The organism is Pseudomonas kitaguniensis (genome assembly GCF_049199985.1).
Classification (GTDB): Bacteria; Pseudomonadota; Gammaproteobacteria; order Pseudomonadales; family Pseudomonadaceae; genus Aquipseudomonas; species Aquipseudomonas kitaguniensis.
On sequence record NZ_JBLZPT010000003.1, the window covers coordinates 1 to 56,604 of the forward strand.

General features: G+C 55.9%; 53 protein-coding genes and 1 pseudogene. 23 read left to right on the forward strand and 31 right to left on the reverse strand.

The annotated features are described in order from the left end of the window. Positions 1 to 109: 109 nt before the first annotated feature. Positions 110 to 1,051 carry a phospholipase BipL gene (gene bipL, locus ACOZK9_RS05420; protein WP_421555414.1) on the reverse strand — a complete coding sequence of 314 codons (942 nt, stop codon included), beginning with the start codon at positions 1,049 to 1,051 and terminating at the stop codon, positions 110 to 112. Positions 1,052 to 1,162: 111 nt separating this feature from the next. Here bipL and ACOZK9_RS05425 point away from each other — a divergent pair, with 111 nt between their 5' ends. The 5 genes from ACOZK9_RS05425 (at position 1,163) to ACOZK9_RS05445 (ending at position 4,791) form a co-directional block, all read left to right on the forward strand. Then, positions 1,163 to 1,744, forward strand: coding sequence for a DUF6436 domain-containing protein (locus tag ACOZK9_RS05425; RefSeq protein WP_421555415.1), 582 nt, complete (start codon positions 1,163 to 1,165; stop codon positions 1,742 to 1,744). Positions 1,745 to 1,921: 177 nt separating this feature from the next. Next, positions 1,922 to 3,577, forward strand: coding sequence for an S-type pyocin domain-containing protein (locus ACOZK9_RS05430; RefSeq protein ID WP_152747127.1), 1,656 nt, complete (start codon positions 1,922 to 1,924; stop codon positions 3,575 to 3,577). Continuing rightward, entirely contained in the window at positions 3,574 to 3,846 is a 273-nt protein-coding gene (locus ACOZK9_RS05435; protein ID WP_058413717.1) for a colicin immunity domain-containing protein, read from the forward strand. The genes ACOZK9_RS05430 and ACOZK9_RS05435 overlap by 4 nt, the downstream gene beginning before the upstream one ends. A gap of 178 nt (positions 3,847 to 4,024) precedes the next feature. Continuing rightward, positions 4,025 to 4,381 carry an EamA family transporter gene (locus ACOZK9_RS05440; protein ID WP_058413718.1) on the forward strand — a complete coding sequence of 119 codons (357 nt, stop codon included), beginning with the start codon at positions 4,025 to 4,027 and terminating at the stop codon, positions 4,379 to 4,381. Then, positions 4,381 to 4,791 carry a DMT family transporter gene (locus tag ACOZK9_RS05445; protein WP_058413719.1) on the forward strand — a complete coding sequence of 137 codons (411 nt, stop codon included), beginning with the start codon at positions 4,381 to 4,383 and terminating at the stop codon, positions 4,789 to 4,791. Before ACOZK9_RS05440 ends, ACOZK9_RS05445 begins: the two co-directional genes overlap by 1 nt. 12 nt (positions 4,792 to 4,803) lie before the next feature. Here ACOZK9_RS05445 and ACOZK9_RS05450 read toward each other — a convergent pair whose 3' ends face one another. Together ACOZK9_RS05450 and ACOZK9_RS05455 are read right to left on the reverse strand one after the other, a co-directional pair. Beyond that, entirely contained in the window at positions 4,804 to 5,685 is an 882-nt protein-coding gene (locus tag ACOZK9_RS05450) for a hypothetical protein (RefSeq protein ID WP_058413720.1), read from the reverse strand. Continuing rightward, positions 5,682 to 6,788: a GNAT family N-acetyltransferase gene (locus ACOZK9_RS05455; protein ID WP_421555416.1), complete on the reverse strand. Its 1,107-nt coding sequence runs from the start codon at positions 6,786 to 6,788 to the stop codon at positions 5,682 to 5,684. The genes ACOZK9_RS05450 and ACOZK9_RS05455 overlap by 4 nt, the downstream gene beginning before the upstream one ends. A 165-nt stretch (positions 6,789 to 6,953) precedes the next feature. Between ACOZK9_RS05455 and ACOZK9_RS05460 the strand changes: the two genes are divergently transcribed. Further along, positions 6,954 to 9,308 (forward strand): penicillin acylase family protein, encoded by a 2,355-nt coding sequence (locus tag ACOZK9_RS05460; RefSeq protein ID WP_421555417.1) that lies wholly within the window; start codon positions 6,954 to 6,956, stop codon positions 9,306 to 9,308. Between the two features lie 6 nt (positions 9,309 to 9,314). Here ACOZK9_RS05460 and ACOZK9_RS05465 read toward each other — a convergent pair whose 3' ends face one another. Further along, complete coding sequence (locus tag ACOZK9_RS05465) at positions 9,315 to 10,280, reverse strand: GlxA family transcriptional regulator (RefSeq protein WP_421555418.1); 966 nt, start codon at positions 10,278 to 10,280, stop codon at positions 9,315 to 9,317. Between the two features lie 241 nt (positions 10,281 to 10,521). Between ACOZK9_RS05465 and ACOZK9_RS05470 the strand changes: the two genes are divergently transcribed. Beyond that, complete coding sequence (locus ACOZK9_RS05470) at positions 10,522 to 11,163, forward strand: HD domain-containing protein (protein WP_421555419.1); 642 nt, start codon at positions 10,522 to 10,524, stop codon at positions 11,161 to 11,163. 140 nt (positions 11,164 to 11,303) lie between these two features. Here ACOZK9_RS05470 and ACOZK9_RS05475 read toward each other — a convergent pair whose 3' ends face one another. From ACOZK9_RS05475 to ACOZK9_RS05510, 8 genes are all read right to left on the reverse strand, one after another. Beyond that, entirely contained in the window at positions 11,304 to 12,188 is an 885-nt protein-coding gene (locus ACOZK9_RS05475; RefSeq protein WP_058413724.1) for an ABC transporter permease subunit, read from the reverse strand. Further along, a complete protein-coding gene (locus tag ACOZK9_RS05480; RefSeq protein WP_099234888.1) occupies positions 12,185 to 13,105 on the reverse strand; it encodes an ABC transporter permease subunit in 921 nt (306 codons plus the stop codon). Before ACOZK9_RS05480 ends, ACOZK9_RS05475 begins: the two co-directional genes overlap by 4 nt. Then, a complete protein-coding gene (locus ACOZK9_RS05485) occupies positions 13,102 to 14,244 on the reverse strand; it encodes an ABC transporter ATP-binding protein (RefSeq protein WP_058413726.1) in 1,143 nt (380 codons plus the stop codon). Before ACOZK9_RS05485 ends, ACOZK9_RS05480 begins: the two co-directional genes overlap by 4 nt. 67 nt (positions 14,245 to 14,311) lie before the next feature. After that, positions 14,312 to 15,406, reverse strand: coding sequence for a polyamine ABC transporter substrate-binding protein (locus ACOZK9_RS05490; protein ID WP_058413727.1), 1,095 nt, complete (start codon positions 15,404 to 15,406; stop codon positions 14,312 to 14,314). A gap of 148 nt (positions 15,407 to 15,554) precedes the next feature. Beyond that, positions 15,555 to 16,649: a polyamine ABC transporter substrate-binding protein gene (locus tag ACOZK9_RS05495; protein WP_421555507.1), complete on the reverse strand. Its 1,095-nt coding sequence runs from the start codon at positions 16,647 to 16,649 to the stop codon at positions 15,555 to 15,557. Between the two features lie 159 nt (positions 16,650 to 16,808). Continuing rightward, positions 16,809 to 18,173: an aspartate aminotransferase family protein gene (locus ACOZK9_RS05500; RefSeq protein ID WP_058413728.1), complete on the reverse strand. Its 1,365-nt coding sequence runs from the start codon at positions 18,171 to 18,173 to the stop codon at positions 16,809 to 16,811. A gap of 1,013 nt (positions 18,174 to 19,186) precedes the next feature. Then, a complete protein-coding gene (locus tag ACOZK9_RS05505) occupies positions 19,187 to 20,803 on the reverse strand; it encodes an inorganic phosphate transporter (protein WP_122251430.1) in 1,617 nt (538 codons plus the stop codon). A gap of 254 nt (positions 20,804 to 21,057) precedes the next feature. Then, entirely contained in the window at positions 21,058 to 22,080 is a 1,023-nt protein-coding gene (locus ACOZK9_RS05510) for a transporter (protein WP_058415314.1), read from the reverse strand. 356 nt (positions 22,081 to 22,436) lie between these two features. Here ACOZK9_RS05510 and ACOZK9_RS05515 point away from each other — a divergent pair. Beyond that, positions 22,437 to 22,610: pseudogene (locus ACOZK9_RS05515) on the forward strand (methyl-accepting chemotaxis protein); the annotation flags it as partial. A 48-nt stretch (positions 22,611 to 22,658) separates the two neighbouring features. Here the strand turns inward: ACOZK9_RS05515 and ACOZK9_RS05520 are convergent. From ACOZK9_RS05520 to ACOZK9_RS05530, 3 genes are all read right to left on the reverse strand, one after another. Continuing rightward, on the reverse strand, positions 22,659 to 23,831 hold the full coding sequence (locus ACOZK9_RS05520) for a GAF domain-containing sensor histidine kinase (protein ID WP_058415316.1): 1,173 nt from the start codon (positions 23,829 to 23,831) through the stop codon (positions 22,659 to 22,661). Between the two features lie 187 nt (positions 23,832 to 24,018). Beyond that, positions 24,019 to 24,324, reverse strand: coding sequence for a PepSY domain-containing protein (locus ACOZK9_RS05525; protein ID WP_058415317.1), 306 nt, complete (start codon positions 24,322 to 24,324; stop codon positions 24,019 to 24,021). A 99-nt stretch (positions 24,325 to 24,423) separates the two neighbouring features. Next, positions 24,424 to 25,551: a glycerophosphodiester phosphodiesterase gene (locus ACOZK9_RS05530; RefSeq protein WP_421555420.1), complete on the reverse strand. Its 1,128-nt coding sequence runs from the start codon at positions 25,549 to 25,551 to the stop codon at positions 24,424 to 24,426. 231 nt (positions 25,552 to 25,782) lie between these two features. Between ACOZK9_RS05530 and ACOZK9_RS05535 the strand changes: the two genes are divergently transcribed. Further along, positions 25,783 to 26,106 (forward strand): DUF2025 family protein, encoded by a 324-nt coding sequence (locus tag ACOZK9_RS05535; RefSeq protein WP_099236867.1) that lies wholly within the window; start codon positions 25,783 to 25,785, stop codon positions 26,104 to 26,106. Between the two features lie 100 nt (positions 26,107 to 26,206). Here ACOZK9_RS05535 and ACOZK9_RS05540 read toward each other — a convergent pair whose 3' ends face one another. Both ACOZK9_RS05540 and ACOZK9_RS05545 read right to left on the reverse strand, forming a co-directional pair. Beyond that, positions 26,207 to 26,530, reverse strand: a complete 324-nt coding sequence (locus tag ACOZK9_RS05540; protein WP_122251433.1) for an antibiotic biosynthesis monooxygenase family protein — start codon at positions 26,528 to 26,530, stop codon at positions 26,207 to 26,209. Next, positions 26,527 to 27,234 carry a CTP synthase C-terminal region-related (seleno)protein gene (locus ACOZK9_RS05545; RefSeq protein WP_058415321.1) on the reverse strand — a complete coding sequence of 236 codons (708 nt, stop codon included), beginning with the start codon at positions 27,232 to 27,234 and terminating at the stop codon, positions 26,527 to 26,529. The genes ACOZK9_RS05540 and ACOZK9_RS05545 overlap by 4 nt, the downstream gene beginning before the upstream one ends. Positions 27,235 to 27,314: 80 nt before the next feature. Here ACOZK9_RS05545 and ACOZK9_RS05550 point away from each other — a divergent pair, with 80 nt between their 5' ends. Then, on the forward strand, positions 27,315 to 28,193 hold the full coding sequence (locus ACOZK9_RS05550) for a LysR family transcriptional regulator (RefSeq protein ID WP_152748796.1): 879 nt from the start codon (positions 27,315 to 27,317) through the stop codon (positions 28,191 to 28,193). A 47-nt stretch (positions 28,194 to 28,240) separates the two neighbouring features. Here ACOZK9_RS05550 and ACOZK9_RS05555 read toward each other — a convergent pair whose 3' ends face one another. The 3 genes from ACOZK9_RS05555 to ACOZK9_RS05565 form a co-directional block, all read right to left on the reverse strand. Then, positions 28,241 to 28,759, reverse strand: coding sequence for a DUF1003 domain-containing protein (locus ACOZK9_RS05555; protein ID WP_152748795.1), 519 nt, complete (start codon positions 28,757 to 28,759; stop codon positions 28,241 to 28,243). Positions 28,760 to 28,851: 92 nt separating this feature from the next. Beyond that, entirely contained in the window at positions 28,852 to 29,910 is a 1,059-nt protein-coding gene (locus ACOZK9_RS05560; protein WP_421555421.1) for a diguanylate cyclase, read from the reverse strand. Positions 29,911 to 30,101: 191 nt separating this feature from the next. Continuing rightward, the gene (locus ACOZK9_RS05565) at positions 30,102 to 30,728 is read right to left on the reverse strand and encodes a TetR/AcrR family transcriptional regulator (protein ID WP_058415325.1); all 627 of its coding nucleotides are present in this window, start codon (positions 30,726 to 30,728) and stop codon (positions 30,102 to 30,104) included. Between the two features lie 140 nt (positions 30,729 to 30,868). Here ACOZK9_RS05565 and ACOZK9_RS05570 point away from each other — a divergent pair, with 140 nt between their 5' ends. From ACOZK9_RS05570 to ACOZK9_RS05580, 3 genes are all read left to right on the forward strand, one after another. Continuing rightward, entirely contained in the window at positions 30,869 to 31,927 is a 1,059-nt protein-coding gene (locus tag ACOZK9_RS05570) for an MBL fold metallo-hydrolase (protein WP_421555422.1), read from the forward strand. Between the two features lie 298 nt (positions 31,928 to 32,225). Next, positions 32,226 to 32,750, forward strand: a complete 525-nt coding sequence (locus tag ACOZK9_RS05575) for a hypothetical protein (protein WP_421555423.1) — start codon at positions 32,226 to 32,228, stop codon at positions 32,748 to 32,750. 61 nt (positions 32,751 to 32,811) lie between these two features. Beyond that, on the forward strand, positions 32,812 to 33,369 hold the full coding sequence (locus tag ACOZK9_RS05580) for an AAA family ATPase (protein ID WP_421555424.1): 558 nt from the start codon (positions 32,812 to 32,814) through the stop codon (positions 33,367 to 33,369). Here the strand turns inward: ACOZK9_RS05580 and ACOZK9_RS05585 are convergent. The 7 genes from ACOZK9_RS05585 to argH all read right to left on the reverse strand — a co-directional run bounded on the left by ACOZK9_RS05585 (position 33,299) and on the right by argH (position 40,292). After that, entirely contained in the window at positions 33,299 to 33,679 is a 381-nt protein-coding gene (locus tag ACOZK9_RS05585; protein ID WP_152748792.1) for a helix-turn-helix domain-containing protein, read from the reverse strand. The genes ACOZK9_RS05580 and ACOZK9_RS05585 overlap by 71 nt on opposite strands. Positions 33,680 to 33,784: 105 nt before the next feature. Beyond that, a complete protein-coding gene (locus ACOZK9_RS05590; RefSeq protein ID WP_152748791.1) occupies positions 33,785 to 34,744 on the reverse strand; it encodes a hypothetical protein in 960 nt (319 codons plus the stop codon). Between the two features lie 158 nt (positions 34,745 to 34,902). After that, complete coding sequence (locus ACOZK9_RS05595) at positions 34,903 to 36,078, reverse strand: MFS transporter (protein WP_421555508.1); 1,176 nt, start codon at positions 36,076 to 36,078, stop codon at positions 34,903 to 34,905. 165 nt (positions 36,079 to 36,243) lie between these two features. Continuing rightward, positions 36,244 to 37,065: an ABC transporter substrate-binding protein gene (locus ACOZK9_RS05600; protein ID WP_421555425.1), complete on the reverse strand. Its 822-nt coding sequence runs from the start codon at positions 37,063 to 37,065 to the stop codon at positions 36,244 to 36,246. 25 nt (positions 37,066 to 37,090) lie between these two features. Next, entirely contained in the window at positions 37,091 to 37,855 is a 765-nt protein-coding gene (locus ACOZK9_RS05605) for an amino acid ABC transporter ATP-binding protein (protein WP_421555426.1), read from the reverse strand. A gap of 24 nt (positions 37,856 to 37,879) precedes the next feature. Continuing rightward, the gene (locus ACOZK9_RS05610; protein WP_058415332.1) at positions 37,880 to 38,758 is read right to left on the reverse strand and encodes an amino acid ABC transporter permease; all 879 of its coding nucleotides are present in this window, start codon (positions 38,756 to 38,758) and stop codon (positions 37,880 to 37,882) included. A 106-nt stretch (positions 38,759 to 38,864) separates the two neighbouring features. Beyond that, positions 38,865 to 40,292: an argininosuccinate lyase gene (argH, locus tag ACOZK9_RS05615; RefSeq protein WP_421555427.1), complete on the reverse strand. Its 1,428-nt coding sequence runs from the start codon at positions 40,290 to 40,292 to the stop codon at positions 38,865 to 38,867. A 193-nt stretch (positions 40,293 to 40,485) separates the two neighbouring features. On the opposite strand from argH, the gene ACOZK9_RS05620 reads away from it, so the two are divergent. The 5 genes from ACOZK9_RS05620 (at position 40,486) to ACOZK9_RS05640 (ending at position 43,399) form a co-directional block, all read left to right on the forward strand. Then, positions 40,486 to 41,445 (forward strand): LysR family transcriptional regulator, encoded by a 960-nt coding sequence (locus tag ACOZK9_RS05620; protein ID WP_058415334.1) that lies wholly within the window; start codon positions 40,486 to 40,488, stop codon positions 41,443 to 41,445. A 152-nt stretch (positions 41,446 to 41,597) separates the two neighbouring features. Beyond that, the gene (locus ACOZK9_RS05625) at positions 41,598 to 42,083 is read left to right on the forward strand and encodes an Hcp family type VI secretion system effector (protein ID WP_058415335.1); all 486 of its coding nucleotides are present in this window, start codon (positions 41,598 to 41,600) and stop codon (positions 42,081 to 42,083) included. Next, entirely contained in the window at positions 42,080 to 42,793 is a 714-nt protein-coding gene (locus ACOZK9_RS05630; RefSeq protein ID WP_201024807.1) for a DUF4225 domain-containing protein, read from the forward strand. The genes ACOZK9_RS05625 and ACOZK9_RS05630 overlap by 4 nt, the downstream gene beginning before the upstream one ends. Continuing rightward, positions 42,790 to 43,089 (forward strand): hypothetical protein, encoded by a 300-nt coding sequence (locus ACOZK9_RS05635; RefSeq protein ID WP_122251444.1) that lies wholly within the window; start codon positions 42,790 to 42,792, stop codon positions 43,087 to 43,089. Before ACOZK9_RS05630 ends, ACOZK9_RS05635 begins: the two co-directional genes overlap by 4 nt. 85 nt (positions 43,090 to 43,174) lie before the next feature. Continuing rightward, a complete protein-coding gene (locus ACOZK9_RS05640; RefSeq protein WP_421555509.1) occupies positions 43,175 to 43,399 on the forward strand; it encodes a DUF4225 domain-containing protein in 225 nt (74 codons plus the stop codon). A gap of 368 nt (positions 43,400 to 43,767) precedes the next feature. On the opposite strand, the gene ACOZK9_RS05645 is transcribed toward ACOZK9_RS05640, so the two are convergent. From ACOZK9_RS05645 to ACOZK9_RS05655, 3 genes are all read right to left on the reverse strand, one after another. Then, complete coding sequence (locus ACOZK9_RS05645) at positions 43,768 to 44,415, reverse strand: HAD-IB family hydrolase (RefSeq protein WP_421555510.1); 648 nt, start codon at positions 44,413 to 44,415, stop codon at positions 43,768 to 43,770. A gap of 275 nt (positions 44,416 to 44,690) precedes the next feature. Then, positions 44,691 to 45,215 carry a BRO-N domain-containing protein gene (locus tag ACOZK9_RS05650; RefSeq protein ID WP_421555428.1) on the reverse strand — a complete coding sequence of 175 codons (525 nt, stop codon included), beginning with the start codon at positions 45,213 to 45,215 and terminating at the stop codon, positions 44,691 to 44,693. A gap of 461 nt (positions 45,216 to 45,676) precedes the next feature. After that, positions 45,677 to 46,087 carry a very short patch repair endonuclease gene (locus ACOZK9_RS05655; RefSeq protein WP_421555429.1) on the reverse strand — a complete coding sequence of 137 codons (411 nt, stop codon included), beginning with the start codon at positions 46,085 to 46,087 and terminating at the stop codon, positions 45,677 to 45,679. Between the two features lie 28 nt (positions 46,088 to 46,115). Between ACOZK9_RS05655 and ACOZK9_RS05660 the strand changes: the two genes are divergently transcribed. The 5 genes from ACOZK9_RS05660 (at position 46,116) to ACOZK9_RS05680 (ending at position 55,164) form a co-directional block, all read left to right on the forward strand. Further along, positions 46,116 to 47,690 (forward strand): DNA cytosine methyltransferase, encoded by a 1,575-nt coding sequence (locus tag ACOZK9_RS05660; RefSeq protein WP_421555430.1) that lies wholly within the window; start codon positions 46,116 to 46,118, stop codon positions 47,688 to 47,690. 232 nt (positions 47,691 to 47,922) lie between these two features. Next, positions 47,923 to 49,398, forward strand: a complete 1,476-nt coding sequence (locus tag ACOZK9_RS05665; RefSeq protein ID WP_421555431.1) for an ATP-binding protein — start codon at positions 47,923 to 47,925, stop codon at positions 49,396 to 49,398. After that, the gene (locus ACOZK9_RS05670) at positions 49,388 to 52,132 is read left to right on the forward strand and encodes a Z1 domain-containing protein (protein WP_421555432.1); all 2,745 of its coding nucleotides are present in this window, start codon (positions 49,388 to 49,390) and stop codon (positions 52,130 to 52,132) included. Before ACOZK9_RS05665 ends, ACOZK9_RS05670 begins: the two co-directional genes overlap by 11 nt. Then, positions 52,113 to 53,066: a PD-(D/E)XK motif protein gene (locus ACOZK9_RS05675; protein WP_421555433.1), complete on the forward strand. Its 954-nt coding sequence runs from the start codon at positions 52,113 to 52,115 to the stop codon at positions 53,064 to 53,066. The genes ACOZK9_RS05670 and ACOZK9_RS05675 overlap by 20 nt, the downstream gene beginning before the upstream one ends. Positions 53,067 to 53,082: 16 nt before the next feature. Beyond that, on the forward strand, positions 53,083 to 55,164 hold the full coding sequence (locus ACOZK9_RS05680; RefSeq protein WP_421555434.1) for an AIPR family protein: 2,082 nt from the start codon (positions 53,083 to 53,085) through the stop codon (positions 55,162 to 55,164). Between the two features lie 113 nt (positions 55,165 to 55,277). Here the strand turns inward: ACOZK9_RS05680 and ACOZK9_RS05685 are convergent, their stop codons facing one another. After that, on the reverse strand, positions 55,278 to 56,528 hold the full coding sequence (locus ACOZK9_RS05685; protein ID WP_421555435.1) for a ribonucleotide-diphosphate reductase subunit beta: 1,251 nt from the start codon (positions 56,526 to 56,528) through the stop codon (positions 55,278 to 55,280). Positions 56,529 to 56,604: the final 76 nt, after the last annotated feature.

Genomic DNA, 56,604 nt, shown 5'->3' on the forward strand with positions numbered 1-56,604 from the left:
GCCCGAGGCATAGCGACCAACTGTGGGAGCGGGCTCGCTCGCGATGCAGGCACCTCGGACCATCAGGTACACCGAGGTGCTGCCATCGCGAGCAAGCCCGCTCCCACAGTTACTTCAGGCGGTCCGATAAATATCGGAAGTACGCCTCACGAATCTCGGGAATCTCATTCGCCAAGTGATGCCTGCCGCGCGGCAGCATCAACACCTCAGGCTGATCGAACTTGCTGCGCAACACCTGCAGGTTGTGTTGCCAGTCCACCGTCATGTCTTCCTCGCCCTGCACAATCACCGGCCGTCGTGGGCTGCGCGGTGCGGCTTCGATGCGTTTGATCCAGCGCGCCAGGGCACCTACCCAGGCGGTGGGCAGTTGGCGTGGCTGCAACGGGTCGGCTTCAAGGAAGGGTTTGAATTGCGGGTCATTGGTGTTCTCGCTGAACCGCCGGGCGATGCCTTTGACGAACGGCCGCAGCAGGTAATAGCTGACCTGCGACCACCCCCACGCACGCGGCCGCACCAACGGTGACAACAGAAAAGTCTTGCCCTGCGCCGGGCTGTCGGCGCCGTGATTGAGTAAATGGTCGACCACCACCGCGCCGCCGGTGCTTTGCCCGAACAAGTGCCAGGGTTGCGGCAATTGCAGCGCCTTGGCCTCGGCAAACAGCGCCTGCACCACGTCCTGATACACCGAAAAATCATCAATGCTGGCCCGCGCGCCACTCGACAACCCATGGCCCGGCAGGTCGCAGGCAATCACGACAAAGTGCTGGTCCAGCGCCCAGTCGACCACGCTGCGGTACAAGCCCATATGGTCGTAGAACCCGTGAAACATGAACAGCGTCGCCACCGGCAGCGGCGGCCACCAGACCTGCGCCACCACGTCGAAGCCATCCACCTCAAAGCGCCCCAGCCGGCTCACCGCAGGCACTGCGCGCGCAGGCAGGTCCAAGCCATAAAAACGCTGATACACCCGCGCCTCTACAGAAAGCGGTTGCGCCTCCACAAGGGGCTGCAAACTTTCGCGCAGATGATCGGGGTCAAAGGTAACGGGCATAAAAGCTTCCAGACTTGAGGCGCAAAGCACGGTGAAGATGAATATCGAGCTGCGATATTCATCTGTCAGGGCAAGCATGGCAAGCTACGCGACCTTCGAGGATTGATCTGAATGCGACAGCCCTACCGCTCCGCCTTGTTTGCCGGCCTGCTCCTGGTTATCTGCACCGGCGTGCTGTGGGCAGCCTACGACTGGTTTCAGGGCCGCTACTTGCGCGCATTCAGCGAACACACCGCCGTATTCGCAGGCGACGCCCTGCGCCTGCCCGCCGACCTCGCAGGCCCAGGCCCGATCCGCCTGGTGCACTTCTGGGACCCAAGCTGCCCGTGCAACGTCGGCAACCAACAGCATTTGGGCGAGTTGATCGAGCACTACGCGCCCCAAGGCGTCGAGTTCTATGCCCTGCAAAAAGCCGGCGGCCACGGCCAGTTGCCCGACAACCTGCGCAAGATGAAACCCCTCCGCGCCCTGCCCGGCGCCGAGCAGATGCCGGCCACGCCAGCTGTGGGCATTTGGGATCGCACCGGCAAGCTCGCGTATTTCGGGCCGTACAGTGAAGGGCTGACGTGCAATTCAAGCAACAGCTTTATCGAGCCCATCCTGAAAGCCCTGGCGGCTGGGCGCGAAGTCGACGCAACGCATACGTTGGCGGTCGGTTGTTATTGCGACTGGCAAGCACCCTCTGCGCCGTAAGTTTCCATATCAGCCGTCAATTCGTGCACAGACACGCCCTCTCACACTTACTCAATGCATGGCCGGCCTGGCTGCACTAAAGTTCAGATGCTCAACTTTTAAAGTCTGAACAATGAACTTCAACTACACAAGCATGGAACGGCTCGTGTTGGCGCCAATTATCATGGAGCATTTTTAATGCCGTATAAATCTGGAAATACAGTCTTCCTTGGAGAGACAGTAATAACTGCTTACCGGGAGCAAACTTTCGGCCCAAACAATGGCGGCGGCTATGAAGATTTCGCAGGTAGCCGAGATGCTCGCAGAATCGGCTCCGCAACCCGCAACTACATTCTTGAAAAATTCCCGCCACTCGTCAGTAATGCAGTAAGAAACCAGGAGGTCCTCTACTCACAAAAACTCGGCGCATTGGCCACATCCATGGAAGACAGCCTTTCTGCCATCCGCGGGAAGAAGGGGAATACTGCCTCAACACCTGTCGGAGCTTTAGTTCAGGAAATCTCAATCAGAGAAACCCTACTCGCCGACAAATCATCGAAAATCACCACACAAATAATGGTTGCGAACAGCTATTATCGCACCCACTTTTTCAGCAAACGCGTTAGTGAGTTCATGAGAAGAGCTATTTCCGATAGCATGATCTTTTCAGACCCAGATAAAAACTTTCAAAACTGGCAAAAATCCTTATACGCCGCCTACGCTGCAAAACTCCTCAATGAGGAGATTGCGTATCTGACCCAGCAGTTGGCGTGGCTGAAGGCCCAGGTCGAACAGGCCTGGGCCGCTGAAGCAGCCGAGCAAGCTCGAGCCTTGGCGCAGGCAAACGCCATCCGTGCGGCTAACACTTTCAGGGTTTCCGCGCGGCCGGGAGGCGCACAATTGAATGCCGCAGCGGGTTCAATTGCACTGACCGCAAGCTCTACCTTCACATTGGATGCAGCCATTCAAGCCGCGATCCAGGCGTTGAAAGGGCTTGCAGCGACCGTACTGGACCGGGCAACCGGAGTAGGCATCGGCTTGCTGGTGTATTCGCCGACACTGGGCAACAGCGACCGTTTTTCAACCACAATGAGCACTCCCGTGGCGGCGTTGACGCCGCAATTGCCGAGCAACTTGCCAGAGATAGCGGCCGCCGGCGGGACTGTGGATATGCCGTATCGTATTTACGGAGACCATTATCAGTATTCCGTGATCGCAACCTCTGCAGGCGATAGCGTTTCAGCAAAGGTGCCGGTTAGAGCTCTGACACTGGACACGGCACTCAATGCCTATACCTTCACCTCAGCCGATACGCCCCCTCGCACGCTGGTGTTTCCTGTCACGACACCCGGGAACAGCTCGACCACAACGCCAAGCCACATGGTGGATGTGCCTGTGCATGAGGGTGTAACGTTAACACCGATCGAGGTAACTGCTGAGGCACTACCCGCGTTTTACCCGCAGGATCTTCGCGATGCCATTTATGTATTCCCTAAGGAGTCGGGCCTGCCTCCCATCTACGCGGTGTTCAGTGAGCCGCTGGATTCGGGCAAGTTCACACGTAGACAATTGGATCGAAAATTCAAACATGCCTCAAGTTTCGGCATAGATGAAAACCAAAAAAACACAGAAACTTTAACTAAATTCAAGAGTGCAATCGAGGCACACCTTGCTGACGCCAGCACGCTTCCCAAAGGGACGTATCAGCGAGAAAAAGGGTCCACCGTATTTTTTAATTCGAAAACTAATAATATGGTAATTATTGGTGCTGATGGCAAATTTGTATCCGGATGGAAACTTGATCCAAACACACCACAATTCAAGAACTATCTAAACAACGGAGTATTACAATGAGCATGGACCTGATTAATTTAGCGCGCAGATTTTCCAATAGCGTCGTCTCTGCAGAAGCTTTCGCTGATACCTACATCGCTCAGTGGAGCAATGAGCGCGACACAGACAGGCTAAAACACGACGAGACAAACATCTCAGAGTGTGCATCCAGCATTTTTGTACTTGCAGATTCTTTTAATCCTGATGCTAACCGTAGAGAAAGCGAACTGGACGAAAAGCATTTGAAATTAGAGGTACAGTCCACCCTACGGAAATTTAACCTGGACTGAACGACTTTAACTAAATGGAAATATTTATTGATTCAACAATCGACGCGGATGATTTCATGCGAGGGGCTTACTCGCCAAACTGAACGCAGGCTGTTCGACCGGCAAACTCCAGTCACCCGGTCGGCAGGCTGCGGTATCGTAGGCTTTCAGCGCGATTGTAAGCCAACGACAGGAACACATGAGCCAATTAACCTTCATCCTCTGGATACTCAACGTCATCGTTGATACGTCCGGCCAACTCGCCTTCAAGGCCGCCGCCACCAACAGCGCCGAGTTCTCCGGCATGGCCCACTGGCGCCACATGCTAGTGCGCGCCTGGTTCTGGATCGGCATCGGCCTCTACGTGTTCGAGTTCGTGTTGTGGCTGGCCTTTCTGTCACTGGTGCCGTTGTCGGTGGCCGTGATGCTGGGGTCATTCAACATCGTGGTGATCATGATTGCCGGCCGCCTGTGGTTCAAGGAAAGCCTGACCAAATGGCGGTTGATCGGCATCTTGCTGATCGCCTTGGGCACCATCGTCGTAGGGTTCGAATAATGAAACGCTTTTATATCCTCGGCTTTTTATCACTGATTTTTTTCGACACCCTGGCGCAGGTCAGCTTCAAATACGCCTCGATACATGCCGAGCCGTTGACGATGGATGTAGCGTGGCTGGTCCGCGTATTCGGCCATCCGTGGATCTACGGCGCGTTTGTCGGCTATATCGGCGCCTTTTTCACCTGGATGACGCTGATGAAGCACGCGCCCATCGGCCCGGCGTTTGCGGCCTCCTACCTGGAGCTGATCAGCGTGACGCTGGTGTCTGTCTGGCTGTTCAACGACACCCTCACCCTGCCTAAAGTCATCGGCGGCCTGCTGATCGTGGCGGGCATTCTTTGCCTGGCGCGCCAGGAAACCCCGCAGGACAAGACGGCCGAGACGGCGCTGGAAACCTCGGCCTCGTAAACGGCAGGCCGCCTACCCGGCGGCCCAGCCTTGATGGATCTGGCTGACCAGCCGCGTGTTCAGCGCATTCTGTTGCCGCTGCCAAATCAGCACTTGGTCTGGCGGCAACGCGACTTGGCCGTCACTCGCACTCAGCCAACGCTTGAACGCGCTTTGATAGTGGTATTCGGATACATCGCCGGTGATGTCCGCGCCGATGATCTTGCCCTCGCAGGCGCTGATCAGGTCGGTCAAATGCTGCTCCAGGAACTCACCCTGGTCCCAGTTGGTGTTCACCACCTGCGGGCTCAGCACGTCTTTATCGATGGACAGGTAAACCGGCAGCGAACGATCAAACTGCGCCAAAAACGCGCCCATCAGCTCATCCGCATGGCTGAAGGCGCGATTGCTGCGACCGGCGCCGACCCAGTTCATCCAGCGCGTGTCGACGTTGATGTTCCAATAGGTGAGCTTGCGCTTGAGCAGCGGCGACCAGTGATTTTCCCACGCGTGGCCCAGACCAATATCCTGCGAGCCGATGCCCAGCACATGCACGTGTTCCACCTGCGGCAATCGGCTGGCCCAGTAGACCCACGAGCCGCAGTGGATACCAAACGGGTAGCGCATGTTGTCGGGGTGGTTGTCGCAAATAATCAGTTGGAATTTCTGCTGCGTGGGCAGGCGGTTCAACAACAGTTGGCTAAGGTGGTGATAATCGCCGCTGCCGGTAAACACACAGCCATGGTCGCGGGGCATTTGCGCGTGCAGCGCGGTCTCCAACTGCTTGAATTGCGCCCAACGGCAGCCGAAGCGGATCTTTTCCTGCCAGGCCTGCAACGGCAAGGTGAGCGCGCCGGGGATGTCACTGACGGCGCCATCAAAATCCAGAATCAGCGGCGTTAGCGCCTGGCTCATGCGGATTGCTCCTGGTGCCATTGGGTATCGCTTTCAAAGTGGTGACGCAAACGCTTGCCCAGCTTGCGCAACAACGGGTTGCGCACCCAGACCAGATGGCGGGTAAAGGTAAAGTCGGCGCCGAGGCTGGCCTTGACCTGTGGGTCGGTCCAGCCCGCCACATAAAAACTCAGCCCTTTGGCCAGCGCGTACTCAAGGTTCACAAACCAACTGACCACGTACAGGTTGAATTCCAGCGCCAGCGGGTAATTCAGGCCGATGTACTTATCGAGCAACTTGCCGCCCTCGACGTAACACAGGTTGTAGCCGATCAATTGGTCGCAGTGCCAATAGCAGAACACGCGCCCGTTGCTGCCGGCGTCTCTGAGCAAGGCGCTGAAAAACTCAGCCGTCAGCAGGTCAAAATGGATCTCGCTCTGGTCGTACACCGCCTTGTATAGCGCATACAACTGCGCCAACCACTCGTCATCGTTAAAGCGCGCATCGCCGGTGTTTAACACTTCCACGCGCAACGCCTCACGGCTGCGCAGTTTGCGTCGGATATTGCGGCGACGGCTGTGGGACAAGCGCGCCAGGTATTCGTCGATGCTGCCGAAGTTGATCGGCACATACGCCAGCGCCTGGCCTTGCACGCTGATGAAACCGCGCCGGCTGCACTCATCGGTCAAGGCTTGCGCATAGCGGTTGTCGGCGTCGCTGAGCAGCGGCGAGTTGCACGGCAGGTCTTTGATCACGGTGAGTTTGCGCTGCGGGGCGCACTCATCGTGCAGCCACTGCGCGAGCGTCTGCGGCGGCACACCTTCAGGGAACGGTGAGTATTCACTGACCGTGGTGCCCACAAAGCAGGTATCGACACGCAGCCATGCATGCCAAAACCGATACCCCGGCCAGCCGCGAACGCGCTTTACCAACGCGTCGTCGGCGGTGGTCAACAGGTCAAACGGCGTGAAAAAATACGGCAGGCCCTGCTCGGACAGCCGCGCGTCAAAGCCTAGCGGCGGATGCTGCAAAAAGTTTGCGATCAGCGAGTGTGATTCCAGGCAGCACGCGTAGGCAGCCTCGGGCGGGCTGGGGTCTGGCATAGGTTGCAGGGCGCAAGTCATGGCAAAAAGCTCAAAGATGACCGGCGCGATAATAGCCTCTTCGGGGTGCAGCCCACTTGAACCTCGGCTGTCGGCGAGACGCATCGCGCGCTTAGCGGCTCCTCAGCACCCACCAAACCCATTAGACTCAGCCGACCTCCAAGGTGATTGACTCAAGGACCGTCCATGAAACGCAGCCTGACCGTGTTCGCAATCCTGATTGCAGTCCTCATCGCCTGCGCCGGCGGGTATATCTACAGCAAGCAACCCACCCGCCAGGGCACGGTTAAACTGGCTAACCTGCAAGGCTCGGTCACGGTGCGCTACGACGAGCGTGGCGTGCCGCACATCCGCGCCGAGAACGAGGCCGACCTGTATCGCGCCCTAGGCTATGTGCAAGCCCAGGACCGGCTGTTCCAGATGGAAATCATGCGCCGCCTGGCGCGTGGCGAGCTGGCCGAAGTGCTGGGGCCGAAGGTGCTGCAGACCGACAAGTTGTTTCGCAGCCTGCGCATTCGTGAGCGCGCCTTGAGTTACGTCGAACACATCGACCACGATTCGAACGCATGGAAGGCATTACAAGCCTACCTGGACGGCATCAACCAATATCAGGACAGCCACGCCAGCCCGATAGAGTTCGACGCATTGGGCATCACCAAGCGGCCATTTACCGCCGAGGACACCATCAGCGTCGCCGGGTACATGGCCTACAGCTTTGCCGCCGCGTTTCGTAGCGAACCGCTGCTGACTTACATGCGCGACCAGCTGGGCAGCGACTACCTGAAAGTCTTCGACCTCGACTGGCAAGCCAAAGGTGCGCTGAACCTGGCGGCCAACGACTGGAAAACCCTCGGTGCCCTCGCGTCCTTGAGCGAACAGGCGCTGGCCGACAACGGCTTGCCGCAGTTCGAGGGCAGCAATGCGTGGGCAATCAGCGGCAGCCGTACCAAGAGCGGCAAACCGTTGTTGGCGGGCGACCCGCATATCCGTTTTTCGGTGCCGTCGGTGTGGTACGAGGCCCAGCTATCGGCGCCGGGCTTTGAACTCTACGGCTATCACAACGCACTGGTGCCGGTCGCGTTCCTGGGGCACAACCTGGATTTCGGCTGGAGCCTGACCATGTTCCAGAACGATGACCTCGACCTGATCGCTGAAAAGGTCAACCCGGACAATCCCAATCAGGTCAGGTACCACGACCAATGGGTCGACATGACCAGCAGCGAGCAGCAAATTGCCGTCAAAGGTCAGGCGCCGGTGACACTGACCCTGCGCAGCTCGCCCCACGGCCCGATCATCAACGACGTGCTCGGCGAGAACGCGGGCAACACGCCGATCGCGATGTGGTGGGCGTTTCTCGACACCGAAAACCCGATCCTCGAAGGGTTTTACCAGCTCAACCGTGCCGACACCCTGGCCAAAGCACGGGCGGCGGCGGCCAAGGTCTCGGCGCCTGGCCTGAATATCGTGTGGGCAAATGCCAAGGGCGACATCGGCTGGTGGGCGGCGGCGCAGTTGCCGATCCGGCCGGCTGGGGTCAACCCCGGTTTCATCCTTGACGGCAGCACCGCGCAGGCCGACAAGCTGGGCTTCTACCCATTCAGCGCCAACCCGCAGGAAGAAAACCCGGCGCGGGGTTATGTGGTGTCGGCCAACGCCCAGCCGGTCTCGCCCACCGGCATGGAAATACCCGGTTATTACAACCTCGCCGACCGTGGCCAGCAGTTGAATACGCAGTTGAGCGACAGGCGTGTGAAGTGGGACGTGAACAACAGCCAGGCGGTGCAACTGGGCACCACCACTGCCTATGGCCCGCGCTTGCTGGCACCGCTGTTGCCGGTGCTGCGCGAGGTGGTCAAGGACCCGGCGCAGTTGCAGTGGGTGGAACAATTGGCCGCCTGGAAAGGCGACTACCCACTGAACTCGACCAGCGCCACGTTGTTCAACCAGTTCTTGTTTAACCTCGCCGATGCGACCTTCCACCCCAAACTCGGTGATGGCATGTTCAAGACCCTGCTCAGCAGTCGCCTGATCGACGCTGCGTTGCCTCGCCTGGCTGCCTCGCCGGACTCGCCATGGTGGGGCGGCGCGCGCGCCGACACCGTGAAGCGCGCGTGGGACAGCAGCGTTGCGCATCTGACTGGCACCTTCGGCAGCGACCCGACTCAGTGGCAATGGGGCAAGGCGCACACACTGACTCACGGCCACCCGTTGGGCATGCAAAAGCCGCTCGACCTCATCTTCAACGTCGGCCCGTTCCCCGCTCCCGGCACACACGAAGTGCCAAACAACCAGTCGGCCACCATTGGCCCGGCGCCCTGGCCGGTGACTTACGGCCCATCAACGCGCCGCCTGATCGACTTCGCCGACCCGGCCCACGCCCTGACCATCAACCCGGTGGGCCAAAGCGGCGTGCCGTTTGATTCGCACTACGGCGACCAAGCGCAAACCTATATCGAAGGCGGCTACGAACAAGCGCACATCACCGATGAAGAGGTCACCGCCAACACGCGCGGCACGCTGAAGCTGTTGCCTGCCCGATAGCTGGCGCTACACCGGGGCCGCGAAGTTGAGCCGGAACTGTTGCGGCGTCACGCCGAGCCGGCGGTTGAACACGCTGCGCATGTGCTGGGCGTCGCGAAACCCGCATTGATAGGCCACGGTTTTCAGCGGTGCGGGGCTGCTTTCGAGCATCACCCGCGCCGCGTCCACCCGCGCCCGCTCGACAAATTCCGCCGGGGTGATGCGTGCCTCACGGGCAAACACCCGGGAAAAATTACGCGCGCTCATATTCGCGGCCTTGGCCAGGTCGGCAATGCTCAAATCGCCGGTCAGGTTGGCCAACACGTACAACTGCACCCGCGCCACCGCCGAGGTGGTGTCGGCGTGGGGCGCAAGAAACGGGCTGAACTGCGACTGCCCGCCCGCACGCTGGGTGAACACCACCAAGCGCTTGGCCACGCTCAACGCCACTTCCGGGCCATGGTCCTGCGCCACCAGGTACAGCGACAGGTCGATACCCGCCGTGACCCCGGCCGAGGTATAGAGGTTGCCGTCCTGCACGTAGAGGCGGTCGGCGTCGACCTGAGCCGCAGGGCACACGCGCGCCAGCGCAGCCGCATCGTTCCAATGCGTGGTGACGGTTTTACCCTCCAGCAACCCGGCGCGGGCCAGCATGAACGCGCCGTTGCAGATCGAACCGAAGCGCTGCGCCCGTGCGGTTGCGCCGCGCAGCCAGGCATCAAACACCGCGCCGAAATCTTCGAAGGGCAACTGCGGGCCGCCAGCCACCAGCAGCAGGTCATAGGCGTGCAGGGCCTCGCTGTAATGCCGATGGGCTTGCAGCGACAAACCGTTGGAAGCCGCCATGCTGCCGTGGCCGAGGCCAATCACTTCCAACTGGTAATGGTCCTGCGGCGGCAAAAAGCGGTTGGCCTCGCAAAACACATCCATAGGCCCGGTAACGTCCAGCGCCTGCACGCCGGGAAAGATCAGGATGCCAACGGTTTTTTGCATGGGTAGACCTTTATGTCCGGGGGGAACGCAAAACCCTGTGGGGCTGGCTTGCCTGCGATGCAAGCGACTCGGTCCATCAGGTATACCGAGGTGATGCTGGCGCAGGCAAGCCAGCTCGCACATTTGACCGAGTACAGCCTTGGCACGATGTGGCAGCACATTGGCCGGGTTCGCACCCTCGTAGCGATGGCCGCGTCGCGGGCGGGCGACCAGACTGGATGCTTTCCAGAGGAGCACGCCCATGACTACCACCATCGCCGGCATCCAGATCCCCGACAGCGCTTTGGCCAAGGCCACCACCGAATACATCCGCGACGTCGAGACCGACTTGCTCTACCACCACTCCCGCCGCGTATTCCTGTTCGGCGCCTTGAGCGGTGAACGCCAGCAGTTGGCTTACAACCCGGAGTTGCTCTACGTCGGCGCGATGTTCCATGACCTCGGCCTGATCGAAGGCCATCGCAGTAACAACCAGCGATTCGAAGTGGACGGCGCCAACGCGGCGGCGGCGTTCCTCAAACCTTACGGGCTGAGTGATGACGACATCGAGCAGGTATGGCTGGCCATTGCCTTGCACACCACGCCGGGTGTGCCGCAGCACCTGCGCCCAACCGTGGCGCTGGTGACCGCCGGTGTCGAGATGGACGTGCTGGGCATCGACTATGCGGCGTTTACCAGCGTGCAGCGCGAGGCCGTGGTGCATGCGCACCCACGCGGTGAAGGGTTCAAGGAATGCATCATCTGCGCGTTTGCCGACGGCTTACGCTATCGTCCGCAAACCACGTTTGGCAACGTGAAGACCGATGTGCTGTTGGATCAGGAGCCGGGGTTCAAGCCGATGAACTTTGTCGAGGTGATTCGCACATCGCCATGGGCTGCATAATCAACTTGAAATGCGACAAATGTGGGAGCGGGCTTGCTCGCGAAAGCGGTGTATCAGTCAGTACATCTGGTGACTGACACTACGCATTCGCGAGCAAGCCCGCTCCCACATTTTGATCCGGCTTCTTCAGGAGGGCCTGATTAGACCGGTGCGGGCGCCCGGCGCTTGTCCGGCTGTTTCCAGCCCTCCGCCGCCGCTTCTTCAATCGCTTGCTGGATGGCTTTCTTGCGGTGTTCTTCAGCACGACGGCTGAAGAACCACACCAGGAAAGTCACCAACGACACCGCCAACAGGATCAAGCTGGCCACCGCGTTGATCTCGGGTTTAACCCCAAGACGCACCGCCGAAAACACCTCCATCGGCAAGGTAGTCGAACCCGGGCCAGACACAAAACTGGCCAGTACCAGGTCATCCAGCGACAGTGCGAACGACATCATGCCGCCCGCCGCCAACGACGGCGCGATCATCGGGATGGTGATCAAAAAGAACACCTTCCACGGCCGCGCGCCCAAGTCCATCGCCGCCTCCTCAATCGACAGGTCCAGCTCACGCAAGCGCGCCGACACCACCACCGCCACGTACGCCGCACAGAACGTGGTGTGGGCGATCCAGATGGTGACAATGCCACGCTCCTGCGGCCAGCCGATCATCTGCGCCATGGCCACAAACAGCAGCAACAACGACAGGCCGGTGATCACTTCCGGCATCACCAACGGCGCCGTCACCAGGCCACCGAACAGCGTGCGGCCCTTGAACTGGCTGATGCGCGTGAGCACAAAGGCCGCCAACGTACCCAGCGCCACCGCCGCCACCGCCGTGTAGCAGGCGATTTCCAGCGAGCGCGCCACCGAGCCCATCAACTGAGTGTTGTCCAGCAGGCCCACGTACCACTTGATCGACCAACCGCCCCACACCGTCACCAGTTTGGATTCGTTGAACGAGTAGATCACCAGAATCAGCATCGGCAGGTAGATAAACAACAACCCCGCCACCAGCATGAAGCTTGAAAAACTGAAGCGCTTCATATCTTGCCCTCCAACTCTTTGGCTTGGCTGCGGTTGAACAGAATGATTGGCACGATCAGGATCGCCAGCATCACCACCGCCAACGCAGAGGCCACCGGCCAGTCACGGTTGTTGAAGAACTCTTGCCACAACACTTTACCGATCATCAGGGTTTCCGGGCCGCCGAGCAGTTCCGGGATCACGAACTCGCCGACCACCGGGATAAACACCAGCATGCAGCCGGCAATGATGCCGTTCTTGGACAGCGGCACGGTGATTTTCCAGAAGCTGTTGAAGGTGCTGGAACCGAGGTCCGACGCGGCTTCCAGCAGGCTCTGGTCATGCTTCACCAGGTTGGCGTAGAGCGGCAGGATCATAAACGGCAGGTACGAATACACCACGCCGATGTACACCGCGATGTTGGTGTTGAGAATCTGCAGCGGTTCGTTGATCAAGCCGATCGACATCAGGAAGCCGTTGAGCAAACCGTTGTTGCTGAGGATGCCCATCCACGCATACACGCGGATCAGGATCGCGGTCCAGGTCGGCATCATGATCAGCAGCACCAGCACGGTCTGCATCTCTTTGCGCGCGGTGGCAATTGCGTAGGCCATCGGGTAGCCGATCAGCAGGCACAGCAGCGTGCTGAAAAACGCCATTTTCAGCGAACCGAGGTAGGCGGCGATGTACAGCTCGTCGCCCGCCAGCAAGCTGTAGTTCGCCAGGTTCAACACCACCTGCAGCTTTTGCTCAACGTAGGTGTAGATCTCGGTGTACGGCGGGATCGCCACGTCGGCTTCGGCAAAGCTGATTTTCAGTACGATGAAAAACGGCAGTGCAAAAAACAGGAACAGCCACAGGAACGGAATCCCGATGACCACCTGCTTTCCACTGGGCACGATGCGGTGCAAGCGCCGCTTGAGTTTTTTCATGTTCATGAGCGCAATACCACGCCGCTGTCGTCTTCCCACCACACGTACACCTGGTCACCCCAGGTAGGCCGTTGGCCACGGCGTTCGGCGTTGGCGACGAAGGACTGCACCAGTTTGCCGCTCGGCAGTTCCACGTAGAACACCGAGTGCCCGCCGAGGTAGGCGATGTCGTGCACCTTGCCGCTGGACCAGTTGTGTTCGCCGGTCGGCATTTGCGTGGTGACCAGCAATTTTTCCGGGCGGATGGCGTAGGTCACCGATTTGTCTTCCACCGAGGTGGCGATGCCGTAACCCACGTAGATGTCACGGTCGAGGTCCGCGCACTTGAGTACGGCGTGGCCTTCAGCGTCATCCACTACTTGGGTGTCGAAGATGTTCACGTTGCCGATGAACTCGCACACCAAGCGGCTGGTAGGCGTTTCGTAAATGTCGATAGGGCTGCCGATCTGCGCGATCCAGCCCAGGTGCATGATCGCGATGCGCTCGGCCATGGTCATGGCCTCTTCCTGGTCGTGGGTCACCATCACGCAGGTCACGCCGACGCGCTCGATAATCTCCACCAATTCCAGCTGCATTTGCGAGCGCAGCTTTTTGTCGAGGGCGCCCATTGGCTCATCGAGCAGCAGCAGTTTCGGGCGTTTGGCCAACGAACGCGCCAGCGCCACACGCTGGCGCTGGCCACCGGACAACTGGTGCGGCTTGCGCTTGGCGTACTGGCTCATCTGCACCAGCTTGAGCATCTCGGCCACACGCGCCTCGACCTCGGCCTTGGGGATCTTGTCCTGTTGCAGGCCAAACGCGATGTTCTGCGCCACGGTCATGTGCGGGAACAAGGCGTAGGACTGGAACATCATGTTGATCGGCCGCTCGTAGGGCGGCATGTCGGTGATGTCCACACCGTCGAGGTAGATGCGACCTTCGGTTGGGCGCTCGAAGCCTGCAAGCATGCGCAGCAAAGTGGATTTGCCCGAACCAGAGCCGCCGAGCAAGGCGAAAATTTCGCCTTTTTTGATTTCCAGGGACACATCGTCCACGGCAATCGTCTCGTCGAACTTCTTCGTGACCCGGTCGATTTTGACCAGCACCTTTTTCGGTGTCTGGTCGCCCTCGAGGGCTTTCTTATAGGCGCCGGAGGCAACTGCCATTTACGAAACTCCCAACAAAAAAGAGTGCGGTTCGCCCGAGGCGGGCGAACCCTGGATAATGTGAGCCTTACTTGCCCGTTTTTACTTTGGTCCAGCTACGGGTCATTAAGCGCTGCACTTTGGGCGGCAGCTCGACGTTGACGAACGTGCGATCGAGAACCGCCTGCGGTGGGTAAACCGCTGCGTCGGTGCGTATCGATTGCTTCATCAGCTTGTCTGCGCCGGGGTTAGGGTTGGCGTAACCGACGTAGTCACTGACCTGGGCGATCACCTCAGGTTGCAGCAGATAGTTGATAAAGGCGTGGGCCTCTTTGACATTGGTCGCGTCCTTGGGAATCGCCAGAACGTCAAACCACAGGTTGCCGCCTTCTTTCGGAATTGCGTAGGCGATATTTACGCCCTTACCTGCCTCGTCGGCACGCGCCTTGGCCTGGAACACATCGCCGGAGAACCCGGCTGCCACGCAAATGTTGCCGTTGGCCAGGTCCGAGATGTATTTGGACGAATGGAAGTAGGTCACGTAGGGCCGTACTTTCAGCAGTTTTTCTTCGGCCTTTTTGTAATCGGCCGGGTTGGTGCTGTTGGGATCAAGGCCCATGTAGTTGAGCACCGCCGGCAGCATTTCATCCGCCGAGTCCATGAACGAGACGCCGCAGGTCGCCAGCTTCTTCATGTTTTCCGGCTCAAACAGGATCGCCCAGGAATCAATGTGGTCGACGCCGAGCACTTCCTTCACCTTATCGACGTTGTAACCAATGCCATTGGTGCCCCACAGGTAAGGCACGGCGTACTGGTTACCCGGGTCGTTGTTTTCCAGACGTTTGAGCAGCGCCGGGTCGAGGTTGGCGTAGTGCGTCAGCAGTGACTTGTCGAGCTTCTGGAATGCCCCGGCCTTGATCTGTTTGCCGAGGAAGTGATTGGACGGCACCACCACGTCGTAACCGGTGCGACCGGCGAGCAACTTGCCTTCCAGGGTTTCGTTGGAATCAAACACGTCATACACCGGCTTGATGCCGCTGGCCTTTTCGAAGTTGGCCAGGGTGTCGGGGCCGATGTAGTCCGACCAGTTATAAATATGCACGGTCGGTGCAGCCTGCACGCTGGCAGCCAGCGTGATACCTGCAGCCACCAGCACGGCGTTGCGAAATAAAGAAATTGGCACGTGGAGGTCCTCTTAAATAGTTGGGCCTGAAGTTGTTGCCCGGCAACAAAACCGGCGCGCAACTTACCCTCGATAAACCGATCCGGCAAAGCGTTATGTCATTTAATGTGTGGGAGCGCCGGTTAGACGCTCCCACAGGTACAAAGGCTTATTTGCCCGATTTGATTTTGGTCCAGCTGCGTGTCATTTCACGCTGGGTCGCAGCCGGCAAGTCAGCAATCGCGTAGAGCTTGGCTTGTACATCGGCTGGCGGGTAGATGCCCGGGTCGCTGGTGATGTCTTTGTCGACCAAGGCGGTGGCTTTCTCGTTACCGTTCGGGAAGCGCACGCTGTTGGTGATCGCAGCCATGACTTTAGGCTCGAGCAGGTAGTTCATGAACTTGTAGGCGGCGTCGAGGTTTTCGGCATCTTTAGGGATGGCGACCATGTCGTAGAAGCTGCCTGCGCCTTCTTTCGGAATGTCGTAGGCAACCTTGACCTTGCCACCGGCTTCAGCCGCGCGGGATTTGGCCTGCTGGATGTCACCCGAGTAGCCCACGGCCACGCAGATGTTGCCGTTGGCCAGGTCCGAGATGTACTTGGACGAGTGGAAGTAGCCGATCGAAGGGCGGATTTTCAGGAACAGCGCTTCGGCTTGCTTGAGGTCGTCTTTCTTCTGGCTGTCGGTTGGCAGGCCCAGGTAGTGCAGCGCGATCGGCAACATTTCGGTTGGCGAATCGAGGAAGCTCACGCCGCAGCTTTTCAGCTTGGCGATGTTTTCCGGCTTGAACAGCACGCCCCAGGAGTCGATCTTGTCGACGCCCAGCGCGGCCTTGACCTTCTCCGGGTTGTAGCCGATGCCGATTGAGCCCCACATGTACGGGAAGGCGTGCTTGTTGTCCGGGTCGCTGACCGACACGGCTTTAAGCAGGGCTTTGTTCAGGTTGTCGTAGTTGGTCAGCTTGGACGTGTCCAGCTCCTGGTAAACACCGGCCTTGATCTGCTTGGCGAGGAAGTTGTTCGACGGCACGACGATGTCGTAACCGGACTTGCCTGCCAGCAACTTGGCTTCCAGGGTTTCGTTGCTGTCGAACACGTCATACACCACTTTAATGCCTGACTCTTTTTCAAAGTTGGCGATGGTGTCCGGTGCGATGTAGTCGGACCAGTTGTAGACGTGCAGCACTTTATCGTCTGCCTGGGCCGCGCCCGCCATTGCGCCCATCAGGGACAAGGCGAGGAGGGTCTTGCCGGCGTTCTTCAAACCTAATGCCTTCATTTGGTGATGCTCCGATTTTTCTTTTTTGGGCCACAAGCTTTGTTGGGTTTCGTCGCGCGCAACGGCGATACAACCGGGCGACAGTCTGGCAAGTTCAGGGGCTGGCTTTCAAGCGGTTCAGCCGCTGCGCACTGAGCCTAGCACCTAGCCCTGCAATGCCGCCAAAGTCAGGTCCAGGCACTGGCGAGCCTTGCTCACCAACTCGTCAATTTCAGCCTTGCTGATCACCAGCGGCGGCGAAATGATCATGGTGTCGCCCACGGCGCGCATGATCAGGCCATTCTCGAAGCAGAAGGTTCGGCAAATCATGCCTGCGCCACGGCCTTCGTAACGCTTGCGCGTGGCTTTGTCCTGCACCAGCTCAATCGCACCGAGCATGCCCACACCGCGTACTTCACCCACCAACGGGTGATCAGCCAGCTCCCTCAGACGTTTCTGCAAATAAGGTGCCGTTTCGTCGTGAACCCGCTTAACGATGTGTTCATCGCGGATAATGCGGATGTTTTCCAGCGCTACCGCCGCCGCCACCGGGTGACCGGAGTAGGTGAAGCCGTGGTTGAAATCACCGCCTTCGTTGAGCACCGCAACCACATCGTCGTGCACGATCAGGCCGCCCATCGGGATGTAACCCGAGGTCAGGCCCTTGGCGATGGTCATCATGTGCGGCGCAAGGTCATAGAAGTCGCTGCCAAACCACTCGCCGGTGCGGCCGAAACCGCAAATGACTTCGTCGGCGACAAACAGGATGTCGTACTTGGCGAGGATCTCCTGGATGCGCGGCCAGTAGCTGTCGGGCGGCACAATCACGCCACCCGCGCCCTGGATTGGCTCGGCGATAAACGCAGCAACGTTATCTACGCCGAGCTGCAGAATCTTTTCTTCAAGCTGGTTGGCCGCCCACACCCCGAATTCCTCGGCGCTCATGTCGCCGCCTTCGCCGAACCAGTACGGCTGCGCGATATGCACGATGCCCGGGATCGGCAAGTCACCCTGTTCGTGCATATAGGTCATGCCGCCCAGGCTGGCGCCGGCCACGGTGGAGCCGTGGTAGCCATTCTTGCGACTGATGATGGTTTTTTTGTTCGGTTGGCCTTTGATCGCCCAGTAGTGGCGGACCATGCGCAACATGGTGTCGTTGCCTTCGGAGCCGGAACCAGTGAAGAACACGTGGTTCATGCCGGCCGGTGCGATCTCGGAAATGACCTTGGCCAATTCCAGCACAGGCGGGTGAGCGGTCTGGAAGAACAAGTTGTAATACGGCAGTTCTTTCATCTGTTTGGCGGCGGCATCCGCCAGTTCATCGCGACCGTAACCGATCGCCACGCACCACAGGCCAGCCATGCCATCGAGGATCTTGTTGCCTTCGCTGTCCCACAGGTAAACACCGCGGGCTTTGGTGATAATCCGTGGGCCCTTCTCTTTCAATTGCTTGAAATCGCTGAACGGCGCCAAGTGGTGATCATTGCTCAAGGCTTGCCATTCACGGGTTTGCGGGTTGTTGCTGGACATACCAATCTCCTGAACTGTTCAGTGAAGGGGGGGGGGGGGGCCCCCCCCCCCCCGCGCCCCCCCCCCAAAAAAAACCCCCCCCCCCCCCCCCCCCGGGGCCCCCCCCCCCCCTCCCACATTTTTGAGCAATGTGTTGAGCAGCCTGTAAAGCTTGCTTGAAGTTGTGAGGGTGCACAGCTATGGCCGGGCGGTTCAGTCACTGACACACAACCGACCAAACTGTGGGAGGGGGCTTGCTCCCGATAATGGTGCACCTGCCACAAATAAGCTGACTGAAACACCGCAATCGGGAGCAAGCCCCCTCCCACATTTTTGAGCAGTGTGCTGAGCAGCCGGTAAAGCTTGCTTGAGGTTGTGAGGGTGCACAGCCATGGCCGGGCTGTTCAGTCACTGACACACAACCCATCAAACTGTGGGAGGGGGCTTGCTCCCGATAGTGGTGCACCTGCCACAAATAAGCTGACTGAAACACCGCCATCGGGAGCAAGCCCCCTCCCACATTTTTGAGCAATGTGTTGAGCAGCCGGTAAAGCTTGCTTGAAGTTGTGAGGGTGCACAGCCATGGCCGGGCTGTTCAGTCACTGACACACAACCGACCAAACTGTGGGAGGGGGCTTGCTCCCGATAGTGGTGCACCTGCCACAAGCCCCCTCCCATATTTTTGAACAGTGTGTTGAGCAGCCGGTAAAGCTTGCTTGAAGTTGTGAGGGTGCACAGCCATGGCCGGGCTGTTCAGTCACTGACACACAACCCATCAAACTGTGGGAGGGGGCTTGCTCCCGATAGTGGTGCACCTGCCACAAATAAGCTGACTGAAACACCGCCATCGGGAGCAAGCCCCCTCCCACATTTTTGAGCAATGTGCTGAGCAGTTGGTAAAGTTGGCCCGAAGTTAGAAGGGTGCACAGCCATGGCTGGGCTGTTCAGTCACTGACACACAACCCATCAAACTGTGGGATGGGGGCTTGCTCCCGATGGCGGTGCACCCGCCACCGATAATCCAAGCCCCATAATCAGAACAGTTTTGTGAACAGCCAGTACAGGCTGCCCGACAACACAATCGCCGCAGGCAACGTCAGTACCCAGGCCATCAGCAGGTTGCGGATGGTCTTCATCTGCAACCCCGCGCCATTCGCGACCATGGTGCCGGCCACACCCGACGACAGCACATGGGTGGTCGACACCGGCAACCCATACATATCCGCCGCGCCGATGGTCAGCATCGCTACCATCTCGGCCGAGGCGCCTTGGGCGTACGTCAGGTGGGTTTTGCCGATCTTCTCGCCCACCGTCACCACGATGCGCTTCCAGCCGACCATGGTGCCCAGCCCCAAAGCGATGGCCACGGCGATCTTCACCCACAGCGGAATGAAGCGCGTGGCATTGTCGATCTGCTGCTTGAACAGTTGCAGCTTGCCTTGCGTGTCGGCGTCGAAGTTGCCGACCTTGTCCTTGTCCATCAGGCGGATCGTTTCGCTGGTCAGGTACATGTCGTTACGCACGTTGCCTACCGCCTCGGCAGGCACTTTCGCCAGGGAGCCGTAGCCTTTTACCTCGTCACCGATTTTGCCGGCGAGGGCGGCGAGGGCCGGCACCAGTTCCGGGGTGGGGAGCTTGGTGCGCACGTAGGTCGAAAGAATTGGTCGCGGGTCGCCCTGCAGTACGCTTGGCGCGCTTTTCACCAGCGCCACCTGAGTCACTTCGGCCACCGCCGCAAACTGCAATGATTGCTCGGCAGGCATGGTGCGGTTCAGCGCATACGCCATCGGCAGGGTGCCGACCAGAATCAACATGATCAGGCCCATGCCTTTCTGGCCATCGTTGGAGCCGTGCGCAAACGACACGCCGGTGCAGGTGGCAATCAGCATGCCGCGAATCCACCAAGGCGGCGGGGTATCGCCCTTTGGCGCCTTGTACAGCGAGCGGTTTTTTACAAACGCGCGCAGCGCCAGCAACAGCAAGCCGGCAAACACGAAACCGATCAGCGGCGACAACAGCAGTGCGTAACCAATCTTGGTCGCCTGGCCCCAGTCCACACCGCTGGTGCCATCACGCCCGTGCATCAAGGCATTGGCCACGCCGACGCCGATGATCGAGCCGATCAACGTGTGCGACGACGACGCCGGTAACCCCAGCCACCACGTGCCGAGGTTCCACAGGATTGCGGCGATCAGCAGGGCGAAGATCATCGCGAACCCGGCCGATGAACCCACCTGCAAAATCAGCTCGACCGGCAGCAGGGCGATGATGCCGAACGCCACGGCGCCGCTGGACAGCAGCACCCCGAGGAAGTTGAAAAAGCCCGACCATACCACCGCAAAATGCGGCGGCAGCGAGTTGGTGTAAATCACCGTCGCGACCGCGTTGGCGGTGTCGTGGAAACCGTTGACGAACTCAAAGCCCAACGCAATCAACAGCGCCACACCGAGCAACAGAAACGGCGTCCACGTGGTGACCTGAGCGCCCATTTCGTGCACGTCGTGCATCAGGCTGTAGGCGGTAAACAACAGGCCCATGGCAAGCACGGCGAAGAAAACGATCACCGTCACCAGGCTGGGTTTTTTGTCCAGTCGCGGTTTGGGGTCAGTCTGTGACGCGGTGTTGGCGGCAGTCAGGGAAGGGGTGGCCATGCTGGAGCATCCAATGTGGTGAGGACGCTATTGATGATCATTGCAAAATGTTACAGAGATGCTGCGGCAGATCAGGGTTTGGTCGATTGAGTGCGCCGTTGGTGCATAAAAGCCCATCAGGGCTAGCCTCGGAATGCAATCAAAGTGGCTGCTGGCAAGCCAGCCTTTGTGGGAGCCGGGCTTGCTCGCGATGCAGGCACCTCGGTGCATCAGGCAGACCGAGTTGATGCTATCGCGAGCAAGCCCGCACAGGGTCAATAGTCTTTGCGTTTACGGAAGGCCCAGCGCCCGGCAATCACGGTAAACGTCGCGACCAGGGCCACCAGAATCCAAAAGCCTTCCGGGTCTTGCGAGAGCGGTACGCCGCCGACGTTCATGCCGAAAAAACCGGCGATGATATTGATCGGCAACGCCAGCACCGTCACTACCGTAAGCGTAAACAGCGTGCGGTTGCTTTGCTCGTTGAGGTTGGCGGCGATCTCTTCCTGCAACAGTTTTATCCGCTCACCCAGGGCCGTCAGGTCGTTGATGATCAGCGCAAACTCCTCGGTGGATTTGCGCAACTCCTTCACGTCTTCCTTTTGCAGCCACTGCGGTGGGCGGTTAAGCAAGCGCAGCAACGAGCCCGGCTCCAGCGCCAGCAGGCGTTGCAGGCGCACCAGCACCCGGCGCGCGGCACCGAGTTCGGCGCGGTTGGTGGACAGGCGCGAGGACAGCAACTGGTCTTCGATTTGGTCGACGCTGATGCTGGTCTTGCGCACGATCTGCGTCAGCACTTCGCCCTGATCACGCAACAAATGCACGAGCAATTCCAGCGGCGAGCGAAAGCGTTCACCGGCTTTCACCGACGAGCGCAACTTATCCACCGAGTGCAACGGTTGCAGGCGCGCACTCACCAGCAAGCGGCTGCGGGCGCACACCCACAGCGTGGAAATATCCGACGAGACCATGCTGCTGAAGTTGAACACCACGTCGTTGACCACCGCCAGCAAGGCAGAGTCGACGTGTTCAATACGCGTGGAGCGCGAGCCCTCGTGCAAGGCTTCGAAGAACTCTTCGGGCAATGACAGGTTGGCTTTCATCCAGCGCTCGCAGGCAGCGTGGGCGAGGTTCAGGTGCAGCCACAGGAATTCTTCCGGGTCTTGCGGCCCCTGCAAGGCCGCCAACGCAGTGGCCGAGTCAATCTGCTCAGCTTTTTCACCGGGCCGAAAACGAAAACCGTAAAGCAGGCCAAACAGATCGGAATCCTGATGGCCGAGGTCGATGCTGTGGTTCATGGAGGCTCGCAGAGAAAGCGCCTGTAGGACGTTTCACAGGTTCGCGTCTGCGCATGATTGCAAGGTAATTTGACAATTTTATGACAGTTTTCAATTTATTTCTGTTTGGTGACAATTTATTGACCGTTCGTCACCGGGCGGTCAAGAAGCCTCTGGCGCGGTCGATTCAAGGCATTAAGAACCGCCCTGCGTGACTTCCTCAGCGAGACCTTCAGCCGCTTGCAGCGCAGCACTACCGACTTGGTCAGCGCCAGCGCTGAGTTGAGTTCGATTGCCGGGCAGATGGCGAGCGGCACCCAGGAGCAATTCAACCGCACCGACCAATCATTCGCCGCCTCGAAACCGACAGCGTGCGCATCGGCAAGGTGCTTGAAGTCATTCGCGCGATTGCCGAACAGACTAACCTGCTCGCGCTTAACGCCGCCATTGAAGCGGCTCGGGCAGGCGAAGCAGGCCGAGGGTTCGCCGTGGTGGCCGATGAGGTGCGCAGCCTGGCGCAACGCACGGAAGCAGCCAGCGTCAACCTGCGCGGGTTGTCGGGTGAGTTGAGCGAGGTGATGGCGCGTTTGGGCGCCTGATCAGGCCGTTGCCAGGGTGAAGCTGAATACCGTGCCGTGCTGCTCGTGGGTGGACACATTCAATTCACCGCCGTGGGCGTTGGCGATCTGCTTGACGATGTATAACCCCAAGCCCAAACCGGCTTGGGGGATACCCGAGACGGTGCGCGCGTAGGGCTCGAATAACCGCGGCAAGGCTTGTTGGCTGATCTGCCCGGCGTTTTTTACCGTCAGTGTGAAGTGGTCGTGCTCGACCAGCGCCGTGACCTCGACGGGGCCGTCCTGGCTGCCGTGGTGGATGGCGTTGGCCACCAGGTTGGAAAGCAACTGCGCAAGCCGTTCGCGGTCACCTTTTACCCCTTGAAGATTGCCGATTTGCGCACGAATCACGCGCTGCGGGTGCACGCTTTGCACCTCGGATACCACGTGCAGCAACGCATCTTGCAGGCCTTGGCAATCGCCCATGTTCAGCGGGATACCGTTGCCCATGCGCCCGCGGGCGAAGTCCAGCACGTCTTCGACCAATTGCGAGGCGCGCCGGCTACTGGCGAGGATATGGCGCACCAGCACTTCCGTTTCCGGGGTTGGGTGTTTGCGCAATAAGCGCTCGGCGCCGAAGTTGATGGCAAACAGCGGGTTGCGCAAGTCATGCCCAAGCACGGCAATAAATTGCTCACGCAGCTCGGCGGTGCCGCGTTCTTCGTGCAATTGCGCTTCGGTGTGCTGCGAGGCTTCTTCGGCTTCAATCTGCAGCGAGAGCATTCGCGCAAACGACTCCATGGTCGACAGGATCGTGCTGTTGCGCAGTTGCGCCGGGTTAGGGTCGAGCGCACAAATGGTGCCGAAAAAACGCCCGTCGGTGCGGAACACCGGCACCGAAATATAGCTTTCGAACTTGTACAACCGTGGGGTGTGGTGGTCGCGGTAAATCGGGTCTTCACTGGCCTTGTCGATCACCACGGCCACGTGCGAGCTGCGAATTTCGTGGCAAATAGTGGTGGTCAGGTCCAGCTCACCGCCAATGCCCAAGCCGAAGTCCAGGTTGTCGAGCACTGCGCACGCCGTCCAGTGTTTGTCCGTCACCCGCGCCACAGCGGCAAAGCGCAGGCCGGTCATGTCACTGATCACCTTGAGCATCGCGGGTACGGCACTGATGCGGCCAATGGTGGCGATGTCGGCGGCTTTTTGCTCCATGCAGTCAATCTCGGTACGCAAGGGGGTGAGCGTTGTGCCCAGGCCAATGCGGGGGATTTTAACGATCTTGCGCGCACCGCGTGTAATTTCATTCTGTGTATGCAGGCATTTCCTGCGGATAGCCGACGAGCGCCCATAAAAAAACCGCGCCACTCTAATAGAGGGCGCGGTTTTTTGTTAAATCGACTCAGGTGTCCAGTTTGTCTTCCAGCACTGCGCCCGTTTTGGCGTCGAGCTTCACTTCAAACCTTTTACCAGTGGTGTCGGTGAGGTCGACTTCGTAAACCAGTACGCCGTTTTTGTGGTCCAGCTCGGTATCGTTAATGGTGGCGCCGGCGTGTTTGGCCAAGGCAGCGGCGTTGAGCTGTTCGAATGGCTTTACGGCGCCGGATTTGAGCAGGCCCTCGATCTGGTCCGGACGAACATCAGCCTGGGCAAGGCCGGCGGTCAGGGTCAGAGCGGTAGCGGCGAACAGTGCGGTCAGGGTTTTCATGGTGTGTGTCCTTCTGGGTTAGCTGTTTAAGTGGCGCCAGATTAACCGGCGCAACTTAACTCATCCTTAATGGCTCACTGACACCAATGGCCAACTCACTCAGTAACCATTGTCTTTCAGCAGGTCTTGCACACTCGACGACGGCCAGCGCTTGTAGAACTTCAGCAGCTCGGCGGCGCGGTTGGTGAAGATGCCATCGACGCCGGCCTTCATCACTTTTTCGAAGTCCACCGGTTCATCCACGGTATACACGTGCACCAGCAGGCCTTTGTCGTGGGTCAGCTTGTTCATCTCAGGCTTGACCAGGTCGGTATAGCTCTGGTCGCCATGGTTAGTCAGCTCGGCCGATGGGCCAGTGCCGATGGCGCCGAGGCTCTTGGCTTCATCGACCCATTTTTCGAATTCGGCGGCATCTTTCGGCTCTTGCTTGGCGTAGTAAGCGGCTTTGCTGGTTTCGCCGGATTCAGCGAAGGTTTGCGCAGACTTCGGCTCGATACCGCCCGGCCCGACCCACAGCAGCAGGATTTTCGGGGTGTTGGGCATTTCTTTCTGCAGTTCTTTCAAGCTGTCTTTTTCAAACGTCTGCAGTACCACGCGGCCCCTGCCTTGGCCCACGCCGGTGTTGCTCTTGCCCAGCTTGGAGCCGGCGGAGCTCAACCAGCCTTTATCCAGCAGCTTGTTTTTCAGGTCGGCTTCGATGCCCGGGAATTGCTTGGGCTCCTTGGTCTCGATGTACAGGCCGGGTTTGTGCTGCGGGTTGCCCTCGGCGATCTTGATGATTTCATCCAGGCTCTGAATTTTCAGGCCCACAAACCCAGGGCGGGCGCGATCCGGGTAGGCGGCGTTGAACCAACTGCCGGCGTCCAGGGTGCGCAATTCGGCCCAAGTAAACTCGGTGGCCGGAGCGTCTTTGCGCTCGGGGAACTTGGTGGCGACGTCGGTGGTGCGTTGCAGGTTGTTGTCATGGAGGGCGAACAGCACGCCGTCCTTGCTGCGCTGCAAGTCCATTTCCAGGTAGTCGGCACCCAAGTCGCGTGCGAGCTTGTAGGACGCGGCGGTGGATTCGGGGGCATCAAAAGAAGCGCCACGGTGAGCGATGACGGCAGGGTACGGAATGCCTTCGTTTGTCGCCAATTCAGCCGGGCTGATCGGGCCTTCAGCCTGGGCCTGGCCGAAGCCGAGCATCAGGGCGAGCAGCAAGGCGCTCTTGGTAAACGTGGCAGGCATATGCGAAGTCCTTTCGTGGAGGTGACTTTGAGAAGGCATCCTTTTTAACAATTGATTGCGAAAGGCGCTATCACCAAACCGACATTAACGTGCGCACGGGGCATTTTTGTGGCTCTTTTGTGCTGCATTGCCGTATTCTCGGCCGAATCAGCCCCGTCAGAGGGCAGTCATCTGTGCCACGCGTGTAAACCATCTTTCCAGTCCCTGTGGGACTTTTCAGTGAGGTTGACCATGCGTATCACGTCCGAACTTATCTGCCAGGCCGCCGACCAACTCCACGGTTTTGTCGGCCTGAACCGCAAGAGCGGTCACTACATCGTGCGTTTCAGCGAAGACGCCTTCGGCATGGACGTCGCCGATGACGGCATCATCCCCACGGCTGAATTTGTCTGGCTACCTGCCACCGGCAATACCATGATTCTTTCGCGCGAGCGCCTGCAGTTGCTGCTGGACCAAAATATCGACGATCGCATCAACATCACCGAGCCGTTACGGGTGTACATGCGCCGGGTGGAGATTGCGCAGATCAGTGCGGTGCGTAGTTTGGTCAGCTAATTTTGCCGCGAGCTGGTGTGTTGAGGCGGGCGTGTTGTGCAGAGCCCGCTCGCCACAGCAAGCCCGTTTCCCACAACAAGACTGCTGCCCGCCAGGGTGATCACTGGCTGGCGAAGGCGTAGGCCCGTTCCACCTTGCACACCCGCGTTTGAAACGCTGAATACCACAGCGCACGCCCTTGCTCGCGCACCGCTTGATGCTCGGCGTCCTGCCTCCATGCGAGGATCGCCGCCTCGCTGCTCCAGTACGACACGGTAATCCCCAGGCCGTCTTCGCGTGCCGACTCCACCCCGAGAAACCCCGGTTGTTCGCGCGCAAGTTCCAGCATGCGCGCGGCCGCCTCAGCGTAGCCTTGATCGCCTTCAGTGCGCACTGAGCTGAAAATCACCGCGTAGTAAGGTGGGGCGGGTGTGTTGGCGATCATCGAGACACTTCCTGGCAGGCGTTTAACAGTGCAATGGCCAACGGCGGCGTTATACCGTTGAGCGCAGCGCGTTCGGGTTGGAACAGCGTGGCGACGAAAAACGGGTGGTCGAGCAGTTCGACTGCACGCAGATCGCCGGCCGAGTCATGGCCGCAGGCAATCAGCTCGCCTTCGAGCAACATGCCTGCAAACTCACGGTTTATGCCGTAACGGCAGCGATAGCCTTCCTGAACATCCAGGCTGCCGTAAGCGTCGGCGATGCGTGTGTACGGCGCCAAACGCACGGTGTCGGTCGCCTCTACCAAGGCGCAACTGAGCGGCGCGATCACCGCGCGTTTAGCCTCGGGGGCCAGTTCGCCGTGTTCGGCATCCGCCCAGCCCAGCACGTTGCGGGCATATTCCAGTACCGCGTGTTGAAAACCGCCGCATGTACCGAGGAACGGGCGTCGTTGCTCGCGGGCAAAACGGATCGCCCGCAGTGCGCCATCGGTGTCGCGGTACGGGCTGGCGGGCACGCACCAGAAGCCATCGAACGCCTGCAGTTGGGTGGTGGGGGTGAGCGAATCGGTGTCCAACCATTGCACCTGAACGCTCAGGCCCAGCGCTTCGGCCGCCTGCTGCAACGCCACCGGAATGGCCTGGTGCGCGATCACATCGGGGTTGTAATCGCCGATCAGGGCGAGCTGTAGAGCGGGGGCTTTCATCGAGTACGTCCCATGGCTTGTGGTGTGCTGGTGCGCACTATAAATTGGCGTTCACGCAATCAATATTGGCGTTTGCCCACATGCTCAATGCAGCAACGCACTATCAAATCGACTACGCAGACCTCTCGCTGATTCTCGCGCTGGTGCGCGGCGGCAGCCTAGCGCGCGCGGCGGCGCTGTTGCGGGTGGATGTGTCGACGGTGTTTCGTGCGGTGCGGCGCCTGGAGGCGGCGCTTGGCCAGACACTCTTTGAAAAAAGCCGTGCCGGCTACCTGCCCACCAGCTTGGCGAGCAACTTGGCGCAGCAGGCCGAACACGCGGAACAAGCCTTGGAGGCCGCGCGCATCGGTGTGGAGCAGGGCGGTGAAGTGATCAGCGGCACCGTGCGCCTGACCTGCACCGACTCGGTGTTGCAAGGCCTGTTGCTGCCGGCCCTGACGCAGTTCATGCCCGAGTACCCGGCGCTGTCCCTGGAACTGAGCACCTCGAATGATTTCGCCAACCTCAGCCGTCGTGATGCGGACATCGCCCTGCGCCTGACCAAAACACCGCCGGAGCATCTTGTAGGTCGTTGCCTGGGCACAGTGGCGTATCAGGTGTTTGCCAGTGCAGATTTTGCGCGGCGCAACGCAGGCCGCGAGTTGGCCGAGCTGGCCTGGATCGCGCCGGATGACTTCCTGCCCGATCACCCCAGCGTGGCCTGGCGCCGCGAGCACCTGCCGGGTGTGCGCCCCAGTTATCGCTGCAACAGCATGTTGTCGGTCGCCGAATTGGTGCGGGCAGGGCTGGGCGTTGCGGCGCTGCCGGATTTTCTATTGGCGGACGGCTTGCAGCCGCTGAGCCCCGCACTGCGCGGGCACGACACGGCGCTGTGGTTGCTGACGCGCCCGGATTGCCGTGCGCTGCGGTCGGTGGTGACACTGTTTGACGAGCTGGGCCGGCACCTGCGATTACCCTGACAAACCCTTTCACCCGCCAGCCGCTTTTTTGCGGCTGGCGCGGTCACTCAAGGTTTGCGCATGAATTGCTCGTGCATTTCGCCGGTCAGCCTCTCGATACGCTCGGTAAGCTGCTTGGTCATTTCCGTCAGGCGGGTGTTTTGCTCGAGTAATTCCAACAGTTGTTGGGTGGTCTGTTCGGCTTGGGCCTGGCGTTCGGTGTTGGCGACGGCCAGCGCCTCGCGGTGTTGCGCATCGGCGTCGGACTGCGCCTTGTCGCGCGCGGCCTGACGCGTCTGGGCCAGCAGGATCAGCGGCGCGGCGTACGCCGATTGCAGGCTGAAGGCCAAGTTGAGCAGGATGAACGGGTACACGTCAAAGTGAGTAACACCCGTAACGTTCAACACCACCCACAGCACCACGATGGCGGTTTGCGCACCGAGGAAGGTTGGCGTACCAAAGAACCGGGCGAAAGCTTCGGCTTTGAGCGCAAAGGTGTCGCTGCCGAAGGTCGGCGCCAGGTGGGCATGGCGTCGATGAAAACGCAGGGGGTCGACGGGTGCGGCTTCTGGTTTGTCTGGGGTCATGGCGGGCTCGAATGCGGGGCATAAAGACAACCAGCACTATAGACCGAGCCCTCCGGCCAAGCACATGAAGATCGGGTCAGCGGCTGCCGCGCTCACGCGGAATGCGCGACCAGGTTATCGCTGACATTCACCCGGTTGCGGCCAGTGTCCTTGGCCACGTACAGCGCGCGATCCGCAGCGTTCAGCCACATGGCGGCATTGTTGAAGACGGGTTGAAAGTCCGCCAGGCCAATGCTCAAGCTGACGCGCAATTCCGGAACCTGCGGGTCGCGATAGTTACTGAAGTTTTCGCGCAGGCGCTCCATCACTTGCGCGGCGGCAGGCAGGCGCATTTGCGGAAGAATCACACAGAACTCGTCGCCCCCGTAGCGCCCTGCCAAGTCGTTTTCGCGCAGGTGTTGACGCAGTTCCAGGCTCAATTGGCGCAGTACCGCGTCACCGACGATATGGCCATAGGTGTCGTTGATCTGCTTGAAGTGATCAATATCGATCAGGGCGATCGTGGCGTGGCTGTGTTGCTGCCGGCACTTGTGAAACTTGAGGCTCAGCAGGTCTTTCCACGAGCCATTGTTGAGCAGGCCGGTCAGGCTGTCGACGCGGCTCAGGGCGCTGAGCGCGCGTTTATGTTCCGACAGTTTGATCGCCAACTGATAACAGACCATACCGATGGCCATCGGATAAAGCGTCAGTATCGGCAGGCACGTGTAGACCTGAGCAAGGCTGACGTTGGGGTTGAAGGTGACCCCGAACAGCGCCCACGCCATGCCGATACCGGCGGCCTGCGCCAGCAGCCCGCGCAGGAACAAGCGTTTGCCGCCGGCCGCGACGTTGTTCATGGCCGTCATCGACAGCAGGGTTACCGCCGTCAGTGGCGCGAACTGCGCGGCCGCCGCCCAAAAGCCGCAAAATAATGAATCGTAGAGCAGGTTGCGCTGTTCGGCCTGGTAGGGAAATGGTGAGCGCATGGACAGCTGGAAGGCCACATGAGCCCACGCATAGCCATTGAATATCAGCAACGCCCAGACCCAGCCGGGCATCGCCAATGGGTAAAGGGCGCCCATGACACTGATACAGCCGATACCCAGGCCGATGATCCTTGGCGTGTAGATGCGCCTGGCAAATGAAAGCCCTTTGCCTAGTTTGTTTTCCATAGTGTTCTGGGTCAGCTCTTTTTCGCAGATACAACAGCGTTCATCAGCGGTTAAAACCGCGGATCGGCCTTTAATGGTCAATATTGTCAGTTATTCGCGCAGGAATAATCAGTGTCCTTCCGGGCCATTTACACAGTACAACCTGCGAATACGCCAAAAACGACCGGGAATGTCGTGGATACAACAGCGCGTCAGTGCGGGCGGGGAGTGCTGACTTCGTAGCCGGCCAGGAACAGGTCGATGGCCGACTCAATAACGTTGGCCTGGCTGGCGGCGTCGAGCACAGGTTGGCCCAAGGTGATCTGGGGCCAGAAGGCGAACGCTTTGAGCAGGCTTTGTATCTGGTGCGCCGCGAAAGCCGGATCGGTGCAGCACAGGCGGCCATCCTCGTGGGCGGCGCGTACCCACTGGGTGAAACCCTCTTCGCGTTTACTCAGTCGGTTGACCATGTTCTGCGCGCGTTCCGGTGAATGGATGGTGGCGGCAATCGCGACACGGGCCAGGTCGAGGAAATTGGCGTCCGACATCATTTGCATCTTCGCCTGCAGCAAGCCGCGCAATTGGTCGCGCAGCGGGCGGTCGCTGGCGTAGCTCACGTCCAGTTGCGCAACGCTGCTGGCCCACAACTGGTGGAGGATTTCGGCAAACAACTCTTCCTTGCTCGGGAAGTGGTTGTACACCGTACGTTTGGAAACGCCGGCGGTGGAGGCGATTTTGTCCATGCTGGTGACCTCGAACCCGTTAACCCGAAACTCGGCGATAGCCGCTGCCACGATGGCTTCGCGTTTGCGGTCGGTGAGGCGTAGTGGGGCAGTCATGGATAACATTCGGCTCTAAAGGCAAATTACACTCGGTAGTTTACTTGCTCCGGGTTTTGTTGCAATCTAGAAACTACACTGTGCAGTGTAATTTATACGCGCAGTGTAATTTATGAGCGGACCGTAGGAGTCACCCGGTAATGGCCACGATTTCAAACCGTCTCGCCCGCAAGCCCACCTTGCGCAAACCCGCTGAGCGCGAGCAAGGGCACTTCACCAACGATGCCCCGGTGCAGCACGGTGGTGTTGGCAAGACGTTGCGTATTTTCTGGAACATGCTTTTCAACAAACCGCGCAGTACGCGGCCGGTGGGCAAAATCCCGGTGCAACCGCTGACGCGCGAGCAACTGTTGGCCGCGCCCGATCACAGCGTATTCCGCCTGGGGCATTCGACCGTACTGCTGAAAATGCGCGGTAAATTCTGGGTGACCGACCCGGTGTTTGCCGAGCGCGCTTCACCGTTCAGTTGGGCCGGGCCCAAGCGTTTCCACGCGCCGCCCATCAGCCTCGAAGACCTGCCGCCATTGGAAGCCGTGATTCTTTCGCACAATCACTATGACCATCTTGACCGCAAGGCCGTGGTCCAACTGGCCGATAAAACCCGTTACTTTCTGGCCCCGCTGGGCGTAGGCGACACCTTGGTCAAATGGGGCGTGGACGCCAGCAAAGTACGCCAATTGGATTGGTGGGAAGGCACTGAGGTCGATGGCATTCGTTTTACCGCCACACCGGCCCAGCATTTTTCCGGGCGTGGCTTGTTTGACGGCAACCAGAGCCTATGGTGTTCGTGGGTGATGATCGACGGCGCGCGGCGGATTTTTTTCAGCGGTGACACGGGTTATTTCGATGGCTTCAAACGTATCGGCGAACAGTACGGGCCGTTTGACCTGACGCTGATGGAAACAGGTGCTTACAACGTCGACTGGCCGCATGTACACATGCAGCCGGAGCAAACCCTGCAAGCGCATATCGACCTCAAAGGCCGCTGGCTGCTGCCGATTCACAACGGCACTTTCGACCTGGCGTTCCACGCGTGGCACGAGCCGTTCGACCGCATCATGGCCCTGGCGTGGGAGCGTAACGTGTCGATCACCACGCCCGCGATGGGGCAGGCGTTCAGTTTGAGCCTGCCTGAACGTGGGCATGCATGGTGGTTGGACGTAGAAACCGAGAGCGCAACGGAACACGCCGCAGGCTAGTCTTGGGCACGCTGCGAAAAAAGGAGTTTTCAGCGTGTTTCAGGCCTACGACAAACCTCGGATGAGAGTGCGATGATCCCGTGAAAGTTATTCTCGGGGTGCAGTTCAGGTGGAAAAAGAGTGTAGGAAGTATTGGCAATCAGGTATGCCCTGTCACCAAGGGGCTTCATTGCCATTGACGGGGTCGGACGCAGCGCCGTCCCAAGCCGATAAAGCGCGCCAGGGCGGTATCGTCTTTGCTGGCGAGCACCATGGAGGCGTCGCTCCAATTCCCGGCTACAACGCGTTGCCTCCCTTGATGAGGTCCGCACGTGACCCGTCCTTGTTACTCAACGCCCTGAGCGGTATCGACCCCACAGGCCCGGTGATGGTGGAAGTGCCCTTGGTGCTGAATAACACGACCTTCACCGCGAGCCAATTGTTCTCGGGGTGGCGAATCGGTTTCGCTGACCGCTATGTATGCAGCGGTCAGGGCAGCCCTGCTTACCACAGCGCTGCCATGCGCCGAGCCTTCGACATCCTGCGCCAGGCCGGTGCGCGATTGGTGCCGGTCAACGCTCAACGCGCGCATGGCAGCGTTCAATTCACGCCGAACAGTCGTAATGAAATCGATGAGCTAGTGGCCGAGCATCTTCTGGACGCCTTGATGTCTGACGGCAAGAGCGCCGCGTTTCATGGTGCTTGCCGAAGCGGTCATGCCTCTCTTTGCGACACGTTGGAGGATGGCACGCAGCTCTGGTTTTATGGCCCATCCTGGTCACGTGATACGTTGCCCACCTTATTGGATGTGTATCGACGGATCAGCGCGTGTGCGCCCAATTAACTGAGCAACGTGTAGAAGCTGCGCGCGCACGGTTTACACTCACTGCCATGGAGGGACCGCCATGGCCTGTAAAATCCACATCCTCGGCGCCGCAGGTGCCGGCACCACGACGCTGGGCAAGGCCTTGGCCGAGCACCTGAACGTTGCTTATTTCGACTCGGACGACTTTTACTGGCAGCACACCGTGCAGCCGTTCACCGTCGCCCGGCTGCGCGATGAACGCACCCGCCTGTTGCTGGAACAAACTGCCGGCCTTGAAGGCTGGGTGTTGTCCGGCTCACTGTGTGGCTGGGGCGATGCGATGATCGAGCAGTTCACCCAAGTGGTGTTTTTGCGTGTAGAGCCGCACGTGCGCCTGCACCGTCTGCGCCAGCGGGAAGTGCAACGCTACGGCGACCAGATTCTGCAAGGCGGCAGCCGCCATGAAAACAGCGTGGCCTTCCTCGCATGGGCGGCGCGCTACGATGGCGGCAACCGCAGCCTGCGCAGCTTGCGTCGGCATGAAAGCTGGTTGAAGCCGCTGACCTGCCCGGTGATCCGGCTGGACGCTACGCACCATTCGGCTGAGGCGTTGGTGACTCAAGTGATGCGCTTGTTGAGTTCATCAACCGCGAGATGATGCCTTGTGCGGACGGTTCTGCAGGCGCTGCGTCGAACCTGCGCGCACTCATGCCCCAACCCGGCGCGAACCCCGGAAAAAACACCAGCCCTTCAGCCTCCAACCGAAACGCCAACGCCAACCGGGTGTCATCGTCCACATCGCCCTGGCTTTCGAAGCGTTGCAGCGCTTCTACCGCCACGCCGGCCTGGCTGGCCAGGTTTTCACGGCTCCAGCCCAGCATCGCGCGGGCCTGCACACTGTGCTTGGCGGTAAATTGATGCAGGACGATCTGCTGTTCTACGAAAGAGCTCATTGCCAGAGAGTGCATGGGTGTTCTCCAGGTTCGACGGGGGAGGGCAAACTATACTGTGTTTTTGTACAGTTGTTTTGACCGCTCATCAACTGGATGTATTTTTTGCGCGCACGGCTTGCGCTACCCGTGATCTGCCTGCAACCCCGGGGCCTCCCGAATGATCAGGTGGTCCAAGTTCTCGATATTCGCGCTGAACACCCCGAACGTCTGCTCGGGGTTCTTTTGGCTCGGCACCTGTTTCAGCTCCGGCGTTACGCCGTAAAAGAAGCAATACAACACCCGTTCACTGCCCGCTGCGGCCTTGATCTGCTCCAGGAAGGCGCTGCGCTTGCGATAGTTCTCGATGAGCTTTTTGCTCAAGTAAACGTTGACCGAATAGGGCTTTTTGTCGAGCCATACCTTTTTTTCGAAGTCGATGCGAAAGCTGCTGGTGTAGTCCTTGATCGCTTTGATTTTGCCCCAGTAGATCAGGCCCTTGTTGTCTTGCAGGTATTCGATTTTCTTGAAAAACGTCCAGTAGGTAGCGCTGTGGTCGCCGATCTTCAGCGGCATGCGTTTGAGTGTGTCCTTGTCGTCAATATTCGACACATAACATTCCACCGGGTGGGCGAACACGCTGGTTTTGTCCGGCGTGGCGTCGCTGCTGGTGTGGGCCGTGGCGGCACGCTTCGAAGGCGCTTGCGGTGGGGCTTGTGAGACGTTGCCCTCGGTGCCTGCCAGCGGCGGTTTACGTGGGTACTCACGCCGTGTGAGCAAAAATTCCGAGGGGAAATTGTCCTCGCGCTCGTCGTCATTTTCAGCGCTCGCGGCCTTGTGCGTGCTGGCGTAGCGGCAGCCGTCGATATGCCGAGTGCTGGTCTTGTTTTTGAAGTGGGGCGTGCGCAGGTAATTGACGTTTTTCGCGTTGAACGTGCTCAGCACATTGCCCGTATCGAACGCCGCACGGCAGGCATCGTTGGGGCACAGGAAGCGGTCCTTGTCGGAATCGAACGGGTTGGTTTCGTCGAAATTCAAGTCTCGTACGTCGTAGATCGACAGTTTTTCATCGAGACTCAGGCTGTACGCCGTGTCGAATTTCATAGGGCTCGGGTCCGTGAGATACGTAGCTGGATATTACCCAAATATCCGCGGTGATGGAGATCGAAAAATGTGGGAGGGGGCTTGCTCCCGATAGCGGTGGTTCAGCCGGCAAATGGGCTGATTGACACGCCCTCATCGGGAGCAAGCCCCCTCCCACATTAGAGAGGCGGTATTGCAGACACGCGGCGCCCACTCAGGAAGCACAAGGTGCCGCCCACCGCCGTGAGTGCACCCAGCGCATAGAACATGCTGGTGGGCGCAGCGTTTATCAGCAGGTAACCGCAGATCACCGGGCTGAGCGCCCCACCAAAGGCGGCCAGGTTCTGCGCGCCGTAGTAACTGCCGCGCAGTGCATCGGGGGCGAGGGTGTCGATAAACAGGAATTCCGACGGGTAGATGATCATCTCGCCCAAGGTGAACACGAACATCGCTACGCACCAACTGACCAGGCTGTGGGCCTGGCTGAACCCGATCAGCCCGGCAATAAACAGCAAACTGCCGAGCACGATCCAGTAACGCAGTTGCTCGCGCTTGAGAAAACGGCCGATCTGGTACTGCAGCACAATCACCGTAATTGCATTGCACGCCAGCACCGCAGACAAGATTTTCAGTGCCTGCTCCGGCCGGTACGCCACCAACAAAAACTGCGACAGGTAAAGCGTATAGCGCCCATGAACAATCGTGCTTAACAGGCTGCCGCAGGTGAACAAAATCAGCGTGCGGTCGCTGCGCAAAGTGCGCAAGGTGCTGAGAAAACTCAACGGCGTATAGCTGCTGTCGCGTTGGGTGGGCGCGATGCCGATCATCAGGAACAGGCTGCCAAACGCAATGGCGCTGGCGATCAGGAAGGGCGCCTGCGGCAAGTGCCCGGCGATCACCACGCCGAGCATCGGGCCGGTGGCGTAGCCGACATTGGTCAGGGTATAGCGCAACGAAAACACTTTGGCGCGATCACCCACCGGCAAGTTCTCGCTGATGATGGCCTTGGAGCCAATCAGGAACAGCGCCGACGCGGCTTCGGTGATCACCAGCGTCAGGGTGGTGAGGTAGAGGTTACTGGCAAAGGTCAGCAACAGAAAACCGATCGAGCTGGAGAGCATGGCCAGGATCAGCAACCTGCGTTTTTCCAAGCGGTCGATGATGTAGCCGCCGTAGAGGCCGAGCAATGTGGCGATGAACACGGCAAGGCCCATCAACAAGCCGATGTCTTGCTGGTTGAGGCCAAGGCGTGTGCTCAACCACAGCGCCAGCAAGGGGCTGGTCATCGCGCGGCTGACCACCACGGTCACCGAGCAAATCATCAAGCGGCGGATTACCAGCGAATAGGTGGCCACGGTGGCGAGAATGTCCTTATTATTTTCCAAGACAATACACATCAAAATATGAGCACAGCTCAACTGTGGGAGGGGGCTTGCTCCCAATAGCGGTGGGTCAGATAACCCAATACTGCCTGGCTTGCCGCCCTCGCAGGCAAGCCAGCTCCCACCTTTAGAATCGTATTACTGGCCGGCGTTAATGCTGACTTTTGCCACCGCACCTTGCTCCAGGTCCCACTTCTTCAGGATCTTGCCGTAGGTTCCATCATCAATCATGCCCTGCAACGCCTCGCTGATCGCCGCGACCAACGCCGTGTTGCTCTTTTCAATCCCCAGCCCGGTGAACTGTTTGGAAATCGCCAGGCCCACCGGCTTGTACTTGCCCTTGTCCAACGACATCAAATAAGGAATCGTCTCGCTGCCCTGCATCGCCGCGTCCAGGCGGTTTTGCTGCAACTGAGCCCGCGCATCCGCCGAGCCTTCAGTGCCGATTACCACGATTGCCGGCTTACCCGCCGCTTCGCAGTTTTCCTTGCTCCACGCGGCAATTTCCGACGGCCACGTAGTACGGCGGCTGGTGCCGACTTTTTTACCGCACAGGTCAGTCAATTCCTTGAGTTCTTCACGCTTGGCCAAGGTGTACAACTGCGGGCCGCTGGTGAAGTAGTCGACAAAGGTCACCGACTTTTGCCGCTCGGCGGTGTCGGTCATGCCCGACAGAACGATGTCGACGCGCTTGGTGGTGAGGCCGCTGAGCATCTGCTCGAAGCCGGTTTCCTGCCACTTGATCTTCACGCCCAGGCGCTCGGCCAAGGCGTTGCCCAAATCAAAGTCCAGGCCGGTGAGCTTATTGGTGGCGGTGTCCTTGAAATCCATCGGCGGGTAGTTCGGCACGATGGCCGCGCTGATCTCGCCCTTGTCCTTGATGGCCGCCGGCAACGCCGCAAACACACAGGTGGAGGCCATCAGGCCTGCGAGCAAGGTTGGGATAAACATCTTTTTCATGGGGGCGTTCTCGTTAGTTTTTTAGTTAAGTGCGAACGGCAGAAATAAAGCTTTGGGTACGCGGATTTTGTGGGCTTATTAGAATTTCTTCCGGGCTGCCGGCTTCCACAATCTGGCCGGCATCCATAAACACCATGCGGTTGGAGACTTCGCGGGCGAAGCCCAACTCATGCGTGACCACGATCATGGTAATGCCGGTGCTGGCCAAATCGCGCATCACCGACAGCACTTCGCCTACCAGTTCCGGGTCGAGGGCTGACGTGGGTTCGTCGAATAACATCAGCTTGGGGCGCATCGCCAACGCGCGGGCAATCGCCACGCGCTGTTGCTGGCCGCCCGACAATTCCACCGGGTAGGCATTGCGTTTATCCGCGAGGCCGACACGCGCGAGCAACTCCAGCGCGTCCTCGATGGCTTCCTTGGGCGAGCGCTTGAGCACTTGGCACGGGCCTTCGATGATGTTTTGCAACACGGTCAAGTGCGGGAACAAATTGAAGCGCTGAAACACCATGCCGGTGGCCAGGCGCTGGCGTGCTATCTGCGCTTCATTCATCTCATGCAGCTTGTTGCCGACCACCCGGTAACCGACCAGTTCGCCGTCGACCCACAGGCCGCCCTTGTCGATTTTTTCCAGCTGATTGACGCAGCGCAGCAGCGTACTTTTACCCGAGCCGGACGGGCCAATGATGCACATGACTTCGCCTTGCTCGACCTCGATATTGATGTCGCGCAACGCGTGATACTCGTCGTAATACTTGTTCAGGTTGACGGCCTTGACGATGCTTCTCATGGGGCAAATCTCCTCAAGCCAAGCTTACGAACGCTTGCCGGCGCCGCGGGCAAAACGACGCTCAAGGCGGCTTTGACCAAATGAAAGAACAGTCACCACCGCCAGGTACCAAATGCCGGCAACCATCAGCAATTCCATGACGCGGGCGTTGGCGTAGTAGATGTTTTGCGCGTTGTGCAGCAGCTCCGAGTACTGGATGACACTCGCCAGGCTGGTCATTTTCACCATGCTGATGAACTCGTTGCCTACAGGCGGAATAATCACGCGCATGGCTTGCGGCAGAATAATCCTGCGCAGCGCTTGCAAACTCGGCATGCCGATGGACTTGGCGGCTTCGTATTGGCCGGTGTCCACCGACAGCAGCCCGGCGCGCACCACCTCGGCGGTGTACGCGCCCTGGTTGATACTCAAGCCGAGCAGGGCGGCCACAAACGGCGTCATCAGGTCGACCGTGTCGAGGCTGAACAGACCCGGAATCGCGATCACCGGAAAAATCAGCGCCAGGTTGAACCACAGCAGCAGTTGCAAAATCAGCGGCGTGCCACGAAACAGCCAGGTGTAGGTAATCGCCACATAGCGCAGAATCGGGTTGGCCGACATGCGCATGATCGCCGTGATCACGCCGATCACCACCCCCAACGCCATGGCCAAAATCGACATGATGATGGTGTTCACCAGGCCCCAGATAATCGCCTCAGACGTGAGGAACTGGCCGATGTAGGCCCATTCGATCTGTCCATTGGCAAACGCGCGCAACAACGCGGCCAAGGCGATCACGATTAACGTGGCAAAAAACATCCGCCCGTAATAGCGACGCGGCACATGCTCGTACTGCGTAATGTCGAACTGGTTCTCGGACAACTTGCGCTCGGCTTGCAAGCGCTCCGCCGGGGTTTGGTTCATGGTGCTACTCCACTGCTGTACTCGATCCAACTGTTAAAACACGGTCCAAATGTGGGAGCTGGCTTCCCTGCGAAAGCGCCAGCAAACTCACCACAAAGGCCCAGGTTTAAATCCGAAACCCCTGATAACTCTCAGCCCATCTCTGCTGCTCAGCCAAAGCAGTCTTCAACCGCCCAATCTGCTCGCGAACCCGTTTCGGCGCCGTCCCGCCCCACCCACTGCGCGCCGCAATCGCCGCTTCCAGGGTCAAGCAATCGCGCACCTCAGGCAGCAGCCGCGCATCCACCTCAGCCAACATCGCCGGCGAGGCTTCCCACAACTCAATCTCATGCTTCTCACAGGCCTGCACCAGTGCGCCGGTAATCTCATGCGCCTCTTTGAACGGCACGCCACGCATGGCCAACCAATCCGCCACCTCCGTCGCCAAGGTGAAACCCATCGGCGCCTGACGCCGCAGCTCCTCCACCTGCACCTTCATCGTCGCGACCATCCCGGCCATCGCTGGCAGCACCAGCAGCAAGGTGTCCACGCTGTCCAGCACGCTGTGCTTGTCTTCACTCAAATCGCGGTTGTACGACAGCGGCAACGATTTGAGCGTCGACATCAACCCGGTCAGGTTGCCGATCAAACGCCCAGCCTTGCCCCGCGCCAGTTCGGCAATGTCCGGGTTCTTCTTCTGCGGCATGATCGAGCTGCCGGTGGCGTAGGCATCATCCAATTGCACCCAGCGAAACTGGCGTGACGACCACAGGCAAAACTCCTCCGACAGCCGCGAAATATTCACCCCGAGCATGCCCGCCACAAACAGAAACTCTGCCACATGGTCGCGGCTGGCGACGGCGTCGATGGAGTTTTCACACGGCCCGGTGTAGCCCATTTCCTTGGCTGAATGCTCTGGCTGGCGCGCAATCGCTGACCCGGCCATTGCCGCCGCACCCAAGGGCGACAACGCCGTACGCGCATCCCAATCCACCAAGCGCTGCACATCGCGCAACATCGACTGCGCGTGCGCCAGCAAGTGATGGGCGAACACGATAGGTTGCGCCTGCTGCAAGTGCGTAAAGCCCGGGCAGATGCTGTCGATGTGCTGCTCAGCCTGTGCCACCAGCGCCTGCTGCAAACCCAACACGTCGCTGGTGATGGTGCGCGCGTGGTCACGCAGGAACAGCCGCAGGTCATTCGCCGTCTGGTCGTTGCGCGAACGCCCGGCGCGCAACTTGCCGCCCAAGGCGCCCAGGCGCTCGGTCAATACGCGTTCGATAAAGGTGTGCACGTCCTCGTCATCCAGGGTTGGATGCAGGCGGCCGGCGGCGAAGTCCTCACCGATACGGTCCAGCGCTTCTAGGGTACGCAAGGTTTCCGACTCATCCAGCACACCGGCGCGCTGCAACTCACGGGCATGGGCTTGGGAGCCCGCCAGGTCGTAAGGCGTCAGGCGAAAATAGCGCTCAGGGCAACGCGACAATGCGGCCAGCGCGGCAGACGGGCCGCGCTTGAAGCGAGCGCCCCAAAGGCGGTCGGTGGGCTGAGACATAGGTGTTCCTCACGCTTGTTTTTAGAAGAGTCGGAGGCAGTTGAAGCAGAAAGGAATCGCAGTTGAACCAGTGTCTGACGCGCTGTGTTCAAGATTGCCAAGGGCCGATGTTTAAGTTCATTATCGCCGCCTGGCTATGTTCAAGGACTGGGTTTAAGCCTGTTGAATATGGCACTTGAGGTCAACGCGTATTATGGAAACCCCACTTTCCACTTCTGGAAACATGCCGCCAAAACCCGGCACACGACCACCTCTGCAACTGAGCGGCCTGGACTTTAAATTGCTCCGGGTATTTATGGCCGTGGTTGAAGCGGGCGGTTTCAGCGCCGCACAAAACGAGCTGAATGTGGGCCTGGCCGCCATCAGCAAACAGATCTCCGACCTCGAAATTCGCATCGGCATGCGCCTGTGTACGCGGGGCAGGGAGGGCTTTGCGCTGACCGAAGAAGGCAAGTTGGTGTATCAAGCGTCCATCGAGTTATTTACCTCGGTAGACAGTTTTCGCGACAAGCTTAGTTCGGCACAAAACGAACTCATCGGCGACCTGAGTGTGGGCGTTATTGATAACACCGTTTCCGACGTTAATTCGCCGCTAGTGGCTGCGCTGGGGAAGCTACACAGCCAATCGCCAAAAATCAGACTGCGCTTACACGCGTCCCAATTGGACGAAGTTGAACGCGGTGTGGTCGAAGGCCGCCTGATCGTCGGCATCGTCCCCGTGTACCAGCGCCGCGAAGAATTCGACTACTTCCCGCTGTACGAAGAAAAGGCCCACGCCTACTGCGCCGTTGGGCACCCATTGTTTAACGCCAGCGACATCACGCCCGACCTGTTGCGCCGCCATGAAGCGGTGAACCACCGGTATGCGATTCATCCCGACAAAACCCACTTCGTCACCTGTGACAGCCAGTCTGCCTCGGCCTCGCAAGTCGAAGCCGTCGCCATCCTGCTACTCACTGGCCGCTTCTTCGGCTTCCTGCCCGAGCACTACGCCGCGCCTTTGGTAAGGGAAGGGCGCCTGCGCGTGCTGTGCCCGGAACGCGTTCACTTGAGTACCGCGTTCAACTTGATCCTGCGCCACAACGCGCCGCGCAGCCCACTGGTAAAAGCCTTCGCGACGGCCTTGGGTGTAGACCTGAAAGCTACACCATAAACCGCGCACGCAGGCGTTGCAGATCAAGGTTGAGATACACGAAAGTTAAACGTCCTACATACCCGTCGTACGCCATAAAGCGAACCGTCTGATATTTCCGTAACGCCCGTTTTCGTATGGTGAGCCCCTGAAATAAACAAGGCGTTTATCTAATGGCTAACCACGGCTACATGAGCATCAGCGGTGCGGTACAGGGTCTGATTTCGGCAGGTTGCTCGACCACGGCCTCCATCGGCAATAAATGCCAGGACGGGCATCGTGATGAGATTATGGTGTTGTCGTTCCAACACAATATGGCCAATAGAGGCAATTTAAGAGGGCCGGCTCACGGCCCGGTAGTCATCACTAAAAATATCGACAAATCATCCCCCTTGCTGGCCGTCGCGCTGGCGAACAGGGAAGAACTGGACTGCTTGATTCATTTCTACCGAACCTCCAGTTTCGGCCAGCAAGAAAAGTACTACACGGTCGACATTCGCGGGTGCATCGTCGCCGACCTCATCCTTGACGTGCCCTATGCCCTACTGCAAAACGACATGGACGCTCAGGAGCATGTTGCGCTGCGTTACCGTGAAATTCTTTGGACACATCACCAGGCAGGCACGAGCGGTTATGCCGCCTGGGATGTCGCGCAGTGACGCGCAACACCGCACTTGAAGGCCCGACATCCCATGACACCTGGACGGTAAGCCAAGCCGCCGCCTATTTAACTAATCAGGCCTGTTTGATCAGTGCCAGGCATATCAGTGACGGCATTGTCAGGCTGCAATTCAATCGGGAAGTCGCCTATTACGCCCGTGGCATTGTTAAAGACGTAGAGGATGGGCGTAAAACGGTTGAGCAAGGGTTGCAGGACATCAAAGACGAGCAGTCACACCTTGTGCGCCAGTCTCGGCAGATTGCCACGAAAGCCATAGGGCTGGTTGCCGGTGGGCTCCAACTGGCAACGGGAGCAGGTGTTTGTTATGCGTCCGTCGGTACGCTGTGCGCGTTTGTAGGCGTACCGATCATGGCGCACGGTGCCAACAATATGTATGAAAACGGACGAAATTTAATTCAAGCACGTAGCAATACCACAGGCCCCGTACGGCAAGGCTATCACTTGGCCGTTAAGGCGTTGGGGTATGGCGAGGATGAAGCAGACATTCTCTACGGCGGTGTCGATATTGCCATGTCTATTTATAGTCTGAGCCGGCTTGTGATCAAGCCGGATGCGTGGCGATTATTTAGATACCTGCCCTCGGACAAAGTACGCGCCTATAAAAAAATGGGCGGAGTGTCGTTGGGTGTAGAAGCTTATATCGATGCTGACACAGCGGTGAAAATGTATGAACGAATGCCCGAATGATCGTTTTCGGTGCTTTTTTGTATGTGTTAGGCGGCGCTGCACTGGCGTACTACTTTATGTACAGGTTTTCGGGGCCGCGCTTGAGTAATTTACAACTGTACTTTTGCCTGATCGTGAATGGCTTTTTTTTCATCAGCTATATGCGGCTGATTGAACGTGGTGATTTTGTGTACTGGTGGCATAGGCCGGACCTGTTGATGCAATACCCAATATTAAACTGGTTCGCCCTGGCTGGAATAATACTTCATGCGTTCGCCTTACCCACAGACAGAAAGCTGGGTAAGGGCAATCAGTAGGCTGGGCTTTAAACGATTCGTTCAGGTATCTCCCCGAACGAATCATCTCAGGCCGTTCAACCTTGCCAACCTTTAGCGCCTGCGAATCTGCTTACATCGCTTCTTCGCATTCTACGGTGGTGTCGATATTGTCATGTCTATTTATAGTTTGAGCCGGCTTGTGATCAAGCCGGATGCGTGTCGATTATTTAGAGACCTGCTCTCGGACAAAGTACCCGCCTTTCAGATAATGAGCGGAGTGTCGTTGGGTGTAGAGGCTTCTATCGATGCTGAAACAGCCGCGCAAATACATGAGCGAATGCCCGAATGATTGTCGTCGGTGCTTTTTTGTATGTGTTAGGAGGTGCCGCGCTGTGCTATTACTTTAAATACAGGTTTTCGAGGCCACGCTTGCGTAATTACACATTGTATTTTTGCCTGATCGTGAATGGTTTTTTTGTCATCAGCTATATTCGGGTGATTGAGCGTGGTGATTTTTTGTACGGGTGGCATAGGCCGGACCTATTGGTGCAATACCCAATATTAGGCTGGTTCGCCCTGGCTGGAATAATACTTCATGCGTTCGCCTTACCCATAGACAGAAAGCTGGGTGAGGGCAATCAGTAGGCTGGGCTTTAAACGATTCGTTCAGGCATCGACCCGAACGAATCATCTCAGGCCGTTCAATCTTGCTAACCTTCAGTGCCTGCGAGTCTGCTTACGCCGCTTCTTCGCATGGAAATGCCGAAAGTGCGCATCCTGCGCCGCCGCCAACAACTCGCGGTCACCGCGCGTATCGCCCCAGGCCCGAAGCCGATAGTCCCCGAGGTCGCCATACACCGCCTCAAGCCGCAGCACCTTGTTCTCGCACCGGCAATTATTCCCGGTGAGTTTGCCGGTCAACACGCCGTCGACCACCTCAAGCTCAGTGCCAATTAACTTGATGCCCAGCCGATTCGCAAACGGCTGCAACACCAACGCCGGCGACGCCGAACACAACGTCACCTCCGCCCCGGAGCCCAGCTCCTGCTCCACCGACAGCACGCCCGCCGGGCGCATCAGCCGCGCCCAATTCTTCTGGCAATACTCCTCGGCCTTCTGCTGCACCCAAGCCTTTTCCACCCCGGTCATAAAGGTGCGGATCAACTGCGCCTTCAACTCATCCCGGCTCATGCGCCGCAACAAAAAGCGCAGCCCCGGTACCGCCAGCTTGACCATCCGGCCATAGAACTCGCCGGTGCCAAAGGCGAATTTGAGGAAGGGCACGAAACTGTCGTGGTGGGTCAGGGTGCCGTCGAAGTCAAAGACGGAGAGTACTTTGGCGTCAGCGGGGCCGGTTTCGAGCATGTCTGGGTTCACGGGTGGTCCTTGATCATTTGGAGCAGGTTCTCATAACGTTGTGACTAGTACCCACTGCATGGGTTCAGGCTAATCACGGTTATGCAGTTCAGATCAGCCAAGCGTGGTGCTGTTGTTATTTCGCTGGCAATGATCGCAGGAGTTTACCCGGTCGGGCATAGGAATGAACGTTGTAAGGCATCCGGCGTTGGTACAGAGCGGATTGGGAAATGGGTGTTGGTGGTCCGTCCGAGCATCAGCACGGACGCACCACCGCTGAGAACTCAACGTGCCGAATGGCTGGATGGCCGGAAATATTCCGCCATCTTTTGATACCAGGTCTTGCTTGTTGGCGCGCGTCGACGGGTCCTGTTGAGCAACAGATACGGCATATCCCGCAACCGAATCCATCCTTCATCCTGCCAATGCAGAAGGCTCAGCGACATCTCCGGCCAATCCAGCAAGCTCAGCATCGGGCGGTCTTTGGACCGGGATTGATTTCCGTCGCGCAGAGTCGGTACGACTTGATGAGTCAACCATTCGCGCAGCAGGCGGTGGCCAGGTGAGTAGTGATAAACCAGCAAGGCGTACACGCCGGATTCACTGATCATCAGCATGTTCTCAGGCTGACCGTGATAACAGATTTCCAGGATTTGCCGCTGATCCTCATCGAGCTTGCTTACCATACGTTCATCCAGATACAGCCCTGTCATGCGGCCGAGGTCACGGGCACACAGCCATGGCTGATTCTCCAGCAGCAGGGCATGCAGATGCAGGTTTTGGCGGATAAAGACGGTAGGTTCATGCATGACACACCTCCGAGCCGGAGCGTGTTTTAGAAATGGTGCAGGTGCTGCGAATGACCTTCGCAGGGGATGCAAAGTATCCAGGCATTTCCGTTACCTCTGGTTGCTTTCTTAGGGCATGCGTTATGGGTGTCGGGAGCTAAGAAACCCACCAGAGACGGGCCGGACATATTCCCCTTTCGGGTCTTGTATTCGCCCACTCCCGACATAACGGGGATTTTTCACGGGCGTAGAGAAACCGCTGGCGAAAAAAAGCCGCATGGCTGTCGGGTGCGGAGGACCGCTCTGGTTGAGGCGTTTCTTAGGCGCCGAGGTGAGAGGGTAAGTGCGTGGTTGGAGGTGGTCAAGCTCTTGGATCTACCAAGTGAAACTTAATGTTTTCATCGTCTACCGAAGAATGATCAAGACAGACCATGCCGGTCGAAGGGTCAAAGAGCTGCATGCAGCTAACATAAATGGTTGCCTCAAAAACGGTTAAGTTTCGCTAACAAACCATTCAACGTTGCTTCAGCATCTCTTAGCTCGCATTCCCATATGATCAGGACCCGCCAGCCCAGATGCTGAAGATCTACCCCTGCTTTTGCGTCCCGGACCACATTCTTTGAGAGCTTCTCCTCCCAAAATGCAGGTCTCGACTTTGGAGTGGCTGCATACCGACAATTCTTATGCTTGTGCCAAAAGCATCCATGGACAAATATACAGGTCATGAGTTTGGGCAGTACAATGTCGGGATTTCCAGGGAGGTTCTTCCTATGAAGGCGGAATCGATAGCCATGCGCATGCAAAAAACGACGAACCTTGAGCTCCGGTTGCGTGTTTTTTCCGCGAATCGAAGACATCATCCTCGAGCGCGTAGCTTGGTCAACTACATCCATTTCGGTCCTCTTTTTGCAGAATTTCCATATGAATTTTAAACAACCTTTACAGGTCGTCGACCTATTTGCAGGGCCAGGCGGGCTGGGTGAAGGTTTTTCATCCCTTAATGATGGCAAAAGCTTTCAAGTTGTAGTATCTGCAGAAATGGATCCTCATGCTAGAGCAACCTTACGGCTTAGAGCTTTCTATAGGGCGTTGAAGATAGAAAATCCTGACGCGTTGGATGACTATTATTACTACTGTCAGACTTCTGGTGCCACCCAACCTTGGACTGGTAGAAGCTATGATCAATGGGTCAAGGCTGACAATGAAGCCAGGCAAATCAGACTGGGCACCCCTGAAGGGAATGCAGAGTTAGATAAAATACTTGAAAGTAAACTCGATGAGACTCGTCCATGGGTATTAATCGGAGGACCTCCTTGTCAGGCCTATTCAGTCGTAGGACGAGCGAGAAATAGAGGTAATTCTGAATACAAAGCGGAGGATGACCAAAGACATTTCCTCTATCGAGAATATCTTCGAATAATTCAAAGGAAACGTCCGGCTGTATTTGTGATGGAAAATGTAAAAGGGATTTTGTCTTCCAAAGTTGGAGGGGAACAAATTTTTCCTCAGATACTTCGAGACCTTGCTGATCCAGATTTGGCACTCGGTATTACTAACTCAAATAGGCCAAAATATAAAATTTGCTCGTTAGTCAGTGATGCTGTATATGAAAGCGGTAATGATCCTTTAGAGTTAAAAACAAACAATTTTATTATTCAGTCAGAAAATCACGGGATACCTCAAAATAGGCATCGTGTAATCCTTGTCGGTGTGTCCGAAGAATTTGCAGATGTAGCTCAAGCTCTAAAGTTAGTTGACAAGCGAGCCCCCACCGTCGGCGAAATGCTAGCAGGGCTCCCGAAGCTTAGGAGTACGTTATCCAGAGGTAACGACTCGCCCGATAAATGGTGCTGTGAAGTTTTAACTCATTTAGACGAACTCCACAGTTCGCTTTCTTCAATGGGAAGTGACCCTCTGCTTGAGAAAAAGCTGCAAATAACAAGGCAGACATTTTCTGGTGCAGGGTACAGCGCCGGCGCGCTAAGGCTAACCAAAAAAAACCTACGAGATAGCCAGTTTGGTGATGTTTTTCTTGAGGATTGGTTTAATGATGTGCGTTTAAATGTATGGCTTAATCATGAGGCTAGAAGCCATATGACTTCAGACCTTCGGCGTTATGTATACGCTTCTGTTTTTGCGGATGCACACAAATACTCACCAAAAGGCCATAAGGAATTTCATCTGGCCGGACTGGCCCCTGACCATAAGAATTGGGAGAGCGGTAAATTTAGTGATCGATTTAGGGTGCAAGTTAAGGACCAGTCCTCATCGACAATCACGAGTCATATTTCAAAAGATGGGCATTATTTTATCCATTACGACCCTAACCAATGTAGAAGCCTAACTGTTCGCGAGGCCGCTCGACTCCAAACATTCCCAGATAATTATTTCTTTTTGGGAAATCGTACTCAGCAGTTTCATCAAGTGGGAAATGCAGTTCCTCCTTTATTGGCAAATCAGATTGCAGAAGTAATAGATAAATTGATCAATCGATAAAGTTGAGTTTTTATTGTATGTTATATCGGAGGGTGGGTTTTACTATCGAATTAAGTTCCGAGTAGTAGTGATGAATAGTTGTAAAAAAATTCTTGCGCTTTCATGGCTAGTATGAGATGAATGGTGGCCTAATCATGGCGCTAATAAGTGCCATATGTACTATGGAAGACGACAAGGAATGTTGGTGTGCCTACGGTAGGTAGCGCCTCGTTCTATAAAGGGGCGAGAGGTTATGAAGGAAATAGAACATCCTCCTCACGCAGCTTCGCTGCTCGAATCAATGCGATCAATCGGTTATACATTGGAGTCAGCGTTAGCAGATATCTTGGATAACAGCCTGTCAGCAAATGCTAGAAATATCATCATCGAGTTTCGGCCTCAAGATGAGCCGTATCTTGCCATTATTGACGATGGGCATGGTATGTCAGCGACTGTGTTGGAAAGTGCCATGCGGCATGGAAGTTCTAACCCATTGGATATACGGTCTATCAATGATATGGGACGCTATGGATTAGGATTGAAGACTTCCTCTCTTTCTCAATGTCGCCGGATGACAGTTGTTTCTAAGCAAGACGGGGTCATTACTGGTTTTTGCTGGGATCTTGATATCGTAATAGCTCGTCAGTCATGGATTATGCTTAAGCTTGGAGAACATGATCTAGTCAACATACCTCACATGGAATTGTTAGTTAAAAGTGTTAGCGGTACAATAGTGCTTTGGCAGAACTTAGATAAATTGATTGCAGGTGAGTCCTCTACCGAAGCTGCTCTCACCGTAAAGATGAATCATGCGAGAGACCATCTTTCACTAGTCTTTCATAGATTTATGACTAAGGAGGGTCAAAAGTCTCCTGTCTCTATTAGTATAAATGGAAATAAACTACCTCCTCTTGATCCATTTTTGATCGGGCATCAAGCTACACAGCAATTAGACCAAGAAACGTTTAGTGTGGATGGTGAAAAAGTAACAGTTAAGCCATTTATCATTCCTCACTATAGCAAGCTAAGTGTTAAAGAAGTTGAGGTGGCTGGAGGTAGTGAAGGTATTCGTAATCATCAGGGCTTCTATATATATAGAAATAGGCGATTAATAATTTGGGGTACTTGGTTTCGACTTGCTCGAAAGGATGAGCTAAGTAAGTTAGCTAGAGTTCGAGTTGATATACCGAATTCTTTGGATCATTTATGGACTCTTGATATAAAAAAATCAGCGGCTCATCCACCAGCGCTAGTTCGTATAAACTTGAAAAGAACGATAGATAGAATTAGAGCCGTAAGTGGGCGAACTATCACTTTTCGAGGGAGAGCTTCTGAAAATAAAAAATTCATCTCGGCTTGGAGCGAAGTGATAGATCGAGATGGAGTCAGATTTGATATAAATAGAGAACATCCTTCCATAATGCAATTTCAGAGCAGTTTGGTAGATAAGCAAGCTCTAAATTTTTTTGAAATGGTATTGAAAACGATTGAGAGTTCTTTTCCTGCAGATTCCTTATATTCGCGAATGGCTTCCGATGTGAAACCGAATTTCAATGGTGAGTATTTAGAGTGTCAACTTCGAGATATGGCTTCAATTTTACTTGACGGGTTGGAAACTACATCTCCTGTCCGTCTAAAGATTTTATCTACACTGCATGTAATTGAACCGTTTAGCCTTTATCCCGCACTCACCAAGAAAATTGTAGAGGAGTTACAACGTGTTGAATAATAAAGCTGATGATATTCTTTCCTCTGCCGCCCAGCGACTTGAGGTAGCTGTCGCCACGTCTCTAACGGTGGATGGTATACCTACTGAAATTGAAATTTATGAATTGGCAAGTATGTTGCGCAAGATACCTCCGTATGCAGTGTCTGACCAAGAGTTCGAATCTGTTATAAAAAAACTTCATGTTGCTCTTGCATTGGATATGGGGATAGGTAGCTATGTAGCAGATGAGCATGACCCTTGGCTTCAAGCCAGGAAAGCGCAGATAATTCCATTTTATTGGACTCGATACCGTACAGATTTAATCAAACAGGGATGGGGCGCGAAGGTAGTAGCTTCTCTGGACAAAGTTACCGATGAAATCCTTGATTTGATGGGCAACCCAGTTGGAAAAGCAGGTTGGCCGAGACGTGGGCTAGTGATGGGAGATGTTCAGTCTGGTAAGACTTCGAATTATACAGGCTTGATTTGTAAGGCGGCGGATGCCGGATATAAGTTAGTAATTCTCCTAACTGGTACGTTGGAGAGCTTGCGTAGGCAAACTCAAGAAAGACTAGATTCTGGGTTTGTTGGGCTTGATAGCTCTGGTGTTGTTAATAGTAATAGCCGAAATAGAAGAAGAAAGGAAATAGGTGTTGGGTTAATAAATTCAACACGAAGTGCTGGTGTATTTACTTCTACAGTTGGTGATTTTAAAGCTGTAACTGTCAATCAGTTGGGATTTCGATTGCGCGATTATAATGAGCCAGTTCTATTGGTTGTGAAAAAAAATAAAAAAATAATAGAAAATCTAACTGAGTGGCTGATAAATTTCAACGCCGAAAACTCTGGAAAGATTGATCTTCCTCTATTGCTTATAGATGATGAGGCAGATAATGCTTCGATAAATACTAATCCAAAAAAGGCGACTGCGATAAATAGTGGTATACGTACTTTGCTCAATATTTTCCCTAGGTCTAGTTATGTAGGTTTTACTGCTACCCCTTTCGCAAACGTATTCATTAATCCAGAAACCACAACTGAGATGGAGGGGGATGACCTATTTCCTCGTGACTTTATATACGCGTTAGACGCGCCTAGTAATTATATAGGGGCGTCGGCAATATTTGGTGATAACGCTAAGTTAGAGTGTCTGGAGGATATTGACGATGCGGAGGCTTCTTTTCCTAAGGGACAGCATTCAGAAAGTATCATAGATGAGTTGCCCGGTTCGTTAGTGGACGCAGTAAAATATTTTCTGCTTGTGAACGCAGTCATGGACATGCGCAACGGAATGCCTAAGCATAGATCTATGCTCATAAATGTCAGCCATTTCACACTTATTCAGGATCAAGTCAGAGATAGTATTGATATAACCCTAAGGGAGATTCAGGACGATATACGAGCGTATTCCTCGCTTAGTCCTTCAGAAGCGTTAAGAAATAAAAATATTAGTGACTTGCATTCTATATATGAGCGTTATTTGAGCACCATAGGTTTTTCTTGGAGCGAGATTCAAGCCGCTTTGGTTACTGCCGCTCTGCCTGTGGAAGTGAGATCTGTAAACCAGAAAAGTGGTGGTGCGAGTCTGAACTACGCCCTTTACAAGGAAAACGGGCTAAGGGTTATAGCGGTAGGAGGAAATAGCCTCGCCCGTGGGCTGACCTTGGAGGGGCTGTCGGTAAGTTATTTTTATCGGACAACACAAATGTACGACGCATTATTACAAATGGGGCGATGGTTTGGTTATAGACAGGGGTATGAGGATCTTCTAAAAATATGGATGCCAACAGAGACAATCAACTGGTATTCATTGATTTCAGAGGCTACGGATGAGTTGAGGGGCGAAGTCCGACGTATGCAGGTTTTAAGGTTGAAACCAATTGATTTTGGATTGCGAGTCCGCTCCCATCCGGACTCATTAATTATTACAGCTCGCAATAAAATGCGTCACTCTGAGGAGATTGTGCATACCCTGTCGATTAGCAAGGAAAGTCTAGAGTCAGCACGACTGCTTAGTGATGGTTCCGCGATATTGTCTAACCATAAAGCTGTGCAGGCTCTTATAAATAAGCTAAATACATTAAGTTCTCTAAAAAGTAATTCGTATAAGATTCCCGTCTGGTTCCAAGTTCCGAAGAATGTTGTTGTAGAACTTTTGAATGGTTTTGTAAGTCATCCGCTAAATCTAAAACTGCAGTCTAGGGACCTTGCTGATTTTATAGAGAAGTCCGCTGATTCAAAACTTGATTATTGGGATGTTTCGATTCCTTCAGGTAATGGGGATAGTTTTGAAGTGGTGCCTGGCTTTTCGCTTCCTACAAGACGTCGAAAAATCGAAGTTGACCTTGAAAAAAGATCTTTGTTGGTCAACGAGAAAAAGATGAGAGTTGGTTCGGCGTCAGATGAAAAGGTTGGGTTGTCAAAGGATGAGATTTTCGAGGCTGAGAGAATTTTTCGTGAGTTTCCGGGAAATAGCGAGAAGGCAAATATACCGGGTAAAGCTTACAACGAAGTTAGAAAGCGACCCTTGTTATTGATTCATCTGGTTAGCCCGGAATTCGGCGATAAGCAAGGTATTATACTTCCGAATAATCTCAAATCGCTCATTGCGGTTGGACTTAGTTTTCCTGAGTTAGCGTCAGGTAGTAAAAAAATGACTTATCGTATCAATATGGTTGAGCTAAGGACTCTCTTGGCTACTGAGGTAGAAAATTTCGAGGGCGACAAGAGCGAAGATGAAAATGTCGACGACTAACTGCTTATTAATTTGGCAGTCAATTAAGTTGGAGTCGTCTAACTCTGCCTTTAAACGGTTTGATGCGGTTCATCCATTGGATTTCTATCTCGGCGTGGATAGCGAAGATAGAAATTTGCTATTATTTGTCACCATCGACGAACCTCCCCGCCAAACAGACATGCGAGCGGTTAGATTAAAAAAAATTTATAGAGATGATGGTAGGTGGTCCCTTCTTCTAATTTTGGAGGACTCGAAGTTAGTAGAGCTGTTTGCTTTGCTTTGTGAAGACTTAATAGAACACTCTAGGTATATTGGAAAACATAGTCCTTTAGAATTTGTGCTTAGTCGTCTAAATAGCTGGCGTCACTTTCTTGAGCGTGCCGAGAGCAGTCTCTTAACTTTGAGCGAAATCAGAGGGTTGTGTGGCGAGTTAGTATTTCTCGAGTTACTTATTGATAAGATTGGTTTGGTCGAAGCAGTTACTGCTTGGGTCGGACCTACTGGCGCTAATCAGGACTTTCAGTTTGGCTTCAGCGCTTGGGAAGTAAAAACAATAAGGCCTGGTACCGAACGTGTAATTATCGCGTCTGAGAGACAACTGGATAGCGATGACAAAACTCTACAATTGTGTGTTGTGGAGCTTTCTGACTCCAGTTCAGACTCTATTGGTGGATTTAATTTGAACTCTCAGGTGCTAAAAATCAGAGATCGGCTTAAGCCTAGTTATGAGGCGCTGTGCAGTTTTAATGATAGCTTGATACTTGCTGGTTATGTGCATCATCAGAAATATGAAACCTTGTTCTTCCATTTAAGGCGCGTTACTCGATATGCAGTTTTAGATGGGTTTCCACGGTTGCGAAAGGCAAGTCTACCTATCGGAATTGTAAATGCGCGATATGAATTGGAATTAGGTATCTGCGAATTATTTATAACTGAACAGTCGTTGTTTTAGTCGGAGGTGTAATTTGGTGCTTCAGGAGTTTCACCAAGAGTTTCTTGAGTGCGTGCGATCCCGTGCTGAGTCGGCTCGAGATTTTTTGGGCGCGAGCTTCGTGCAGGAGTGCGGGGATCGATTAATTGAGTCTGAACAGTTTTCTAGTTTTGAGAGCTGTAGATTTGAAGGTACAAGTAATAAAAAGAAATTAAGGGTGGATGGGTATTTTTTTGACGACGCCGACAATTCTCTTTCTTTGCTTATAGGAAATTATTTTAACGAGGATGAGATTCAATCATTTAATGCTGATGAAGTTAAGAAATCATTTTTAAGTTTAAAGAACTATTTGAAAGAATCATTAGGCGGGTTCTTAACGGACGGAGCTTTTGATGAGAGTCAGCCAGGATATGGCCTAGCATGCGATTTGATGGATTGGCATTCTAAGGTTACAAAATATAGATTCTATTATGTTTCAGATGGTCAGTTAAAGTCACGTATAAAGGATTGGTCAGAGGATGATATAGATGGAGTTCCAAGCGAGCTTCATATTTGGGATATTGCTAGATTTCATGTGGCATATACTTCTGCTACTGGACGTGACGAGCTTGTTGTCAATTTTCGGGAGGCTGAACACCAAGGATTAAGTTGTTTGGCTGCTGCTGAATCTGATGGTGATTATAAAGCTTATCTTTGTATGATCAGTGGTGATCTCTTGGCTGACATATACGAAGAATACGGCAGCAGGTTGTTGGAAGGAAATGTCAGGACTTTTTTGAGTGCAAAAGGAAAAGTGAATTCAAAGATACAAAATACAATTCGCACTCAGCCCGAGATGTTTTTTGCTTTTAATAATGGTATTGCTGCAACTGCAGAAAATGTTACGCTGATTAATGGTGCTCACGGGCTTAAAATTAAAAGTGCTACAAATTTACAAATTGTAAATGGAGGGCAAACTACTGCATCACTTGCGTTGGCTAAACGTGGTGGCGCGGGAAGTAAGGATGTGGCAGACCTATCCAAAGTCATGGTTCAAATGAAGTTGTCGGTGCTACCCCCCGATAAGGCTGGGCAGTTAACACCTGAAATTGCTCGCTATGCAAATAGCCAAAATAAAGTTAGTGATGCAGATTTCTTTTCCAATCATCCTTACCATGTCCGTTTGGAGGAATTTTCACGACGTATATTTGCGCCAGCCAACGGCGGTGCGCAACACGGTACTCACTGGTTTTATGAGCGGGCACGTGGGCAGTACTTAAATGAACAGTCTATTTTGTCTGCTGCGCAGAAAACTCAATTCTCCATACAAAATCCCAGAAAGCAGCTATTTTCCAAGACCGATGTCGCTAAGTTAGAAAACTCTTGGAGAGAGCTTCCTCATAAAGTCAGTATGGGAGCACAAAAAAACTTTCTAATTTTTGCAGATTTTATCGCTAAGACATGGTCCGCAGGTGGTAAAGCTTTCAATGAGGATTATTTTAGGCAGATAGTTTCACTTGCTATTATGTTTAGGTATACAGAAAGTATGGTTGCTCGACAGGCCTGGTATCAAGGCGGTTATCGAGCAAATATTGTGACGTACTCAATTGCAAAGCTACATAGTATGATTTCAGAACAAGCATTAGGTAAGCAGCTTGATTTTCGAAATATCTGGGATAAACAATCGTTACCAGAGGTTTTATGTGAGCAATTAGAATTAATATCTAAAAACGTATTCGTCGTATTGACCGACACTGATCGGCTTAAGGAAAACGTTACAGAGTGGGCAAAAATGCAAGCTTGCTGGGATCAGGTCAGAGATCTTTCTATAGAGTTTGTTCCTAAGTTTTTAGAAATATTGCAAGACTTAAGAAGCAATTTAGAAGTTGCGTCAGCGTCCAAGGCTTTACAAAGGACAGATGACGGCATCGCGATCCAAGTTTCTGTGATTGAAACGCCTGCGCCTGAGTGGTCACGTATGCTTTCTTGGGGACGCCGAGGTGGAAAGCTGACTCCCAAGCAGGAGTCTCTCTTGAATATAGCTGCCCAGTTCCCTAGTAAAGTTCCTACAGAAAGGCAATGTATTGAAATTTGGAAAATAAGGGCAATATTGATTGATGAAGGCTATATATCTCTTTAATGCTTCCATATGGACAGATGTTTTTATGTGTTATCTACTACTTAAGTTTTAATAAAAAGCCCTGCGTACAGGGCTTTTTGGTTTTTATATATTCTGCGGTTTTACGGTTATTATCAATCCCAGCTCAACGCCCCACCCGTCTGATACTCAATAACCCGAGTCTCAAAGAAATTCTTCTCTTTCTTCAAGTCCATGATCTCGCTCATCCAAGGGAACGGATTCGTCGTGCCTGGGTACTCTTCCTTCAAGCCAATCTGCGACAAGCGACGGTTAGCAATAAACTTGAGGTAATCCTCCATCATCGCCGCATTCATGCCCAGCACGCCACGCGGCATGGTATCGCGCGCGTATTCAATTTCCAGCTGCGTACCCTGCAGAATCATCTGGGTCGCTTCTTCCTTCATCTCGACATCCCACAAGTGCGGGTTTTCGATTTTGATCTGGTTGATCACGTCGATACCGAAGTTCAGGTGCATCGACTCGTCGCGCAGGATGTACTGGAACTGCTCGGCCACGCCGGTCATTTTGTTACGGCGGCCCATCGACAGAATCTGGGTGAAGCCGCAGTAGAAGAAGATGCCTTCCAGGACGCAGTAGTAGGCGACGAGGTTGCGCAGCAGCTCTTTGTCCGTCTCGACGGTGCCGGTTTCGAACTTCGGATCAGAGATCGAGCGCGTGTACTTCAAGCCCCACGCGGCCTTTTTGGCGACCGATGGAATCTCGTGGTACATGTTGAAGATCTCGCCTTCATCCATGGCCAGCGATTCGATGCAGTACTGATAGGCGTGGGTGTGGATCGCTTCTTCGAAGGCCTGGCGCAGGATGTACTGGCGGCACTCCGGGTTGGTGATCAGGCGGTACACGGCCAGCACCAGGTTGTTGGCAACCAGCGAGTCGGCGGTGGAGAAGAAGCCGAGGTTGCGCATGACGATGCGGCGTTCGTCGTCGGTCAGGCCTTCGGGGTCTTTCCATACGGCGATGTCGGCGGTCATGTTGACCTCTTGCGGCATCCAGTGGTTGGCGCAGCCGTCGAGGTACTTTTGCCAGGCCCAGTCGTACTTGAAGGGCACGAGTTGGTTGAGGTCGGCGCGGCAGTTGATCATGCGTTTTTCGTCAACGGCGACGCGGGCGGAGGCGCCTTCGAGTTCGGCGAGGCCTTCGGCGACGTCGAGTTTGTCGAGTGCTGCCTTGGCGCGCACGATGGCGGCGGAGTCACTGGCGGTGACGGCGCGGGCTTCGATGGCGGCGGCAGCGCCGGCACCGTCGAGGCGGTCCATGTTGGCTTCGGTGGCGTGGCCGGCGTTAGCGCCTTTGGTGGCTACTTCGGCGTGTTCTTCTTTGTCGAATTCGTCCCAGCTCAGCATGACGTGTCGTCTCCTGCGTGAGGGCTCAAAGGTGCCCGTGTGAAACCGGATGGTTGGGTGTTCACACGGCCCTCGG

Bases quoted from the DNA above. Each gene is read 5' to 3' on its own strand.
- bipL (WP_421555414.1), bottom strand. From the start codon at position 1,051: ATGCCCGTTACCTTTGACCCCGATCATCTGCGCGAAAGTTTGCAGCCC.
- ACOZK9_RS05425 (WP_421555415.1), top strand. From the start codon at position 1,163: ATGCGACAGCCCTACCGCTCCGCCTTGTTTGCCGGCCTGCTCCTGGTT.
- ACOZK9_RS05430 (WP_152747127.1), top strand. From the start codon at position 1,922: ATGCCGTATAAATCTGGAAATACAGTCTTCCTTGGAGAGACAGTAATA.
- ACOZK9_RS05435 (WP_058413717.1), top strand. From the start codon at position 3,574: ATGAGCATGGACCTGATTAATTTAGCGCGCAGATTTTCCAATAGCGTC.
- ACOZK9_RS05440 (WP_058413718.1), top strand. From the start codon at position 4,025: ATGAGCCAATTAACCTTCATCCTCTGGATACTCAACGTCATCGTTGAT.
- ACOZK9_RS05445 (WP_058413719.1), top strand. From the start codon at position 4,381: ATGAAACGCTTTTATATCCTCGGCTTTTTATCACTGATTTTTTTCGAC.
- ACOZK9_RS05450 (WP_058413720.1), bottom strand. From the start codon at position 5,685: ATGAGCCAGGCGCTAACGCCGCTGATTCTGGATTTTGATGGCGCCGTC.
- ACOZK9_RS05455 (WP_421555416.1), bottom strand. From the start codon at position 6,788: ATGACTTGCGCCCTGCAACCTATGCCAGACCCCAGCCCGCCCGAGGCT.
- ACOZK9_RS05460 (WP_421555417.1), top strand. From the start codon at position 6,954: ATGAAACGCAGCCTGACCGTGTTCGCAATCCTGATTGCAGTCCTCATC.
- ACOZK9_RS05465 (WP_421555418.1), bottom strand. From the start codon at position 10,280: ATGCAAAAAACCGTTGGCATCCTGATCTTTCCCGGCGTGCAGGCGCTG.
- ACOZK9_RS05470 (WP_421555419.1), top strand. From the start codon at position 10,522: ATGACTACCACCATCGCCGGCATCCAGATCCCCGACAGCGCTTTGGCC.
- ACOZK9_RS05475 (WP_058413724.1), bottom strand. From the start codon at position 12,188: ATGAAGCGCTTCAGTTTTTCAAGCTTCATGCTGGTGGCGGGGTTGTTG.
- ACOZK9_RS05480 (WP_099234888.1), bottom strand. From the start codon at position 13,105: ATGAACATGAAAAAACTCAAGCGGCGCTTGCACCGCATCGTGCCCAGT.
- ACOZK9_RS05485 (WP_058413726.1), bottom strand. From the start codon at position 14,244: ATGGCAGTTGCCTCCGGCGCCTATAAGAAAGCCCTCGAGGGCGACCAG.
- ACOZK9_RS05500 (WP_058413728.1), bottom strand. From the start codon at position 18,173: ATGTCCAGCAACAACCCGCAAACCCGTGAATGGCAAGCCTTGAGCAAT.
- ACOZK9_RS05505 (WP_122251430.1), bottom strand. From the start codon at position 20,803: ATGGCCACCCCTTCCCTGACTGCCGCCAACACCGCGTCACAGACTGAC.
- ACOZK9_RS05510 (WP_058415314.1), bottom strand. From the start codon at position 22,080: ATGAACCACAGCATCGACCTCGGCCATCAGGATTCCGATCTGTTTGGC.
- ACOZK9_RS05520 (WP_058415316.1), bottom strand. From the start codon at position 23,831: ATGGAGCAAAAAGCCGCCGACATCGCCACCATTGGCCGCATCAGTGCC.
- ACOZK9_RS05525 (WP_058415317.1), bottom strand. From the start codon at position 24,324: ATGAAAACCCTGACCGCACTGTTCGCCGCTACCGCTCTGACCCTGACC.
- ACOZK9_RS05530 (WP_421555420.1), bottom strand. From the start codon at position 25,551: ATGCCTGCCACGTTTACCAAGAGCGCCTTGCTGCTCGCCCTGATGCTC.
- ACOZK9_RS05535 (WP_099236867.1), top strand. From the start codon at position 25,783: ATGCGTATCACGTCCGAACTTATCTGCCAGGCCGCCGACCAACTCCAC.
- ACOZK9_RS05540 (WP_122251433.1), bottom strand. From the start codon at position 26,530: ATGATCGCCAACACACCCGCCCCACCTTACTACGCGGTGATTTTCAGC.
- ACOZK9_RS05545 (WP_058415321.1), bottom strand. From the start codon at position 27,234: ATGAAAGCCCCCGCTCTACAGCTCGCCCTGATCGGCGATTACAACCCC.
- ACOZK9_RS05550 (WP_152748796.1), top strand. From the start codon at position 27,315: ATGCTCAATGCAGCAACGCACTATCAAATCGACTACGCAGACCTCTCG.
- ACOZK9_RS05555 (WP_152748795.1), bottom strand. From the start codon at position 28,759: ATGACCCCAGACAAACCAGAAGCCGCACCCGTCGACCCCCTGCGTTTT.
- ACOZK9_RS05560 (WP_421555421.1), bottom strand. From the start codon at position 29,910: ATGGAAAACAAACTAGGCAAAGGGCTTTCATTTGCCAGGCGCATCTAC.
- ACOZK9_RS05565 (WP_058415325.1), bottom strand. From the start codon at position 30,728: ATGACTGCCCCACTACGCCTCACCGACCGCAAACGCGAAGCCATCGTG.
- ACOZK9_RS05570 (WP_421555422.1), top strand. From the start codon at position 30,869: ATGGCCACGATTTCAAACCGTCTCGCCCGCAAGCCCACCTTGCGCAAA.
- ACOZK9_RS05575 (WP_421555423.1), top strand. From the start codon at position 32,226: ATGAGGTCCGCACGTGACCCGTCCTTGTTACTCAACGCCCTGAGCGGT.
- ACOZK9_RS05580 (WP_421555424.1), top strand. From the start codon at position 32,812: ATGGCCTGTAAAATCCACATCCTCGGCGCCGCAGGTGCCGGCACCACG.
- ACOZK9_RS05585 (WP_152748792.1), bottom strand. From the start codon at position 33,679: ATGCACTCTCTGGCAATGAGCTCTTTCGTAGAACAGCAGATCGTCCTG.
- ACOZK9_RS05590 (WP_152748791.1), bottom strand. From the start codon at position 34,744: ATGAAATTCGACACGGCGTACAGCCTGAGTCTCGATGAAAAACTGTCG.
- ACOZK9_RS05600 (WP_421555425.1), bottom strand. From the start codon at position 37,065: ATGAAAAAGATGTTTATCCCAACCTTGCTCGCAGGCCTGATGGCCTCC.
- ACOZK9_RS05605 (WP_421555426.1), bottom strand. From the start codon at position 37,855: ATGAGAAGCATCGTCAAGGCCGTCAACCTGAACAAGTATTACGACGAG.
- ACOZK9_RS05610 (WP_058415332.1), bottom strand. From the start codon at position 38,758: ATGAACCAAACCCCGGCGGAGCGCTTGCAAGCCGAGCGCAAGTTGTCC.
- argH (WP_421555427.1), bottom strand. From the start codon at position 40,292: ATGTCTCAGCCCACCGACCGCCTTTGGGGCGCTCGCTTCAAGCGCGGC.
- ACOZK9_RS05620 (WP_058415334.1), top strand. From the start codon at position 40,486: ATGGAAACCCCACTTTCCACTTCTGGAAACATGCCGCCAAAACCCGGC.
- ACOZK9_RS05625 (WP_058415335.1), top strand. From the start codon at position 41,598: ATGGCTAACCACGGCTACATGAGCATCAGCGGTGCGGTACAGGGTCTG.
- ACOZK9_RS05635 (WP_122251444.1), top strand. From the start codon at position 42,790: ATGATCGTTTTCGGTGCTTTTTTGTATGTGTTAGGCGGCGCTGCACTG.
- ACOZK9_RS05645 (WP_421555510.1), bottom strand. From the start codon at position 44,415: ATGCTCGAAACCGGCCCCGCTGACGCCAAAGTACTCTCCGTCTTTGAC.
- ACOZK9_RS05650 (WP_421555428.1), bottom strand. From the start codon at position 45,215: ATGCATGAACCTACCGTCTTTATCCGCCAAAACCTGCATCTGCATGCC.
- ACOZK9_RS05655 (WP_421555429.1), bottom strand. From the start codon at position 46,087: ATGGATGTAGTTGACCAAGCTACGCGCTCGAGGATGATGTCTTCGATT.
- ACOZK9_RS05660 (WP_421555430.1), top strand. From the start codon at position 46,116: ATGAATTTTAAACAACCTTTACAGGTCGTCGACCTATTTGCAGGGCCA.
- ACOZK9_RS05665 (WP_421555431.1), top strand. From the start codon at position 47,923: ATGAAGGAAATAGAACATCCTCCTCACGCAGCTTCGCTGCTCGAATCA.
- ACOZK9_RS05675 (WP_421555433.1), top strand. From the start codon at position 52,113: ATGAAAATGTCGACGACTAACTGCTTATTAATTTGGCAGTCAATTAAG.
- ACOZK9_RS05685 (WP_421555435.1), bottom strand. From the start codon at position 56,528: ATGCTGAGCTGGGACGAATTCGACAAAGAAGAACACGCCGAAGTAGCC.